The organism is Actinocorallia sp. A-T 12471, from assembly GCF_033875155.1.
Taxonomy (GTDB): Bacteria; Actinomycetota; Actinomycetes; order Streptosporangiales; family Streptosporangiaceae; genus Actinocorallia.
In genome coordinates this window covers 1-49151 of sequence record NZ_JAWZTE010000023.1, presented here as the reverse complement: position 1 = coordinate 49151, position 49151 = coordinate 1, and the positions used below count along the sequence as shown (strand labels likewise).

Genomic DNA, 49151 nt, shown 5'->3' with positions numbered 1-49151 from the left:
CCGCTGTGATTCCACCCTTTCGGGCTTCCTTCTCGGCGGTTTCTCTAGCTTACCAGGCCCTCGGAGTGCTTCGCGCATCTCCGGGTGAACCGTGAAGTTCGAGATGTTTCGTCCCCGGGCCGGCCGCTCTCGCGTCCCGCTTCCCTCGGGGCAGGAAGAACATTACGGCGCACCCTCGACAACGTCAAATCGACGTTACATCCGGGCGAAACGCCTGCTCATCTGGTTGTTTGTACGGATCTGTATGCCCCTGACGGCCCCTCCGCAAACCGGATGTGACCCGGATCTCCCTTTTCTGGGCCGAAGACGAGAATGGCCCGTACCTCGCGGATGCGTGGTACGGGCCATTTCCCGGGTGACAGATCGTGACAAAGCGCAGGTCAACCGACGACGACGCTGCCGATCGTGCGCTTGCCCCTGCGCAGCACGAGGAACCTGCCGTGCAGCAGGTCCGACGGCTCAGGAACCGCCTCCTCCGAGACGACCTTCTCGTTGTTCAGGTACGCGCCGCCCTGCTTGATCGCGCGTCGCGCCTCGGACTTGCTCGCGCACAGCCCCGAGGAGACCAGGAGGTCGGCCACCGAGGGCAGCTCCTGCCCCTTGACGAGCTCGGCCTTGGGCGTCTCGGCGAGCGCGGCCGCCAGCGTCGCCTCGTCCAGCGCTTCGAGGCCGCCCTGACCGAACAGCGCGGCGGACGCGGCGATGACCTTCGCGGTCTCGTCCGCCCCGTGCACGAGCGTCGTCAGCTCCTCGGCCAGCGCGCGCTGGCCGATGCGTGCGGCGGGCCTGTCCGCCGACTGCTTCTCCAGCTCCTCGATCTCCTCACGGGACCGGAAGCTGAAGGTGCGCAGCAGCTTGCCGACCTCGCCGTCCTCGACGTTCACCCAGTACTGGAAGAACGCGTACGGGGACGTGAGCTCGGGGTCGAGCCAGATCGCGCCGCCCGCGGTCTTGCCGTACTTGGTGCCGTCCGGCTTGGTGAGCAGCGGCGTGGAGATGGCGTGCACGTGGTTGCCGGTGACCCTGCGGATGAGGTCCGCGCCCGCGGTGAGGTTCCCCCACTGGTCGCTGCCTCCGCTCTGCAGGACGCAGCCGTAACGGCGGTGCAGCTCAAGGAAGTCCATGCTCTGCAGGAGCTGGTAGGAGAACTCGGTGTAGGACAGGCCGCTCTCCAGCCGGGAGGCGACGACCTCCCTGGCGAGCATCCGGTTCACCGGGAAGTGCTTGCCGACGTCGCGCAGGAAGTCGATCACCGACATCCCGCCCGTCCAGTCGAGGTTGTTGACCATGCGCGCGCCGTTGTCGCCCTCGAAGGACAGGAACCGCGACACCTGGCCCTTGATCCGCTCGACCCACCCGGCGACGACGTCCTCGGAGTTGAGCTGGCGCTCGGCGGACCGTCCGCTCGGGTCGCCGATGAGGCCGGTGGCCCCGCCGACGAGCGCGAGCGGCTTGTGCCCGGCGTCCTGGATCCGGCGCATCGTGAGGAGCTGGACGAGGTTGCCGACATGAAGGCTGGGCGCCGTGGGGTCGAAGCCGCAGTAATACGTGACGGGCCCGGCCGAGAGGGCCTGGCGCAGCTCCTCAAGGTCGGTGGTCTGGGCCAGGAGGCCACGCCACTGCAGCTCGTCCACGATGTCGGTCAACGGTCTTCCATTCTCTTCTCGAAGGGATCCCTTGCGGATCCAGGGTGCCCGATGAAGGCTCCCCGGTGGTAATCCTTTCAGCGCTTGCGTGCCCTCGGGGTGTGCCGCCGGTAGATCGAGACGCTCGGCTCCCCCTCCAGCCAGAACCTCCACGGCGTGTCGTGCGCCGAGGAAACCCCGACCCTGGGCCCGGCCTGGACGAGCCCGCCTTCCACCCCGTCCCCCGCACTGATCACCAGCTCCCCCGGGACGCAAACGTCGACCCCGTTCTGCGCCCTTTCCACGGCGAGCGTCTGGCACAGCCGAGCGGGCCCGCGAGCGAGATCCCGTACCGACGACTTGGGCCGGCGCGCCCGAGCGAGGTCCAGCCCTTCGACGACCTCTCCGGCCCGTAGCAGAACAGCGGAGGCCGTCCCCTCCGGACCGCACACAAGGTTCATGCAGAAGTGCATCCCATAGGTGAAGTACACGTAGCAGTGCCCAGGCTCCCCCCACATGACGGCGTTCCTTGGCGTCTTGCCTCTGTAGGAGTGGGACGCGGGGTCCTCTCCCCCCGCATACGCCTCGACCTCGGTGAGCCGTACCGCGACGACCCCGTCGTCAGTCGTCCGGGTGAGCACGCATCCCAGAAGGCTCCGCGCCACCTCCGTCACCTCGCGCCCGAAGAACTCCCGTGGCAGTGGCGTGCGGCCCAACGCTGTCCTCTCCTCCCCTTGGATCTCACCGACTCTATGTGCGGCGGGCGGGGTGGTAGGCGGGTTGTCCGGGTGGGATGGGTTGCGGGTGTTCATCCCGTAAGCTCGCACACGTCGCCTTCGAAGGGCTGTTCGGTCGCCTCTCGGGCGAGCGGACGGAGGGGCGACGGCGGAAAGTATCTTTCGTCCGAGAGACAGGGAAGGACGGCCGATGCCCCCCGAGCATGCCTCGGTGTCCCTGGGCGCGCCCCGAGGTGAGGCCGCGCCCGATCTGCTGGAGCCGATGGGCACCGTTCATGTGCTGCTGGTCGAGGACGACCGCGGGGACAAGTTCCTGGTCGAAGGGCTGCTCGAAGAGTGCGGCATGGCCACGCGGCTCACCTGGGCGCGGTCGATGGCCGAGGCGCACGAGCACCTCACCGGCCAGGACGAGCCCGACTGCGTGCTGCTCGACCTGCACCTCGGCGATGCCCAGGGCCTGAGCGCGGTCACCCGGCTGCTCGCCGTCGCGCCGGACGCCGCGGTGGTCGTGCTGACCGGATTGTCCGAGGCGCGCGCAGGGCTCGCCGCAGTCGCCGCCGGCGCACAGGACTACCTCGCCAAGGGGCAGGTCGACCCCGAGGGGCTCGGGCGGATCATCCGCTACGCCGTCCAGCGGCGTCAGGTGCAGCAGGCCGCGGCGCAGTTGCAGGCGGAGCGCATCCGCGCGGAGGAGAACGCCCGCCTGGAACGCGGGCTGCTGCCGCGTCCGCTGGTGACCGACGAGCTGCTCGAGGTCGTCAGCAGGTACCGGCCGGGCCGCGACTACTCGCTGCTCGGCGGCGACTTCTTCGACGTGGTCGAGGCCGAGGACGGCGTCCACGCGGTGATCGGCGACGTGTCCGGGCACGGCCCGGCCGAGGCCGCGCTCGGGGTGTGCCTGCGCGTCGCGTGGCGTTCGTTCGTGCTGTCCGGGGTGCGCGGGACGCGGCTGCTCGGGCTCATGGAGGAGCTGCTCGACGCCGAGCGCGAGGAGCCTGAGACGTTCGTCACCGCGACGATCATCACGCTGCCGACCGGCAAGTCCACGGCCCGGGTGGCGCGTGCCGGACATCACGGGTTGCTCATGCACAAGCCGGGCACGGTCGAGTGGTACGAGCCGGAAGGCGGGCTCGCGCTCGGGATGGTCCCCGGCCTCGACACGTGGACCGAGCACACCGTGCCGCTCGACACCGGGACGGGCATCGTCCTGTTCACCGACGGACTCTTTGAGGGCCGCACGTCCGACGACGGCCACCGCCTCGACATCTCCGGCCTGCTCGACCTCGCCGGAACCGAGGCGCACCGCGAGAGCGCCGGCTTCGTCGACGCGATGATCGCGGGCGCCGAGGAGGCGTCCGCGCCGTACGGCGGGCTCGCCGACGACGTCGCGGTCCTCTATGTGAGAAGGACGGCATGACCAACGCAGTCCCCAAGGCCGCGCGGAAGCGAAGGCTCCGCCGCCTGTCCGCGCCCGCGCTGTTCCAGATCACCCTCGCGGTGCTCGTGGCGCTCGTCCTCGCGGCGGTGCTGGTGGTGCAGACGATGCTGGAGCGCACCGCCGCCGTCGGCAACCATCTGCTCGACGAGATCATGCCCGCGCACGTCGCCGCGTCGCACCTCCAGTCGGCGCTCCTCGACCAGGAGACCGGCATCCGCGGGTATGCGCTCACCGGCGACCAGAGGTTCCTCGAACCGTACGAACTCGGCCAGAACACCGAGCACAAGGCGATCTCGGACCTGCGGCGGCTGCTGCGCGACGAACCGGAACTGCTCACCGACCTCGACGCCGTCGAAGCGGCCGCCGTGCGGTGGCGGGAGGAGTACGCCGAACCCGTCGTCACCCGGATCTCCGAGAGCGGCGGCCGGGCGCAGGACCCGTTCGCGGCCAAGGGCAAGGAGACGTTCGACGTCCTGCGCACGGCGTGGGGCGTCCAGGGCCAGAACCTGGAGAAGGCGCGTGCCGAGGCGCGCGACGACCTTTCCGCGGCCCGGACCGTGCGTGACGCGATGCTGCTGGCGGTCCTGCTGGTCTTCCTGCTCGTCGCCGTCTGCCTCGCGGCGCTGCTGCACGTGGCGGTGATCCGGCCGCTGCGGGTGCTGCGCACTGCCTCGAGGGACGTCGCGGACGGCGACTTCAGCAGGCCGATCCCGTCGCGCGGTCCGGCCGACATCCAGGAGGTCGGCGAGGCGGTCGAGGCGATGCGTGAGCGGATCGTCAAGGAGCTGCTCGCCGCCAACGACCGCGAGAAGCTGCTGGTGCAGCAGGCCGCCGACCTCGACTCCCAGGCGATGGAGCTGCGCCGCTCCAACGCCGAGCTCGAACAGTTCGCCTATGTGGCGAGCCATGACCTGCAGGAGCCGCTGCGCAAGGTCGCGTCGTTCTGCCAGATGCTGGAACGCCGTTACCACGACCAGCTCGACGACCGGGGCCGCCAGTACATCGAGTTCGCCACGGACGGCGCGAAGCGGATGCAGGTGCTGATCAGCGACCTGCTGACGTTCTCGCGGGTCGGCCGGATGAACAGCCACCGCCGCGTCCTCACCGTGGACGAGACGCTCGACCGCGCGCTGGCCAACCTCGCGGGGGCGATCTCCGAGGCCGAGGCCGAGGTGGCGCGGCCGGACGGGCTTCCCGAGCTGACCGGCGACCCGACCCTGCTGTCGATGCTGTGGCAGAACCTCGTCGGCAACGCACTCAAGTTCCGCGACCCCGACGCCGCCCCCCGCGTCCGCATAGAGTGTGCGGAGCAGGGGCCCGGCCTGTGGCGGTTCACCGTCACCGACAACGGCATCGGGATTCCCGCCGAATACGCCGAGAAGGTCTTTGTGATCTTCCAGCGGCTGCACACGCGCGACGCCTACGAGGGCACCGGCATCGGACTCGCCCTGTGCAAGAAGATCGTGGAGTACCACGGCGGCTCGATCTGGCTGGACACGGAGTTCACCGGGGGCAGCCGGGTGTGCTTCACCCTCGCCGACAGCCCCGAGCCCGCCGCCGTCGTGCTCGTGCCGGACGCCGCGCGCCCCGAAGAGACCGTCAAGGAGACCGCCCCGTGAACACCACTCCCGCCGTCGAGCCCATAGAGGTCCTGCTCGTCGAGGACGACCCGGGCGACGAGCTGATGACCAGGGAGGCGTTCGAGACCAACAAGATCGGCAACCGGCTGCACGTCGTGCGCGACGGCGCGGAGGCGCTCGACTTCCTGTTCCGGCAGGGCGCGCACACCGAGGCGATCAGGCCCGACCTGATCCTGCTCGACCTCAACCTGCCCAAGCGCGACGGGCGCGAGGTGCTGGAGCAGATCAAGACGAACCCGGAGCTCGCCGCGATCCCGGTCGTCATCCTCACCACCTCCTCGGCCGAGGAGGACATCCTGCGCAGCTACCACCTGCACGCCAACGCCTATGTCACCAAGCCTGTCGACTTCGACCAGTTCATCGCCGCGATCCACAAGATCGACGAGTTCTTCGTGACCGTCGTCAAGCTTCCGCGCGGCGCACGCGCGCAGGGCCTGTAACGTCCCGGCCCCGTGAGCGGCGAGCGGTTCCGGGACGGGCGCGAGCGAATCTACGAGTTCGCCGACGAGGTCCTCGTGGTATGCCCCGGGTGCGGGGGCTGCGCGGTGGTCTCGGTGGTCCGCAGGCGGCTGACCTGCCCGTCCTGCGGGGCGACGCGGGAGGCCGACGGCTCGGCGCTGATGTACCGGGCGCCGGTCGATCCGGTGTTCCGGCGCGACGTGTGGCTCCGCGCGGACTTCCGGGGGCATCTCCTGTGGGCCTACAACGCGCGGCATCTTGAGTATCTCGCGGCTTATGTGGGGGCGCGGTTGCGCGAGCGCGGCGGCGACGGGTTCCGGCCGCACACCAGCATGGTCGAGCGGCTGCCGGGCTGGATGAACGCGGCGAAGAACCGGGACGCGCTCGTGCGGGCCTTCGCGCGGATGCGCGCGACGCTGCCGGCGTGGGCGTCGGGCGACGGCGTCACGCGCGAGGAGGGCTGAGCCGCCCTGGGCGCGCGGTGCTCAGCCCGACGTCCAGGGGAGCGGAACGCGGCGGCCCTCAGGCAGGACGACGGCGAAGGCCCCTCCGGGGGTCCCCGGGGTCTCGGCGGCCTGGGTGGCCGCGGTGAGCAGGATGTCGGGATCCGGCCCGGTCAGGAAGAACACGTGCTCCTCCGGCCTGTCCTCGGGCTCGGCGTGGATCTCGATCTCCCCGGTCTCCTCGAGATCGTCAAGGAACGCCTCGATGTCCTCGAGCGTCTCGGCCGAGTCCACGACCGGAACATGCAACTCCACAACGAACCGCGCCATACTCCCCTCCTTCCCTGTCTGGCCCGGGGGCCGTGAGCGCCGAGGCGCCCACGGCCGGAGGGGCGGGCGCAGGGCTCGATTCAGTTCTGCGCCCAGGCCGCCGCGTCGTCGGCGAAAGCCTTCAAGGCGGTGATCTGCTCTACGACGCGATCCGGGGCGGTGCCGCCGTGCGCCTTGCGGGAGGCGATGGCGCCGGGGACGTTGAGCACCTCGCGGACGTCCGGGGTGAGGTGCGGGGAGACCTTGGCGAGCTCCTCGTCGGTGAGGTCGCCGAAGTCCTTGTCGTTGACCTGGCACCAGACGACGAGGTGGCCGACGACCTCGTGCGCGTCGCGGAAGACGACGCCGCGCCGCACCAGCAGTTCGGCGAGGTCGGTCGCCAGGGCGAACCCCTGCGGGGCCAGCTCCTCGAGCCGCTCGGTGTTGACGCGCATCGTCGCGATCAGCCCGGACATCGCGGGCAGGACCAGCAGCAGGGTCTCGACGGCGTCGAACGCGCCCTCCTTGTCCTCCTGGAGGTCGCGGTTGTAGGTGAGCGGCAGGCCCTTGAGCGTGGTGAGCAGCCCGACGAGGTGGCCGATGAGGCGGCCGGCCTTGCCGCGCGCGAGCTCGGCGACGTCGGGGTTCTTCTTCTGCGGCATGATCGACGACCCGGTGGCGTAGGTGTCGTCCATCTCGATCCAGCGGAACTCCTGCGACGCCCACAGGCACACCTCCTCGCCGATGCGCGACAGGTGCACTCCGGCGAGGGCGGCGGCGAACAGGAACTCGGCGACGAAATCGCGGTCGCTGACGGCGTCCATGGAGTTGGCGGCGGCCGAATCGAAGCCGAGTTCGGCGGCGACGGCCTGCGGGTCGAGCGGCAGGGACGACCCGGCGAGCGCGCCGGACCCCAGCGGGGAGACGGCGGCGCGCTTGTCCCAGTCGCGCAGGCGGTCGATGTCGCGGCTGATCGCGTGGACGTGCGCGAGCAGCTGGTGGGAGAACAGCACGGGCTGGGCGTGCTGGAGGTGGGTCATGCCGGGGGCGGCGACGCCGAGGTTGGCCTCGGCCTGGCCGATCAGGGCGGTCTGCAGCTCCACAAGGCGCGAGACGACGCGGCGGGCGTGGTCGCGCAGGTACAGGCGCAGGTCGGTGGCGACCTGGTCGTTGCGGGAGCGGCCGGCGCGCAGCTTGCCGCCGAGGGAGCCGAGCCGCTCGAGCAGGCCGCGTTCCAGGGCGGTGTGCACGTCCTCGTCGGCGACGGTCGGGCGGAACTCGCCGGACGCGCACGCGCGCTCCAGGTCCTCGAGCGCGCCGAGCATCCGGGCCAGCTCGTCGTCGTCGAGCAGGCCCGCGCGGTTCAGCACGCGGGCGTGGGCGCGCGACCCCATCAGGTCGTACGGCGCGAGCCGCCAGTCGAACTGGACGCTCACTGACAGGCGTGCCAGCGCGTCCGACGGCCCGCCTTCGAACCGTCCGCCCCAAAGCCGGGTCGGTGCCTTGCTCACTGTGATCTATCTCCGAAATGTCGTGGTGGGGCCCGCCGCCGGATCGACGGGCGCTCAGACACAGTTGTACCGCTCCGGGGACCCGCCCCGGAGCGGCCCTGTGGATAACCTCGGGAAAGCCCCGCTCAGGCGTCCTTGCGGTCGCGGACCGCGGCGATCTTGCTCGGCAGGCTCCACAGCTCGACGAAGCCCTTGGCGAGGCTCTGGTCGAAGGTGTCGCCGGTGTCGTAGGTCGCCAGGTCGTAGTCGTACAGCGACGAGCCGCTGCGCCGCCCGGTGACGACCGCGCGGCCGCCGTGCAGGGTGAGCCGGACGTCGCCGTTCACGTGCGCCTGCGCCTCGGCGATGAACGCCTCGAGCGCGTCCTTGAGCGGCGAGAACCACAGGCCGTCGTAAACCAGCTCGCCCCAGCGCTGGTCGACCGAGCGCTTGAAGCGCGCGAGGTCGCGCTCGACCGTGACGTTCTCCAGCTCCATGTGGGCCGCGAGCAGCGCGATCGCGGCCGGGGCCTCGTAGACCTCGCGGGACTTGATGCCGACCAGCCGGTCCTCGACCATGTCGAGCCGTCCGACGCCCTGGGCCCCGGCGCGCTTGTTGAGCTCGTCGATGACCTGGAACGGGCTGAGCTTGCGGCCGTCGATCGCGACGGGGACGCCGTCGGCGAAGCTGATGACGAGCTCGTCGGCCTCGCGCGGGGTCGCGGGGTCGGACGTGTAGGCGTAAAGGTCCTCGATCGGGGCGTTCCAGATGTCCTCCAGGAAGCCGGTCTCGACGGCACGTCCCCACAGGTTCTGGTCGATCGAGTACGGGTTCTTCTCCGACACCTCGATCGGGAGGCCCTTCTCCTCGGCGAAGGCGATGGCCTTGTCGCGGGTCCAGGCGTAGTCACGCGCGGGCGCGACGCACTTGAGGTCGGGGTTCAGGGCGGCGAGACCGGCCTCGAAGCGGACCTGGTCGTTGCCCTTGCCGGTGCAGCCGTGGGCGACGTGCGTGCCCTTGAACTCCGCAGCCGCGGCCGCGAGGTGCTTGACGATCAGGGGCCGCGACAGCGCAGAGACCAGCGGGTACCGGTCCATGTACAGGGCGTTGGCGCGGATCGCGGGGAAGCAGAAGTCCTTGGCGAACTCCTCGCGGGCGTCCACGATGACCGCCTCGACGGCTCCGCAGTCCAGCGCGCGCTGGCGGATGGCGTCCATGTCCTCGCCGCCCTGGCCGCAGTCGACCGCGACGGCGACGACCTCGGCGCCCATCTTGTCGGCGAGGAAGGGGATCGCGACGGACGTGTCGAGGCCCCCGGAGTACGCCAGTACGACGCGCTCAGTCATTGGTCTTTCTCCTCAGGTAGTTCAAGTTCAGGAATGGTTCTCGCGGGGGCGGGGGTCTTCCGACCCCTGGCTTCGTCGCTCGGTGAGCGCGAGGAGGCGGGCCGCGAGGGCCTCGCCGCCGAGCGGGTCGCGGGAGATGACGAGGATCGAGTCGTCTCCCGCGACCGTGCCGAGGATCGAGGGCCATTCGGCGTGGTCGATCGCCGAAGCCAGGTACTGCGCCGCGCCTGGCGGCGTCCGCACGATCACGAGGTTGGCCGAGGACTGCGCGGAGACCAGGAGTTCCTGGGCCAGCCGCGCGAGCCGTGAGGCGAAGGTCTCGGCGTTGCCCGTGCGGGCGAGCTTGATGCGGTCGCCGCCCTCCCCCGGGACGGCGTAGATGAGGCTGCCGTCGTCGGCGCGCAGCCGGACCGCCCCGATCTCGACGAGATCGCGGGAGACCGTGGCCTGGGTGACCTCGAGGCCGTCGTCCGCGAGCAGCTTGGCGAGTTCGCCCTGGGAGTGGACCTTGTGCCTGGTCAGCAGTTCCAGGACGCGGGCCTGCCGCGCCGCCTTCGTCATCGGGGTGGTCACCGCTACCGCTCCAGCAGCCAGGCGAGCAGGGCCTTCTGGGCGTGCAGACGGTTTTCCGCCTCGTCCCAGACTACGCTGTTCGGCCCGTCCAGGACGGCGGAAGCGATCTCCTTGTCCCGGTAGGCCGGAAGGCAGTGCAGGACCGCCACTTCAGGGCCCGCGAGGGAGACGAGTTCCTCGGTGAGCGCGTAAGGCTCGTACTTGGAGACGTCCTTGCCCTCCTGGCCCATGGACACCCAGGTGTCGGTGGCCAGGACGTCCGAGCCGGTGGCGGCGGCGCGGGCGTCGGTGGTGATCTCCACGGAGCCGCCGGTCGCCTTGGCGATCTCCTCGGCGCGCCGCCATACGTCCGGGTCGGGCAGGTGTCCTTCGGGACCTGCCACGCGGACGTGCATCCCGGCGGTGGCTCCGCCCAGGAGGTAGGAGTGAGCCATGTTGTTGGCTCCGTCACCCAGGTACGTGAGGGTGAGCCCGGCAAGGTCGCCATTGTGCTCCTTGACGGTGAGGAGGTCGGCGAGGATCTGGCACGGGTGGAACTCGTCGGTGAGCGCGTTGACGACCGGGACCGACGAGGCGTGCGCCATCTCCTCGATGCGCTCCTGGCCGAACGTGCGCCAGACGATCGCGGCGCAGATCCGGTCGAGGACGCGGGCGGTGTCGGCGATGGTCTCGCCGCGGCCGAGCTGGCTGGCGCCCGCGTCGATGACCAGGGGGTTGCCGCCGAGTTCGGCGATGCCCGCGGCGAAGGACAGCCGGGTGCGGGTGGACGCCTTGTCGAACAGGACGGCCACCGACTTCGGGCCCGCCAGGGGCTTGGGGCCGTACCTGTCGGCCTTCATCGCCAGGGCGAGGTCGAGGACCTCGGCCTGCTCCTCGGGGGTGAGGTCGTCGTCGCGCAGGAAGTGCCTGGTCATGCCTTGGCTCCGTCAAGGATCGCGGGGAGGGCGGCGACGAAGGAGCGCGCCTCGTCCTCGGTCATGGTCAGGGCGGGGGCGAGCCGGATCGCGTCGGGCTGCACGTTGTTCACCAGGAATCCCGCCTTCTGCGCGGATTCCCGTACTTCGGCCGCGACGGGCGAGGTGAGCAGGAACGCGAGCCACAGGCCGCGTCCGCGCACGCCAGCCAGCAGCGGGTGGTCGATTCCGGCGATCCCGGCGGCGAGCAGGTCGCCGATCTTGACGGCGTGCGCCATGAGCCCGTCGCGCTCGATCGTCTCGAGGACGGCGAGGGCGGCGGCGCTCGAGACGGGGTTGCCGCCGAAGGTGCAGCCGTGGTCGCCGAGGGCGAAGATGTCGGCGGCGTCGCCGACCCCGATGACGGCCCCGATGGGGATTCCTCCGCCGAGACCCTTGGCGAGGGTGAGGATGTCGGGCCGTACGCCCTCGTGCTGGTGGGCGTACCAGGTGCCGGTCCTGCCGATGCCGCTCTGGATCTCGTCGAGGACGAGGAGCGCGCCCGTGGCGTCACAGATCTCGCGGGCGGCGGCCAGGTAGCCGGGCGGGGGCGGGACGACGCCCGCCTCACCCTGGGTGGGCTCCAGGAACACCCCGGCGCACCGGTCGGTGACGGCCTCGCGCAGCGCGTCAGCGTCACCGTAGGGGACGAAGCGCACATCCGCCGCGAACGGCTCGAAGGGGGCGCGGGCCGCCTTCTTGCCGGTGAGGGCAAGCGCGCCCATCGTCCTGCCATGGAAGCTGTTCTCGGTCGAGACGAGGTACTTGTCCGGGCCCGCGTGCTTGCGGACCATCTTGAACGCCGCCTCGTTGGCCTCGGTGCCCGAGTTGCCGAAGTACACCTTGCCGGGCAGGCCGAGCAGCTCGATCAGCTTGGCCGCCAGACGCATCTCCGGCTCGGTGGTGAGCAGCGGCGACACGTGCGCGATCCTGCCGACCTGCTCGGTGACCGCCGCGACCAGCGCCGGGTGGGCGTGGCCGAGCGCGGAGACCGCGATGCCCGCGAACATGTCGAGGTAGGCGTTGCCGTCGACGTCCCAGACGGTCCTGCCCTCGCCCCGCGCCAGCACCAGCGGCGGCAGCGGGCGGTTCGGCATGAACGCGGCCTTGAAGTCCTCTTGCCACGTCATGACGGCACCACCATCGTTCCGACCCCTTCATCGGTGAAGACTTCGAGCAGAAGCGAGTGCGGTACGCGGCCGTCAAGGACGTGCGCCTGGGGCACGCCGTTGGACACCGCGTGCAGGCACGCGCCCATCTTGGGGACCATGCCGGACGACAGGCCAGGCATCAGCTCCTCGAGTTCGGCGGCGGTGAGCTGCCGGATCACCTCTTCGCTGTTCGGCCAGTCGGCGTACAGGCCCTCGACGTCGGTGAGCACGATCAGCTTGGTCGCGCCCAGCGCCGAGGCGAGCGCGGCGGCGGCGGTGTCGGCGTTGACGTTGTAGATCTCGCCGTCGACGCCGCGCGCGACCGAGGAGATCACCGGGATGCGGCCGTCGTTCAGCAGGCTCTGCACCGCGCCCGGATCGACCTTGACGATCTCGCCGACCTGCCCGATGTCGACGGGTTCGCCGTCCACGATCGCGTGCAGCTTCTCCGCGGTGAACAAGTGCGCGTCCTCGCCGGACATCCCTACGGCGTAGGGCCCGTGCGCGTTGATGAGCCCGACGACCTCGCGGTTGACCTGCCCGGTGAGGACCATCCGGACGACGTCCATCGCCTCGGGGGTCGTCACGCGCAGGCCCGCGGTGAAGTGCGAGGCGATGCCGAAGCGGTCGAGCGCGGCGTTGATCTGCGGGCCGCCGCCGTGCACGACGACAGGCCGCAGGCCCGCCAGGCGCAGGAACACGATGTCGCTGGCGAACGACTCGCGCAGGGAGTCGTCGGTCATGGCGTTGCCGCCGTACTTCACGACGACGGTCTTGCCGTGGAACCGCTCAAGCCACGGAAGTGCCTCGATGAGGACGCTGGCCTTGGTGAGTGCCTCTTTGCGGTTCACGAGCTGTACGCCGAGTTCTCGTGGACGTACTCCTCGGTGAGGTCGGTCGTCCAGACCGTCGCGGAGTGCTTGCCCGCCGACAGGTCGACGGTGATGGACACGTCGCGGGGGCGCAGGTCGACCTTGTCGCGGTCCTCGCCGACCGAGCCGCCCCGGCACACCCAGACGCCGTTGATGGCGACGTTCAGCCGCTCCGGCTCGAAGACCGCGTCGGTGGTGCCGACCGCGGAAAGGACCCGGCCCCAGTTGGGGTCCTCGCCCTTGATCGCGCACTTCAGGAGGTTGTTGCGGGCGATCGAGCGGCCCACGGTGACGGCGTCGGCGACGGAGTCGGCCCCGACGACCTCGACCGCGATCGCCTTGGACGCGCCCTCGGCGTCGACGAGGAGCTGGCGGGTGAGGTCGAGGCAGACCTCGGTGAGCAGGGCGGTGAACTCCGCCTCGCCCGGGACGTGGCCGGTCGCGCCGCTGGCCATCAGCAGGACCGTGTCGTTGGTGGACATGCAGCCGTCGGCGTCGAGGCGGTCGAAGCTGTGCGAGGTGGCGTGGCGCAGGCAGCGGTCGAGGGCGTCGGCGGGCAGGTCGGCGTCGGTGGTGATCACCACGAGCATGGTGGCCAGGGAGGGGGCGAGCATGCCCGCGCCCTTGGCCATGCCGCCGATCATGTAGCCGCCCTCGCCGCGCCGGAAGGAGATCTTGGCGACGGAGTCGGTGGTGCGGATGGCGTCGGCGGCGCTGAGGCCGCCGTCACGGGTGAGCTCGGCGGCGGCGACGTCGATGCCCGCGAGGAGCTCGTCCATGGGCAGGCGGATGCCGATGAGGCCGGTGGAGCAGACCGCGATCTCGCCCGCGGAGTCCGCGAGCGCCTCGCCGACCTTCTCCGCGGTGGCGTGGGTGTCCTGGAAGCCCGGCGCGCCGGTGCAGGCGTTGGCCCCACCGGAGTTCAGCACGACGGCCCGGACGCGCCCGCCCGCGACGACCTGCTGGCTCCACAGGACCGGAGCCGCCTTGACGCGGTTGGCGGTGAAGACCGCGGCGGCGGCGCGCGACGGGCCGTCGTTGACGACGAGGGCGAGGTCTCGGGTGCCGTTGTCCTTGATGCCCGCTGCTATGCCCGAGGCCCGGAAGCCCAATGGTGCGGTGACGCTCATGCGCCCTCTCTCTGCTGTCGAGGTGGGAGGTTCAGGGTGCGACGGCGAAGGTGGTCAGCCCGGTCTCCTCGGGGATGCCGAGCGCGAGGTTGGCCGACTGCACGGCGCCTCCCGCGGTCCCCTTGGTGAGGTTGTCGATCGCGGCGACCACCACGATTCGTCGGGACCGCTCGTCAAGGGCGACCTGCATGAGCGCGGTGTTCGCGCCCAGGGTCATCGCCGTGGACGGCCACTGGCCCTCGGGCAGAAGATCGACGAAAGGCTCGGCGTCATACGCGGCGGCGTACGCCTCGCGCAGGGCCGCATAAGTAACGCCCGGCTTGGCCTTGGCGGTGCAGGTGGCGAGGATGCCCCGGCTCATCGGGGCGAGCGTCGGGGTGAACGACACGGTGACGTCCTCGCCGGCGGCCCTGGAGAGGTTCTGGGTGATCTCGGGGGTGTGCCGGTGGACGCCGCCGACCCCGTAGGCCGACACCGCGCCCATGACCTCGCTGCCCAGCAGGTTGGTCTTGGGAGCCTTGCCCGCCCCGGACGTCCCGGAGGCGGCGACGACCACGACGTCCGGCTCGGCGAGGCCCGCGGTGAAGGCGGGCACCAGCGCCAGGGACGAGACGGTCGGGTAGCAGCCGGGGACGGCGATCCGCTTCGTCCCGGTCAGGGCCGCGCGCTGGCCCGGCAGCTCGGGCAGGCCATAAGGCCAGGTGCCGGCGTGGGCTGAGCCGTAGAAGTACTCCCACTCCCCCGCGTCCTCGAGCCGGAAGTCCGCGCCGCAGTCGACGACGAGGACGTCCTCGCCGAGCTGGGCGGCCAGCGGCCCGGACGCGCCGTGCGGGAGGGCCAGGAAAACGACGTCGTGACCCGCGAGGACCTCGGGGGTGGTCGCCTCAAGGACCCGGCCCGCCAGGGACCTCAGGTGCGGCTGGAGGGCCCCGAGGGGCTGTCCGGCGTTGCCGCCCGCGGTGAGCGCGCCGATCTCGAACTCCGGGTGCGCCGCGAGGATGCGCAGGAGCTCACCGCCCGCGTATCCGCTCGCGCCCGCAACCGCGGCCCGGTACCCCATGTCCCGCTCCTCACTCCTTGGTGGGCAAAAGTATGCACGGGTGCGGATGAGTATTCAAGCTGGATCAAGGAACCTCTCACCATGTGGACATGGGAGGATTCGGGACGACCCGACGCGATCCCATGCAACCGGTGGGGGCCGTCGGGTGTCTTGGGAAGGGAGGGACATTTATGCGGAGCGGAGACCCGGACCGTCAGTTCGACGAGTTCGTCGCCCATCGTTTTCCGGCGCTCTACCGCTACGCCTATGTCCTCACCGGCAACCAGCACGACGCCGAGGACCTCGTCCAGGAGGCCCTCACCCGTACCGGCGTCGCCTGGAGTCGGATTCGACGCAAAGACGATCCGGAGGGCTACGTGCGCACGACGATGGCGCGCATCATGGCCAACCGGTGGCGCAGACCCAAACTCGAACACCTCGTGCCCGGGGTGCCGGAGACCGCCGTCGACGACCCCGGCCTCGACCGGGTCCACGAGGTCGACGGCCTCGACGCGGCGCTCCAGGCGCTGCCGCCCAGGATGCGGGCGGTGCTCGTACTGCGCTACTTCGAACAGTTGAGCGAGGAGGAGACCGCGCGGGCCCTCGGCTGCTCGCGCGGGACAGTGAAGAGCCAGGCGTCCCGCGCCCTGGCCAAACTGCGGGCCGGAATGCTGGACGACCCCGAGCGCGCACTCATGGAGGACCGACGTGGAAGATCTTGAGCGGCTCGTCGCGGGCCGGCTCCAGGCCCTGGACGGCGCAGAGCCCTCCGAGGACATGCGCGAGCGCGTCCTCGGCCGGGTGAACCGCCAGGTCGTGGTGCGCCGGCGCCGCCGCCGCGCGGCCGGATCGGTCGCCGGGGCCTCCCTGGTCGTCGCGGGCGGGCTCACCCTGCCTTCACTGCTGCCGAACGCCGACGAGGGCACGGCCCCGCAGCCGCTCGCCGTCGCCAGCAGCAAGGCCGAGCAGGAGCGCGGGCAGACCGGCGGGACCGGTCCCGACCTCGGCGTCGGCCAACGCGACCCCGACGGAACCGGCGGCCAGCCCGCCCCCGGCGCGGCGGGCGGGTTCGGCCGCGACCTGCCGACCGGCAAGATGCTCACCGTCTTCGGCATCGGCCCCGACGGCACGGTGCTCGGCACGGGCGTCGGACCCAACGGCCGCAGCGACCGCACCCTGTGGCGCACCGACCTCAGCGGCCTGCTCGGCGCGCCGGTCCCCGTCGCCAAGGCCGACGGCCTGTACACGGCCGCGGGCTCCGGCGAGGTGACGGTCTGGCCGGAACGCACCGACGACGGCTTCCAGCTCATGTGCCAGGGCCCCGAGGGCGATCCCGTCCAGCTCGGCGAGACCGGCGTCGCCCGGCGCGCCAGCGCGGGCTTCCACGTCGACGAGGGCTTCGTCGTCTGGACCGACCGCAGCCCCGGCGGCAAGGTGTGGACCGCGCGCGGCTGCGCCGACGACCCGAGCCCCCTCACCGAGGGCTACGCGGCGGGCTTCTCCTTCCCTTACGTCTACGTCCTGCGCGAGGCCGAGGACGACGCCGGCACCGGCCTGCGCCGCGTCGACGTCCAGACCGGCGCCGCCGAGGACCACGAGATCCCCGCCACCACCAAGGACACCCTCTACGCGGCCGCCGACGGCACCTTCGCCGTCGCCGACCAGGGCTCCCTCACCGTCTACGACACCAGCACCTGGGAGCCCGAGACCGTCCCCGACCCCCTCCCCGAGGGCGACGCCACCCTCACCGCCGGCGACGACGTCATCGCCTACACCACCCCCGACGAATCCCTCGTCTACGCCCCCGCCACCAAAACCACAACCCCCCGCGACGGCACCTCCTACGCCAACGGCCCCTACCTCCTCACCCGCGAAGGCAACTCCTTCACCCTAACCCGAACCTCCTAACCCTCCCTCCCCTCGCTCCCCCACCCCACCCCGCCTCCCCTTCCCAGCCTCACCCAACCCGCACCCCACCTCCCCGCACTCACCGAACCTCCCCCAGCCCACCGCACGAACCGGCACCACCAGACCCCTCCGCGCCCGCCCCACCCCATAGGCCCTCGCCGCACCTATCCAGCCACACAGTCCCACCCCACCCAGGGCCCCAGCCGCACCCCAGGCCCCAGCCGCGCGAACCCAACCCCGCAGGCCGCCACCGCACAAAGCCCAGCGGCCACCGAAACCCCCACCGCGCGCCCAGCAACACGAGCCCGCCCACCCCGCACAACTGCGACCACGAGGCCCGATCCAGCGAGCCCAACGTCGCACGGCGCTCAGCCCCGCCAGGCTCGCCCACACAGGACTCGCCCCCCGCAAGCCTCGCCGCGCACTCCGCCGCAAGACCCGCCCCAGCGACGCGCGCCCCACCCGCGCCAGGCTCGCCCACATAGGGCTCACCCCCGCAAGCCTCGCCGCACACCCCGCAGCAAGACCCGCCCCAGCGACGCGCGCCCCACCCGAGCGCACCCCAACCCGTCGCCCCCGGCAAACACGCTCCTCCCAGGCGAACCCCAGCCATCGTTCCCGGCAAGCGCACGCTGATCAGGCGAACTCCGAGCCGTTGTTCCCTGGCAAGCGCACGCCGAACGGGCGGACTCCGGCTGGGCAGGCTCGACTGGGTGGGGTCCAGCTGGGCGCGCCCTCGCCAGACATGCGCTGCTCGGGCCGGAGCGGGCCGCGCTCGTCCGGGCAGGGCCGGAGCGGGCCGCGCCGTCCGGGCAGGGCCGTGTCGGGCTCGTCGCCGGTGACGGAGTCGGCGTCGATGAACGCCCAGCCCCCGTTCCCGCCCAAGCAAGCCGCCCCCAGCCACACACGCCCTGGCCAGGCACACCCCGCCCGCATCCACCCGCCCGCGCACACCCCACCCAGCGCACCCCGGCGAAACGCACTCCGGCAGGCCCATCCCGGCCAGGCCCGCTGGTTCGAGGAAGCCAGCCAGGCGTCCCGGGTAGGCATTCCGCCGGCTCCCCAGCAGGGCGTACCGACTCGGCATTCCGCTGGGGCTCCCCAGGAGGGCGTACCGGCTATGTGTGCCCGCTAGGCCGTCCGTTGGAGGTCCCGACCGGACGTTTCCCGACCAGGTGCTTCCCCGGCTAGGTGTCTCCTAGCCGGGTGGGCCTCGGGTAGGTGGAACCGGTCGGTGAGCCGAGCTCGGCGGGCTCCGGCCGGTGGCTCGCCGGGGAGGCGAGCCTGGCCCGGCAGCCCCGGACTAGGGCGGTCGGGACCGGTGGAGCCTGGGCCAAGGCGCTCGAGACCGGTGGGCCCCGGACTAGGGTGCTCTGGCGGGCGAGCTCCAGTGAGGTGGGCGCCGGACGGGGCGCTCTCGCTGGGACCCAGACCCCGGGCCGCCGACGCTCCTGACCGGCGAACCCCAGCAGAGCAGACCCGGGACGGGGTGCTCCTTCCGGGAGACCCGGACTCAGGACCCGGGCCAAGGGCGCTCCTGGCCAGCGGACCCCGGCTCGGACCCGGGGACGGGGCGCTCTCTCCGGGAGACCTAGACCCCGAGCCATGGGCACTTCTGACCGACGGACCCTGGCTGGGCGGGGCCTTTCGCCGGACTGATGCAGAAGCTGGGGTGCCAGGCTGACCCGGGAACCGGATGAGGGCGCTCCGGGTAGGCGGGCCCCGGGCGGCGCTCTGACGTGGGTCCCGGCCTGATGAACCCGAACAGGTGAGGCCCCGGTGAGGTGAGGTGGGGCCAGAGCGGCGGAGCGCGGGTGGGGACACCTCGGGGGCTGTGGGCTCCGGGGAGGGGTGGCGGGTTGGTGGGTGAGCTGGGCAGACTTCGGGGTCGAGCCCGCTTCGGGTTGGAGATGGGCATGCCGGTTGCCGGGGTTGGGTCGTGAGGGGTGGGGGTGGGCATGCTGGTTGTGGGGGTTGGGGTGTGAGGGGTGGGGCTGGTCTCCGTTCTGGGTGTGCGGGTGTTCGGGGTGGGGTTGTGGGGAGTGGGTGGGCGGCGGGTCGGCCGGGTGGGGTGGTTGGTTGGGGGTGGATGGGGGTGGGCTTCAGGTGGGGGTGGGGGTGGGGTGTTCGGCGGATCGGCTTATGGGTTCCCAGGAGGACCAGGTTTCTAGGCGGGCGTGGGTGATGTCGACGGCCAGGTCGTAGACCATGCTGCCCAGGATGAGGCGGAGGGGTGGGGTTTCGCTGTCCACGAGTTTGAGGAGGGCTTCGGCGGCGAGGGCGGGGGCGCTGTCGACGGAGTTTTCGGCCCACTGTTTTTCGAGGTCCGCGCGTAGTTGTGCGTACGGTTTGAGGGGGGTCGCATTGGCGGTGGTGGAGTACAGGTCGGTCCAGTAGCCGCCGGGTTGGACGATGGTCAGGTTGATGCCGAAGGGCTCGGCCTCCATCGCCAGGGCCTCGCTCATACCCTCGAGGGCGAACTTGCTGGCGCTGTACATGCTGGTGGAGGGGAAGCCGCTCAGGGCGGCGATGCTGGAGATCTGGACGATGTGGCCCGCGCCGCGGGCGCGCAGATGGGGCAGCGCGGCCTGGGAGACCCACAGCGCGCCGAAGAGGTTGACCTCGAACTGGGCCCGCGCCTCGGCCTCGGTGAACTCCTCGACCATGCCCGACGACATCGTGCCCGCGTTGTTGACCACGATGTCGAGTTCGCCGAAGTGCTCGGCGGCGCGGGCGACCGCGGCGAAGACCGCGGTGCGGTCGGTGACGTCGAGTGGGAGCGTGAGCAGGCGTTCGGCGTGCCGTTCGGCGAACAGCTCGGGGGTGATGGTGCGGGCGGCCGCGGCGACGCGATCGCCGCGCTCCAGGGCGGCCTCGGCGAAGGCGTGGCCGAGACCGCGGCTTGCGCCGGTGATGAACCAGGTGCGGCCGGAGCCGGAGGCGGTGCGCATGATGATCTCCTGTCGAAAGCGATTTCCGTTCGAGTCGAGACGGTTCGTCTCGCCGACAACCCGAACGCTACATCACCCCCGCGACCGAGTCAAGACGGTCCGGTTCGTCTAGTACACTGGTGCCATGACGAAGCAGCGCAGCACCCCGGGTCGCGACGACCCTGCCGACGACGCCCCGGACCGCGAGACCGCCGACCGTGACGCCGCCACAGGCCGCGACGCGCCAGGCCAAAGCACCTCACGTAGGGGCGGCCAGGGCGCCGCAGGTCGTGGCAGCGCGTCCGCGAGGGGGAACGCGTCGCGGCGGAGTGAGGCGTCGCGGCGGGCGATCCTCAACGCCGCGCTCGAGCTGGTGAACGAGGTCGGCTACGCGAAGCTGAGCATCGAGGGGATCGCCGCGCGCGCGGGCGTCGGGAAACAGACGATCTACCGCTGGTGGCCGTCGAAGGGCACCGTCCTGTTCGAGGCGTTCCTCATGCTCAGCGAGGACGCCGACGGGCAGGCCGCGGCCCTGCCGGACACCGGCGATCTCGAGGCGGATCTGAAGGGGGTGCTGCGGGCCACGGTCGAGGAGCTGAACGACCCGCGCTACGACGAGCCGATGCGCGCGTTGAACACCGCGATCGCGCAGGACTCGGTGCTCGCCGCCGACTACGCGCAGCGCCTGGACGGCCCGATGAAGGAGATGAAGAAGAAGAGGCTGCGCAGCGCCCAGCGCGCGGGGCAGCTCGCCGAGGACCTCGATCTCGACGTGGCGGTGGACATGGTGTGGGGCCCGGTGCTGAACCGGTGGCTCCAGCGCAGCGCCCCCCTGACCGTCGAGTACGCCGACAGCGTGGTCGCCACCGCGCTGCGCGGCCTCCAGCCACGCGAGCCCGCCCCCTGAAGAGAACGCGAAGGCCCTCTCCTCAGGGGAGGAGAGGGCCTTGGGTCCGGATCAGCCCCGCAGGACCGCGCCGGTCAGCTCGGCGGCGCGGGCTACCGCGGTGTCGCGGGCGGCGGTGGCCTCCTCGGCGGTGAGGGTGCGGTCCGCGGCGCGGAAGCGCAGCGCGTAGGCGAGGGACTTGTGCCCCTCGTCAAGCTGGTCGCCGGTGTAGACGTCGAACAGGCGCACCGACTCAAGCAGCGGCCCCGCGCCCTCGACCAGCGCGGCCTCCACCGCGCCCGCGGGGGTCTCGGCGGTGACGACGAGCGCGACGTCGCGGGTGGCCACCGGGTAGGTGGACACGTGCGGGGCCTTGGGGGCCTCGCCGTCGAGCAGGCGGTCGAGCTCGAGTTCGGCGGCCGCGGCGCGCGGCGGAAGGCCGTACGCCTGCACGACGCGCGGGTGCAGCTCGCCCGCGTGGCCGACGAGCACGTCGCCGACGTACAGGGCGGCGCAGCGGCCCGGGTGCCAGGGCGCGTGCTGGTCGGCGGTGATCCGCAGCTCGACGCCCGCCTCGCGGGCGATCAGCCGGGCCGCCTCGATCGCGTCCTGCCAGCCCGCCTGACGCCCCGCGCCCCACCATCCGGCGGGCTCGGCCGCGCCGGTGAGCAGGACCGCGATCCGCTGCGGCTGGTCCGGGAGCGCCGCCTCGATCGCCGCGAGCTGCTCGGCCGACGGCGCCTTGTCGACGCCGTAGGCGGGCACCTTGCCCGCGCCGTCCTTGGGCCGGTACACAAGGCCGGTCTCGAACAGCGCGAGGTCGCTCTGGCCGCGTCCGACGTTGCGGGCGGCGGTGCGCAGGATGCCGGGCAGCAGCGTGGTGCGCAGCAGCGGCTCGTCCTCCGACAGCGGGTTGGCCAGGCGCAGTGCCTTGCGCCGCGCGTCGTCGGCGGGCAGCTGGAGGTTGTCCCAGTCCTTGGCGGAGGCGAACGGGTAGCTCAGCACCTCGGTGTGGCCGGTGGCCGCGAGGACCCGCCCGACCCTGCGGCGCAGCCGCTGGCCGGGGGTGAGGCCGCGCCCGGCCGCCGGACGCGGAGCGCGCTCGGGGATGGCGTCGTAGCCTTCGAGCCTGATGACCTCCTCGGCGAGGTCGTTGGGGTCGGTGAGGTCGGGCCGCCACGACGCGGGCGTCACCGTGATCGGGTCGTCGCCCTCGACGGTGCAGCCCACCTGCTCGAGCCGCCGCACGACGGTCTCGCGGGAGTACTCCACGCCCGCGACCCGCGACGGGTGCGCGACCGGGATCGTGATCGTCACCGGCTCGACGGGCGCCTCGGCGACCGTCGCGCCGGGCAGCACCTCGGCACCGCCGAGTTCGGCGAGCAGCCGGACCGCGCGCAGCGACGCCGCGAGCGGCAGCGCACGGTCGACGCCGCGCTCGAACCGGTAGGACGCCTCGCTGTGCAGCTTGTGCCGCCGGACGGTCCTTGCCACCGAGATCGGGTCGAAGTGCGCCGCCTCGACGACGACGTCGGTGCTGTTCTCGTCGATCTCGGTGTGCAGGCCGCCCATCGCGCCCGCGATGGAGATGACGCCCGAGTCGTCGGTGATCATGAGGTCGCCGGGGTCGAGGGTGCGCTTGACGTGGTCGAGCGTCTCCAGCGACTCGCCCGCGCGGGCCCGCCGCACGACGATCTCGCCGGTGAGCTTGGCGGCGTCGAACGCGTGCAGCGGCTGGCCGAGTTCCAGCATGACGTAGTTGGTGACGTCGACCGCGAGCGAGACCGGCCGCACTCCCGCGCGGAACAGCCGGGTGCGCAGCCACAGCGGGGACTTGGCGGCGGGGTCGAACCCGCGCACCTGACGGAGCACGAACCTGTCGCATCCGTCGGTCGCCTCGATCGACGCCGGGTACGACGGGCCCTCCGCCGGGATCTCGATCGCGGCCGGGTCGGTGAACGGCACGTCGTAGGCGGTGGCGGCCTCGCGCGCGACCCCCCGGATCGACAGGGCGTAGCCCCGGTCCGGGGTGACCGCGATGTCCAGGACGTCGTCGGCGAGCCCGAGCAGCTCGATCGCGTCGATCCCGACGCCGGTGTCCTCGGGGAGGATGAGGATGCCGTCGTGGTCGTCACCGATGCCGAGTTCGCGCACCGAGCAGATCATGCCCTCGGACAGCCTGCCGTAGGTCTTGCGCGCGCCGACCGCGAACCCGCCGGGCAGCACCGCGCCGGGCAGCACCACCACGACGGTGTCGCCGACGGCGAAGTTGCGTGCGCCGCAGATGAGGTTCTGCGGCTCGGGGTTGCCGACGTCGACCTGGCACCAGCGGATCGGCTTCTTGAACTCCGTGAGCTCCTCGATCGCCAGCACCCTGCCGGTGACGATCGGGCCGGTGATGTCGGCGGGCTCGACGGTCTCGACCTCGAGGCCGGCCGCGATCAGCTTCGCCGCGAGCTCGCGGCCGGTCACCCCGGCGGGCAGGGCCGCGTACTCGCGCAGCCAGGAAAGCGGGGCCCGCATCAGATCTCCATCCCGAACGGAAGGGTGAACCGGACGTCACCCTCGACCATGTCGTGCATGTCCTCCACGCCGTGGCGGAACATCAGGGTCCGCTCGACGCCGAGCCCGAAGGCCCACCCGCTGTAACGCTCGGGGTCCACCCCCGCGGCGACGAGCACGCGCGGGTTGACCATGCCGCAGCCGCCGATCTCGATCCAGCCCTCGGACGAGCAGGTGCGGCACGGCGCGTCGGGGTTGCCGACGGACTCGCCGTGGCACACGAAGCACTGCATGTCGACCTCGGCCGACGGCTCGGTGAACGGGAAGAACGACGGACGCAGCCGCACCGGGAGCGGGTCGCCGAACAGGCCGTTCACGAACGCGGCGATCGCGCCCTTGAGGTCGGCCATGGTCAGGCCCTCGTCGATCGCCAGGCCCTCGAGCTGGTGGAAGACCGGGCTGTGCGTGGCGTCGAGCTCGTCGGTGCGGAACGTGGTGCCGGGGGCGACCACGTACACCGGGAGCTCGCGCTCCAGCAGGGCGCGGACCTGGACGGGCGAGGTGTGCGTGCGCAGGACCATCCCGGAGTCTTCGGACTCGACGAAGAAGGTGTCCTGCATGGCCCGTGCCGGATGGTCGGGCGGGAAGTTCAGGGCGTCGAAGTTGAACCACTCGGCCTCGATCTCCGGGCCTTCGGCGATCTCGAAGCCCATGGAGACGAACACGTCGGCCATCCGCTCGGCCATCGTGGTCAGCGGGTGGCGCGCGCCGTGCGGCAGCCGGTCCCACGGGAGCGTGACGTCGACGGTCTCCTCGACCAGGACGCGGGCGTCCCGCTCGGCCTCAAGCTCCTCCTGACGCGCCTTGAGCGCCTGCCCGACCGCGCCGCGCGCCGCGCCGATGCGCTTGCCGGCGTCGGCCTTGGCGTGCGGCGGCAGCGCGCCGATCTCGCGGTTGGCGAGCGCCAGCGGGGAGCGGTCGCCCTGGTGGGCCAGGCGCGCCTCCTTCAGCTCCTCGAGCGTGGAAGCCGCCGCGATCGCGGCGAGCGCGGCGTCCCTGGCGGCGTCAAGGGCCTCGGGGGCCAGCGCCGCGACCTCCACCGGGTCATAAGACTTGTTGGGTGCAGACATGATGGTTTCAACGTCTCCTAGCGGGTTACCCCGCGAGTTTAGTGGCCGATTCGCTGCCGTACCTTCATCGCGACCGATCGGGGCCTACCCTCCCACCCCGACCCGCCCAAGCCCCCCGGACCCGCCGCCCCGAGCCCTCCGGGAAACCAACGGACCCGCCCCGAACCCGACGGCCCGGCGACGAACCCGATCGGCCCGCCCCCGGAGCCCCGAAGCCACGGGACCCGCCCGGGAACCCCGAGGCCCTCGAGCCACGAGGCCCGCCTCGGACCCCGGGAGCCAGGCCCCGAGCCACCGAGCCCGCCCCGAACCCGAACGCCAGGCCCCCGAGCCATGAGGGCCGCCTCGGAACCCCGGAGCCAGGCTCCCGGAGCCACGGGACCCGCCCGGGAAACCCGGAGCCACGGGGTCCGCCCTGAACCCGAAGACCAGGCCCCCGAGCCACGAAGCCGTCCTCGGAACTCCGGAGCCAGGCCCGGAACTCCGGAGCCAGGCCCCGAGCCACGGGGTCCGCCCCGAAGCCGAAGGCCATGCCCCCGAGCCACGAGGCCCGCCTCGGAACCCCGGAGCCGGCCCGGAGCCACCGGGCCCGGGCCGGATTCGAAGGTCCAACGGGGTCGTTCTCGGGGCTGACGGGTGGGGTCGGGGTTGATGGTTCCTTGGAAGCGGAGGTTCGGTCGGCGGGCCGTGGGCCTGGGGCCGGGTTTGGAGGTGTCGGCCTGGGTGGTCGGTTGGGTCTGGGGTCTTTCGGCTTTCGAGAGAGGTCAGAGGCGCGGGCCGTTGTGGGGGTCGCGGGCCGTTGGCGGAGGCGCGGCGGGGAGGAGCCCGCCCGAGTGCCGTCCTAGTGGACGGGGCTCGTGGCGGGCAACGTAAATCGGAACTCGGCGCCGCCGCCCGGGGCGCGCTGGACGGTGATCGCGCCGCCGTGCGCCTCCACGAGGCCCTTCACGATGTACAGGCCGAGGCCGGTCCCGCGGCGGCGGTTGCCGCGCCAGAACTGCCGGAAGACGCGCTGGGCGGCCTCGGGGGGGATGCCTTCGCCCTCGTCCCGCACGGAGACCACGACACGTTCCACGGCCGCCCCCTCCCTTCCGCTGTCGGGCTCCACCACGATGGTGACAGTTCCTGCCCCGTGCCGCACCGCGTTTTCCACAAGGTTGCCGAGGATCTGGTGGACCTTGTCCGGGTCGAGCCACAGTTCGGGGAGGGTGCCGCGCACGTCGAGGCGGAAGCGTCCGGCGTCGTCGCCCGCCGCAACCCTGCGGGTGATCACCTCGCGGGCCGTGGCGACGACGTCGACGACCTGGCGGCGCATCTCGAGCCGTCCCGCCTCGATCCGCGACACGTCGAGCAGCTCGGTGATCAGCCGGGTGACGCGGTCGGCGTCGGCGTTGACCGTCTCCAGCATGACGAGCTTCTGGTCGTCGTTGAACCTGTGCCACTTGGCAAGGAGGGTCGCGGTGAAGCCCTTGACCGAGGTGAGCGGCGAGCGCAGCTCGTGCGCGACCGTCGAGACGAGATCGGCCCGGTGCCGCTCCCGACGGGCCCGCGCGGCGGCGTCGCGCAGCGACAGGATGAACCGCTGCGGACGCCGCAGCCTGTCCCGCAGGTAGGACGCCGTGACGAGCACCTCGCGCCCGTCCGCCAGGTACAGGCCGCACTCGGGGTGCCTGGTCCTGGTGGACAGGCCGCGGTAGGGGTCGACGGCCTTCCACCAGTCGCGGCCCTCGCCGTCGTGCAGCGGGAGCGCGTCGGTGGCCGCCCGCCCGATGACGGCGTCGCGGCGCAGCCCGGTGATCTCCTCGGCCCGCCGGTTGAACACCACGACCCTGCCGACGGAGTCGGCGATGAGCAGGCCGTCGGGCAGTTCGTCCCCGAAGGAGGGCACACCCCTGGGGCTCGGCACCCCCGCCGTGATCCGCCCGTCCAAGAAAAAGGCCCCCTCCGCAACGGCCGCCGCCCGCAAGCTTAGCGTCGTGAAAGGGGGTCTTGGGAGCGCGAAACCCCTTACGAATAAGGGTTTTCCGGGCCTCGCCCGGAGCCGTGGCCGCCACCGGAGGCGGCGAGGGTCAGCGCGTCCTCGACGCCCTCGGCGATGGGGACGCGGCGATGCAGCCCGGTGATCTCGAACAGCCGCCGCTGTGCCGGGCGCACCCCGTACAGCCAGACGCCGCCGCCGTGCTCGGCCGTGCGGTTCGCCAGCGCCACGAGCGCGTTCAGCCCGGACGCGTCGCAGAACGTGACGGCGCGGAAGTCGATGACGATCGACGTGAACCCGGCCTGCAGCACGCCGGACATGTGGTCGCGCAGCGTCCGTGCCGACCCCAGGTCGATCTCCCCCGCGACGCGCACCACCGCGGTCTCGTCGCGGCCGTCCACAAGTTCGGCGCGCAGCGCCCGGTCGTCCGCGGCTCCGTGGCAGCGCAGGGCGCCTGAGCGCATCGGCTCGGACCTCGGTCGGCGGAGCATGTACTCCCTCTCGTAGCCCAATGGGTCGGCCGCGCGCCCGCACCGGGCCGGGGCCTTCATGGTCATCCTCGCAGTCCACGCGATCGGGACATCGGACCGCCATGGTCCGCATCCGGCCGCGAACGCGCGCAACCGCGCAGTCCTGACTGTGTGGTCAGGTTCTAGCTGACGGAGCGCTGCGCCCTGGCAGAAGCGTAGAGACAGACGGCCGCGGCGGTGGCGAGATTGAGGCTTTCCGCCTTGCCGTGGATGGGGACGCGCACGACGTCGTCGGCGAGTTCCCGCACTTCTTCCGGCAGGCCCCACGCCTCGTTGCCGAACACCCACGCGGTCGGCCGGGCGAGGGAGCCGTCGTCCGCGAGGTCGTCGAGGGTGCGGGTCCCGGCGCCGTCGGCGGCCAGGACCGTCAGGCCCGCCGCCTTCAACGCGGGGATGAGGGTGGTGTAGCGGGGCCCGGTGACGACCGGGAGATGGAACAGGCTGCCCGCGGACGCCCTGACGCACTTGCCGTTGTAGGGGTCGACCGAGGCGTCCGTGAAGATCACCGACGCCGCGCCGGCGGCGTCGGACGCGCGCAGGACGGTCCCTGCGTTACCGGGATCGCGCACGTGGGACAGGACGGTCACGAGCTTCGGCGCGCCCTCGAGCGCGCGTTCCAACGTGACGTCCAGGAAGGCGCAGACCGCGAGCAACCCCTGCGGGGTGACGGTCTGGGCGAGTTCGGCCATCACCTCGCCGCTCACCCGCAGCACCGGGACGCCCGCTTTGACGGCGGCGTCCACAAGGTCGGCGTGACGGGAGGCCGCCTCGGCCGTGGCGTACAGCTCCACAAGGCCGGTGCCCGAGGCCGTCTCCAGGGCGAGCGCCTCGCGCACGGCCTGCGGGCCTTCGGCGAGGAACCGACGGTCCTGCTGCCGGAAGGCCCGCTTGGCGAGCCTGCGAGCGGACTTCACCCGAGGGGATCGGATACTGGTCAGCTCGACGAGGCCCGCCATCGCCGGGCGCCTCAGACCTCGGCCGGAAGGGCGTTCTTGGCGACCTTCACCAGCGCCGCGAAGGCGTCGGCGTCGTTCACCGCGAGCTCGGCCAGCATGCGGCGGTCGACCTCGATCTCGGCGATCTTCAGGCCCTGGATGAACCGGTTGTAGGTCATCCCGTTCAGGCGGACCGCGGCGTTGATGCGCTGGATCCACAGGCGGCGGAACTGGCCCTTGCGGTCCTTGCGGTCCCGGAAGGCGTAGGTCATGGAGTGGAGCTGCTGCTCCTTGGCCTTGCGGTACAGACGCGAGCGCTGCCCGCGGTAGCCGCTCGAACGCTCCAGGACGACCCGACGCTTCTTGGCGGCGTTGACCGCCCGCTTCACGCGTGCCACGTGACTGACTCCTTCGTGGGGGCGGGGCTCAGGCGAGCCCTACCGGTGGTCGTGGTGTTTGGAACGTCCGCTTACTTGCGGAGCAGCTTCTTGATCTTGGGGGTGTCCGCGGCGGAGACCACGGCGTTGCCGTCCAGGCGACGGGTGCGCTTGGTGGGCTTGTGCTCGAGCAGGTGGTTCTTGTTGGCGCGGCGGCGCACCACCTTGCCGGAGCCGGTCAGCTTGAAGCGCTTCTTGGCACCGCTGTGGGTCTTGGTCTTCGGCATGGCGGCCGTCTCCCTCTTTCTTCTAGGCGTGGCTGACCGGACGTGCAGGGGAAAGATGCACGCCTGGTCAGCTTTGTTGCGTACATCCCGATCGGGGGTCCTGCCTCACAGCGGGACCCCCGATCGGGTGGGTCTCACTCGGAGCCGGGCTCCTCCGCGGGAGTCTCCTCCGCGGGGCTCTCCGGCTCGGCTTCCGCATCACGCGGGGCGTTGCGCTGGGCGCGCGCCTCGGCCTGCTCGGCCTTGGCTTCGGCCTTCTTCTTGTGCGGCCCGATCACCATGATCATGTTCCGGCCGTCCTGCTTGGGGTTCGACTCGACGAACCCCAGGTCGTTGACGTCCTGCGCGAGCCGCTGCAGCAGCCGGTAGCCGAGCTCCGGCCTTGACTGCTCACGGCCGCGGAACATGATCGTCACCTTGACCTTGTCCCCGCCCTTGAGGAACCGCTCCACGTGACCCTTCTTGGTCTCGTAGTCGTGCGGGTCGATCTTCGGGCGGAGCTTGATCTCCTTGATGATCGTGTGCGCCTGGTTGCGCCGCGCCTCACGCGCCTTCATCGCGGACTCGTACTTGAACTTGCCGTAGTCCATGAGCTTGGCCACCGGAGGCCGCGCGGTCGGCGCGACCTCGACGAGGTCGAGGTCGGACTCGCGGGCAAGGTCGAGCGCCTTGGCGATGGGGACGATGCCCACCTGCTCGCCATTGGGCCCGACGAGCCGGACTTCCGGCACGCGAATGCGATCGTTGATGCGCGGTTCGTTGAAACGCGTTTCGGCGCTGATGGGACCTCCCGGGGCCTTGCTACGTGTATGGAACCTGTCGCAGTAGGGCCCTTACATGAGTGAAGCCCCGCACGACGCGCATGCGAGGCCACATCATCGGTCGAGCCCTCATGCGTACATCCCAGACTACGCGATGCAACACCAAAGCCACACGATGCCTTCCAGCACCGGACCGATACCCATCAGCCCCAGGGGCCGATCAGGTGGGAGCAGTCTCCACTTGCGCGCTCGGACCCATCAGGCCCAAGCCGGTCAGCTCCCTAGGCTACCAGAGTCTGTACCCCGATAAACAACGCAGAGAAGGCCGCCCCTGGAGGGGCGGCCTTGGGGTTAGCGGGTGCGGTTGTGGCGCTTGTCGCGGTCTTTTTTCTTTTCGCGGATCTTCATGGTGACGGAGATCGGGGAGCCTTCGAAGCCGAACTCCTCGCGGATGCGGCGTTCGATGAAGCGGCGGTAGCCGGGCTCGAGGAAGCCGCTGGTGAACAGGACGAAGCGGGGGGGACGGGTGCCGGCCTGGGTGGCGAACAGGACCTTGGGCTGCTTGCCGCCGCGGATGGGGTGCGGGTGGGAGGAGACCAGGTCGGTGAAGAACTGGTTGAGCTTGCCGGTGGGGACGCGGTAGCCCCAGCTGTCCAGGGCCGTCTCGACGGCCGGGACGAGCTTCTCGACGTGGCGGCCGGTCTTGGCCGAGATGTTGACGCGGGGGGCCCAGCGGGCGCCGACGAGCTGGCGTTCGATCTCGCGGTCGAGGTAGAAGCGGCGCTCCTCGTCCACCAGGTCCCACTTGTTGTAGGCGAGGACGAGCGCGCGGCCCGCCTCCACCACGGTGTTGACGATCCGCAGGTCCTGTTCGGCCAGGGGGTCGCTGGCGTCCACGAGGACGACCGCGACCTCGGCGCGCTCCAGGGCCGACTGGGTGCGCAGGATCGCGTAGAAGTCCGCGCCCTGGTTCTCCCGGTGCCGCTTGCGGATTCCGGCGGTGTCGATGAACCGCCAGGTCTTGCCGCCGAGGTTGATCAGCTCGTCGATCGGGTCGCGGGTGGTGCCGGCGACGGAGTCGACGACCGCACGGTTCTCCTTGGCCAGCTTGTTCAGCAGGCTCGACTTGCCCACGTTGGGCCGGCCCATCAGCGCGATCCTGCGCGGCCCTCCGGGGGCCTCGCCGAGGCGCTCGCGCGGCGCGGGCTCCGGCAGGGTCTCGAGGACCCGGTCCAGGAGGTCGCCGCTGGAGCGGCCGTGCAGGGCCGAGACGGGCATCGGCTCGCCGATGCCGAGGCTCCACAGCGCGGTGGCCTCGATCTCGGCGCGGGTGTCGTCGGCCTTGTTGGCGGCGAGCACGACGGGCTTCTTGGCGCGGCGCAGGATCTCCACGACCGCCTCGTCGATGTCGGTCGCGCCGACTGTGGCGTCCACGACGAACAGCACGACGTCGGCGAGTTCGACGGCCAGCTTGGCCTGCTCGGCGATCGCGGCGGCAAGGCCGCGCGAGTCCGGCAGCCAGCCGCCGGTGTCCACGACGGTGAACTCGCGGCCGTTCCACGTCGCCTTGTAGGAGACGCGGTCGCGGGTGACGCCGGGGACGTCCTCCACGACCGCCTCACGACGGCCGATGATCCGGTTCACCAGCGTCGACTTGCCGACGTTGGGGCGGCCCACGACCGCCACGATCGGCAGCCGCGGCGCCTCGGCCTCGACGGACTCGTCAAGCTCCTCGTAGGCGGCCGGGTCGAACTCGTCGGGGTCGTAGGTCTCGATGTCCCCGTCGTCGTGCGACAGGAAGCCCTGCTCGGTCATGATGTCCTCTTCGGTTGCGTCCCGCCCGCACCGGAGGACTCGTCATCCGGTGCTAGGCGCGCTCTTTCACGAGCCGCACGACCGCGTCGATCACCTCGGCGAGCCCAAGCTCGGTCGAGTCGATCTCCACGGCGTCGTCGGCCTTGGTCAGGGGGGACGTGGCACGGGTGGAGTCCAGTTTGTCCCGCCTCGCCTGGTCGGCCAGGGTGGCCTCGACCGAGACTGCGGGGTCGGAGATCTCCTTGGCCCTGCGCTGGGCCCTGGCCTCCTCGCTGGCGGTGAGGAAGACCTTGACGGGTGCGTCCGGCGCGACCACGGTGCCGATGTCGCGGCCCTCGGCCACGATGGCCCCGGCCGCCATGATCTCACGCTGGAGGCGGACCAGGAGCCCGCGTACCTCCGGCACCCGGCTGACCGCGCTGACGGCCCCGGTCACCTCCGCGGAGCGGATGGGTTCCGTGACGTCCACGCCCTCCACCGAGATGCCCGGGTTGTCGGGGTCGGTGCTGATCTCCAGGGAGACCTCGGGGGCGCGCAGCGCGACCGATGCCGCGTCCTCGACATCGACGCCACGGTCGAGCATCCACCAGGTGACGGCTCGGTACATGGCGCCGGTGTCCAGATAACGGTACCCGAGGACGCGGGCCACTCCCTTGGCCGCGCTGGACTTGCCGGACCCGGACGGGCCGTCCATGGCGATGATCAGCGTCATTTCTCACTCTTTCGCGGACGCCCCGGGCCGGGCCGGGGCGAGGGGGTCAGGGCAGTACGGGGACGGACCAGCCGCGTTCGCGCAGCGCGAGCGCGAGGGTCTCGGCGGCCTCGGGCTTGACGGAGAGTTCGGCCACACCGACGGGCAGGCCGGGCGAGTGCTCGATCGAGACGTCCTCGATGTTGACCCCGGCGTCGCCGGCCGCCTCGAAGATCCGCGCGAGTTCGCCGGGCTTGTCGGGGATGACCACCTGGACGAGCGCGTCGGTGGCGGGGGTTCCGCCGTGTTTGCCGGGGATGCGGGCGCGGCCGGTGTTGCCGCGGCCGAGCAGGTCGCCGACCTTCGCCATGATCACCTCGGCGACGTCGGGGCCCGCGCCGGTGGACGCGCGCAGCATCGCCGCGGCCAGGGCCAGGTCGGCGGCGACGGCGTCGAGCACCTCGGCGACGGGTTCGGCGTTGGCGGTCAGGATGCCGACCCACAGGCCGGGGTCGCTCGCGGCGATCCGGGTGACGTCACGGACCCCGGTCCCGGCGAGGTCGAGCGCGACGTCAGGGGCCTGTTCGAGCCGCGCGGCGACGGCGGCCGACACCACGTGCGGCCCGTGGCTGACCAGCGCGACGGCCTTGTCGTGCTCGACGGGGTCGACGAGATGGACCTCGGCCCCGCAAGAGCGGGCGAGTTCCGTGACGGCCTCGACGGCCGCCGGGTCCGTCGCCGGAGTCGGGCACAGCGCCCACGGACGGCCGAGGAACAGATCAGCCCGCGCGGCCGCAGGTCCGGAACGCTCCCGCCCCGCCAGCGGATGGCCCGGGACATAACCGGCGAGGTCGCAGCCGAGCTCGATCGCGTCCATGACGGGCCGCGCCTTCACGCTGGCGACGTCGGTGTAGAACCGGGCGAGCCCCTCCTTCTGGGCCTCGGCCAGGACCGCGGCGACCGAGCCGGGCGGCACCGCCAGGACGGCGATGTCGGCGGCCCCCCCGGTCGAGTCCGCGAGCGGGGTGCCCGCGCCGAGTTCGACGGCCATCGCCAGGGACGCGGCGTCGGAGTCCTGGAGCAGCACCTCCGCGCCGCGGCCGCGCAGGGCGAGCGCCACCGAGGTGCCGATGAGGCCGGTGCCGATCACGACGACTCGCGGGTTTTGCGTCACGGGAGGACCTTACCGGGGTGGAGGGGCGTCACTGGGCGATGTCGACGCGCAGCGCGGTCGCGCCGCGCAGGTACACGTGCTGCATCGCGGCGCGCGGCTTGTCGGTCTCGATGTGCGCCATCAACCTGATCACCAGCGGGAGCGCGCCCGGCTTGTCGATCTCGGTGGCGCAGATCAGCGGGACCTCGCTGAAGCCGAGCTTGCGCGCGGCGAGGGCGGGGAACTCCGACTTCAGGTCGGGCGTGCACGTGAAGATCACGCTGATGACGTCGTCGGTGGTCAGCTCGTTGCGGGACATGACCTCGGACACCAGTTCGGTGGTCGCCTCAAGGATCTGGTCCCTGTCGTCGGCGTCCACCTGGATGGCTCCCCGCAGGGCGCGTACTGCCACTTGTTCCTCCTGGACTCGCAACGACCCGTGCCGTGAAGGCCCGGGTCACAGACCGGTGCTTGCAATGGCCGGTCTCACATGCCTACTGCCTTGTAGAGCGCCGCCACTTCCTTCTCCGTCAACGCGCGGACGCCGCCCGGCTTGAGCCTGCCGAGCTGGATCGGGCCGAACGCGGTGCGCGCGAGGCGGCGCACCGGGAACCCGACCTCCTTGAGCAGCCGCCTGACGATGTGCTTGCGCCCCTCGTGCAGGACGACCTCCACCAGCGCGCGCCGCCCGGTCTGCTCGACGAGGCTGAACCCGTCGACCTTGACGGGCCCGTCGTCGAGGACGACGCCGCTGCGCAGCCGTCGGCCGAGGTCGCGCGGGATCGGGGCTGGCACGTCGGCGAGGTAGGTCTTGGTCACGCCGAAGGACGGGTGGGTGAGCCGGTGCGCGAGCTCGCCGTCGTTGGTGAGCAGCAGCAGGCCCTCGGTGTCGGTGTCGAGGCGGCCGACGTGGTAGATCCGCTCGGTCAGGTCCTCGACGAAGTCGATGAGGGTGCGGTTGCCCCGGCCCGGCGCCATGGTGGACTCGACCCCGACCGGCTTGTTGACCGCGTAGTAGCGGAACTCGTGCCAGGTGGAGATCTTGCGGCCGTCGACCTGGATCTCGTCGGTGCGCGGGTCGACCCGCTCGCCGAACCAGCTGACGGTCTTGCCGTTCACCTTCACGCGGCCCGCGGAGATGATCTGCTCGCAGGCGCGGCGCGAGCCGATGCCCGCGTCGGCGAGGACCTTCTGGAGGCGGACGCCCTCGCCGTCTGTGGCGTCGCCGGTGGTGTTCATGCTGAGACGTCCTCGATGTCGGTGATCTCGTCGGGCAGGTGCGGCGCGAGCTCGGGCAGCTCCTCAAGGGAGCGCAGGCCGAGCCGTTCCAGGAAGTAGCCCGTGGTGCGGTACAGGGTGGCCTGGGACTCCGGGTCGTGCCCGGCCTCCTCGATCAGGCCGCGCAGCGTGAGCGTCCGGATGACGCCGTCGCTGTTGACGCCCCGGATCGCCGAGACGCGCGCGCGGCTGACGGGCTGCCGGTAGGCGATCACCGACAGGGTCTCCAGGGCCGCCTGGGTGATGCGGGTCTGCTGCCCCTCGGTGACGAACCTCTCCACGACGGGGGCGCAGAACTCGGCGGTGTAGAACCGCCAGCCTCCCGCGATCTCCCTCAGCTCGAACCCGCGGCCCTGCGCGCGGTATTCCCCCGCGAGTTCCACGAGGGCCGCGGCGACCTGGGCGGTGGGGACCTCGAGCAGCTGGGCGAGGGTGATCTCGGCGACGGGCTCGTCGACGACCATCAAGATCGCCTCAAGGGACGCCTTGAGCGGCGGAAGGTCCTCGCTCGGGACGCTCACGAAAGGTCTCCTGGGGTGTCGTCGTCGGGGTGTGCGGTTCCTGGCGCGCCCTCGCCGGGCGGCGTGCCCTCGAACTCGTCGCGGAGCCTGATCTCGCCTTCCTCGCTTCCGGTCCAGGCGACGTGCAGCTCGCCCAGGGGCTCGATCTGCTCGAACGCCACTGCCTGCTCGCGGTAGAGCGTCAGCAGGGCGAGGAAGCGGGCGACGACCTCGAAGGTTCCCGCGCAGTCTGCGGTGAGCGTCCGGAAAGTCGCCTTCCGCAGACGCCGCAGCATCGCCACAAGGATAGCGCCCTGTTCCTCCACGCTGGCCTGGGGCGTGTACATGTGGGTGACCGAAACGCCGGGCGGGCCGGGTTTGGGAGCGAACGTCCGCTGGGCGAGGTGCGCGAACTCGGCGGGGCCGAGCCCCAGCAGCACCTCGGGCAGCAGGTTGGCGAACCTCGGCTCCATCGGCACGAGCCGCGGGTAGCGCCGCGCCTCCTCGGCCATGCGCGCCTCGAACGCCTTCGCGACGGACTTGTAGGCGCGGTACTGCAGGAGCCTGGCGAACAGCAGGTCGCGCGCCTCGAGAAGGGCGAGGTCCTCTTCGTCGTCCACCTCGCCGGACGGGAGCAGCCGCGCCGCCTTGAGGTCGAGCAGGGTCGCGGCGACGAGCAGGAAGTGCGACGCCTGGTCGAGGTCCCACTCGGGGCCGAGGGTGCGGATGTGGGCGATGAACTCGTCGGTGACCTTGTGGAGGGCGACCTCGGTGATGTCGAGCTTGTGCTTGGCGATCAGCCCGAGGAGCAGGTCGAAGGGCCCGGAGAAGACGTCCAGGTGTACCTGGAAGCCCTTCCCGGTCTCCTCGTCCTTGCGCACTTCCTCCACGGCAGCGAGCCTAGTGGAGGTCAGCACCGGCTAGGTGAGCTGCTGCCAGCGGTGAATGACCTCCTTGGCCAGCTCGCGGTAGTGGCTGGCGCCCATCGAGGAGGGGTCGAACGTGGTGATCGGCTCGCCCATGACCGTGGCGTCGGGGAACCGGACTGTGCGGTTGATCACCGTGTGGAAGACCTTGTCGCCGAACGCCTGCACGATCCGCTGCAGCACCTCGCGGGTGTGCAGCGTGCGCGAGTCGTACATGGTGCCGAGGAAGCCGTCGATGACCAGCGACGGGTTGATCCGCTGCTGCACCTTCTCGATCGTCTCCATCAGCAGCGCCACGCCGCGCATCGCGAAGTACTCGCACTCCAGCGGCACGATGACGCCCTGGGCGGCGGCGAGCGCGTTGATGGTGAGCAGGCCGAGCGACGGCTGGCAGTCGATGAGCACGTAGTCGTAGTGCTCGACCGCGGACTTCAGCTTGCCCGACAGGATGTACTCGCGGCCGACCTCGTGCACGAGCTGGACTTCCGCGCCCGACAGGTCGATGTTCGACGGCAGCAGGTGCATGCCCTCGACCGTCGTCTCGAGCAGGATGTCGTCCCACTCGGTGTCGCTCTCCAGCAGCATGTTGTGGACCGTGACGTCCAGCTGCCGCGGGTCGCCCTGGCCGAGGCCGACCGACAGCGCGCCCTGGGGGTCGAAGTCGACGAGCAGGACACGGCGTCCCCGCTCGGCGAGCGCCGCGCCGAGGTTGATGGTGGTCGTCGTCTTGCCGACGCCGCCCTTCTGGTTGCAGATGGCGACGATGCGGGCCGGGCCGTGCTCGGCGAGCGGCTCCGGGTCGGGGAACGTCGGGACGGGCCGTCGGGTCGGACCCAGCGCGCCTCCGGGCTCGGTGGCGATCGCCGCTGAGAGCACGCTTTCCGCGCCTGCGTCTGGCATCAGGTTCAAACCTCCCCGACGGCGCGGACACGCCGTCGTCGTCGCGAGCCTAAGACGCCACGGGCAGCAGCGGCAACACGACTCGCGGGAGTCACGGAGGCCGCGCCGCACGTGCGCGGCAGCGCTGATGCGCGGTCGCGCTGTGGCGTCCGCCTCGCACGGATCTCGGTCTCGCACGGATCTCGGTCCGTCAACCGAGTGTAGACCCGCGCCGCCGCCGTCGCCGCGCCTCCGCGGATTCGGCGGGTCCGGGTCGCCTAGCCGACGCGGGTGCCGGCGCGGGTCTCGCCGTGCTTGTCGTGCCTGTCGGGCCTGTCGGGCCTGTCGTGCTTGCCGGGCCTGTCGGGCTTGTCGGGGGCCGGGTCGGCGGCGTGCGCGGTGTGCGCGCGGCGCAGCGCGCGCGGGGAGACGCCGCCGAGGTCGGCGCGGCGCGCGGCGGCCCCCAGGACGAGCCACGCGCCCTGCCGCGACAGCCGTCCGCCGCGCGCGTTGACGAACACGGCTCCGGCGTCCGAGGCGGCGAGCTCGGGCCGTCCGTCCGCGAGGTACGCCGCGAGCGCCCGTGCCGCCCGAGCCCCGACGGACACGACCTTGACGCGCCCACCCCGCACCCGCACCGCCCCGACCGCGTCCCCGCCCCCTGAACGGTCCGCGACAGGCACACGGTCCGCGACGAGCTCGCGGTCCTCAGCGGGAAGGCCGTCCACGACGGGTGCGGGGTGTTCGGTGCGGGGCGGGAGGAGGTCGGGGAGGTCGAGGCCGACGGCTTCGGAGATGTGGAGGCCCGTGTCGTAGAGGAGTTCGACGAGGGCGCGGTCGCGCAGGCCCAGGGGCGAGGGGTCGGCCGTGGCGGCGAGCAGGCGGGCGACGGACTCGGGCGGGATCGCCTCGGGCGGCGCGGCGGCGGGCGCGGGCAGGCGGACGTCGCGGGCCGGGTCGGCCGCCGCCAGGCCCGCGCGGTGGGCGAAGGCGTGCAGGCCGCGCACCGCGACGACCGCGCGCACCGCCGACCCCTCCCCCAGCGGACGCCTGCCGTGCGCGCCGGCGCGCAGCGCGGCGGCGAAGCCGAGCACGTCGGACTCGGCGACGGACCCGAGGTCCGCGACGCCGGAGGCCGTCAGGTGCTCGGCGTACCTGCGCAGGTCGCGCCGGTAGGAGCTGAGGGTGTTGGCGGCCAGGCCCCGCTCGGCCGCCAGGTGCCCGAGGTAGGCGCGCACGGCGGCGTCCAGGGCGGTGTCAGGCATCACCGGCGGCCGACGGGCCGAACTGCGCCTCCCTGTCGCGCAGGTCGGCGAAGTCGCGCGCCCGCGCGGCGTGCAGCGCGAGGATCGCCGAGACCGCCAGGGCGTTGTGCACCCGGCCCGCGAGGACCGCGGTGACGGCGTCTTCGAGGGGGACCCATGCCAGCGGCATGTCGGCCTCCTCATGTACCCGGACGAAGTCGATGTCCTCGGCGGGGACCTCGGTGAGGTCGCGGGCGAGGAACACCCGCACCCGCTCGTCGCTCATCCCCGGCGTCTGGAAGGTGTCCACGAGGGTGTGCCAGGTGTCCGCGCGGTACCCGGCCTCCTCGAGCAGCTCGCGTTCGGCGGTGCGCCACATCGGCTCGCCGTCGACGTCGCGCAGCCCCGCGGGCAGCTCCCACAGCAGGTGGCCGCACGGGTGGCGGTACTGCCGCAGGAGCAGGATCCTGCCCTCGCCGTCGAGGGCGAGCGCGCCGACGGCCCCGGGGTGCGTGACGTACTCGCGCCGCACCACCTCGGGCCCGTCGGCCCCCGGCATGACCACCTCGTCCTCGACGACGGTGATGATCCGGCCCTTGAAGTGCTCGGTCGACCCGACGGCGGGCCACCGTTCCGGAATGTCACGCAGGTCGGGGATGTCGCTCAGGTCGGTGCGGGGCAGGTCCATGGCGATCATCTTCCCCCGATCAGCCCCGGCGGTCGAGCGCCGCGGCGACGAGCCCGGCGAACAGCGGGTGCGCGCGGGTCGGCCGCGAGCGGAACTCGGGGTGCGCCTGGGTGGCGACGAAGAACGGGTGGACGTCGCGCGGCAGCTCGACGTACTCCACGAGCCTGCCGTCCGGGGACAGGCCGCTGAAGACCAGCCCTGCCTTCTCCAGGTCGTCGCGGTAGGCGTTGTTGACCTCGAAGCGGTGGCGGTGCCGCTCGGACACGCGCGGGGCCCCGTCGTACAGCTCGCGGACGATGGAGCCCTCGGCGAGGTCGGCCGGGTACAGGCCGAGCCGCATCGTGCCGCCCAGGTCGCGCTCGCCGGAGATCACGTCGAGCTGGTCGGCCATCGTGGACACGACGGGGTGCTTGGTGTGCTCGTCGAACTCGGCGCTGTCGGCGTCGGTGATCCCGGCGAGGTCGCGGGCAGCCTCGATGACCATGCACTGCAGGCCGAGGCAGATGCCCAGGGTCGGCAGGTGGCTTTCGCGGGCGTGCCGGATCGCGCCGAGCTTGCCCTCGATGCCCCGGACGCCGAAGCCGCCGGGGATGAGGACGCCGTCGACGCCGTCGAGCTGGGCCTTGGCCCCCTCGGGGGTCTGGCAGTCGTCGGACTTCACCCAGCGGATCTTGACGCGCGCCTCGTTGGCGAAACCGCCGTGGCGCAGCGCCTCGGTGACCGACAGGTAGGCGTCGGGCAGGTCGATGTACTTGCCGACGAGGGCGATCTCGACCTCGTGCTTCGGCTCGCGGACCCGGCGCAGCAGGTCGTCCCACACGCCCCAGTCGACGTCGCGGAAGGACAGGTCGAGGCGGCGGACGACGTAGGCGTCGAGGCCCTCGGCGTGCAGGACCTTCGGGATGTCGTAGATCGACGGGGCGTCCACGCAGGACACGACGGCCTCGCGGTCCACGTCGCACATCAGGCTGATCTTGTGCTTGATGCTCTGCGAGACCGGGCGGTCCGAGCGCAGCACGATCGCGTCGGGCTGGATGCCGATGTTGCGCAGCGCCGCGACCGAGTGCTGGGTCGGCTTGGTCTTCAGCTCGCCGGACGGGCCGATGTAGGGCAGCAGCGACACGTGCAGGAAGAACACGTTGTCGCGGCCGATCTCGTGCCGGATCTGGCGGACCGCCTCGAGGAACGGCAGCGACTCGATGTCGCCGACCGTGCCGCCCACCTCGGTGATGACCACGTCGACGTCCGGGCCCGCCATGCCCCGGATGCGGTCCTTGATCTCGTTGGTGATGTGCGGGATGACCTGCACGGTGTCGCCCAGGTACTCTCCGCGCCGCTCCTTGGCGATCACGTTCGAGTAGACCTGGCCGGTGGTGACGTTGGCGCTGCCGTGCAGCTCGGTGTCCAGGAAGCGCTCGTAGTGGCCGATGTCGAGGTCGGTCTCCGCGCCGTCGTCGGTGACGAAGACCTCACCGTGCTGGAACGGGTTCATCGTGCCGGGGTCGACGTTCAGGTACGGGTCGAGCTTCTGCATCGTGACCCGCAGACCGCGCAGCGTCAGCAGCCGTCCCAGGCTGGAGGCGGTCAGCCCCTTGCCGAGGCTGGAGGCGACGCCGCCGGTGACGAAGAGATGCTTGGTGGTGCGCGAGGAATCTGCGAGGCGCAAGACGGAACTCCCGTGGTCGTTGTGCGGCGGTTGCGGTGGGCCGGCCGGCGGGGCGGGCTGTGCCTACCGCCCGTCGGGGCGGTGCCGATCAGGTGGAAGAACCACCCTGTCCACGGGGTACCAGAATAACAGCTGGAGGACGCCGCAGCGTCGCCGCGTGATCGCACTCCTCGTCCCCACGCGGCTCAAACGCACATATCGGCCGCGCGGAAACCGCCGAACGCGTCGGCCGGGCGGGGCCTGCCGAAGGCGTCTGTGTGACTTATCCCACGGACGCCCTCGGACGCCCTCGATCGCCCGGGCACTCGAGGGCACTTGAGATTCTCAGGCACCGAACACCGCAGTGCCGGAGGCGCGGCGGTTCGGCGGGCGATCTAGCCCGGGTAGCCGTTGCGGCTGGAGTCGGTCATGGTCGCGCCGACCTCGCTGAGGGCCGCGTGGTTGTGCAGGGGGGAGGACGGCATGATCACGCGCAGCTGGCGGGTGAGCTCGTCGATGAGGCTGCGGGCCTGGTCGGCGGCGTTGCGGGCGGCGTCGCGCTCCTGGGAGAGCGCGCCGAGCTGGGCGCGCTGCTCGGTGACGGCCTCGGCCAGCTGGTCGACCCAGGCGTCGCGTTCCTTGATCTTGGCGAGGGCCTCGTCGCGTTCGGTGGCGATCTGGCGGACCGCGCTCATCGCGCCGTCGCGCTCGCGGGTGAGCTGCTCGGCGCGCGACAGCGCGAGGGTGGCCTCGGACTCGGCGCGTGCCTTGTCCTGCTGGGCCGCCTCGCGGGCGGCCTCGGAGATCTTGGCCTGCTCCAGGGCCTGGGCGGCGGTCTCCATCGCGTTGGCGCGCTCGCTGTCGGCGGCCTCGGCGCGGCGGCGCGACTCCTCGGCCTGGCGGGCGTTCTCGGCGGCCTGACGGGTGGCGTCGGCGGCCTGGCGGCGCGCCTCCTCGGCCTCCTGGGCGGCGTTGCCCGCGGCGACCTGGAGGGCCTGTGCGGTCTTCTCGGCGTCGGCCAGGGCGGCGCGCACGGACGTCAGCTCGGTGCGGACGGTCTCCACGGCCCGCGACAGCTCGACGATCCGCTCCTCGGCCACGCGGCGGGCGTTGGACGCCTCCTCGACCGAGCGCAGCGCGTCGTCGCGGGCGGCCTGCATGTTGTCGTGCTGGGTGACCAGCCGCCGCATCGCGGTCTCGGTCTCGGCGGCGTGCCGCTCGGCGGCCTCGGCCTGGGTGCGCGAGCGCTGGACCTCGGCCCACGCGGTGGCGGCGTCGCGCTGGGACTTCTCCCGGTCGCTCTGCGCGGCGGCGAGCTGGGCCGCGGCCTCGCTCTGCACGTCGCTGATGCGGCGCTCCCCCGCCGACAGGGCCTCACCCAGCAGCTCGGCCATCTGCTTGAGCCGGTCCACGAGGTCCCAGCCCGCGGCGAGGGTGGCGTCGTGCTGCTGCTGTTGCTGCTGTGCGGCGGTGTTCCCGGCCGGCGCGGCCAGCGGCAGCGCGTTGAGGAGTTCCCGGGGCGCCTGCGCGGGGGAAGGCGACCAGGACAGGCCGCCCGGCTGTGCGGGGCGCTGGCCGCCTGTTCCGTTGAGGTCACTCACGGTAAAGACTCCATCAGGGGATCATCACGACGTCGTTGAGGGAGACTCTACGACCGGGCAGCGGGTCTGTCTCCCCCGTCCCACCATACGGGTACCGTCACGGCTGTTCGGCTGTGCTGACAGAATGTCAGATCATGGAGCCGCGCACCCTGTATCCGCCGATCGAACCCTATGACTCCGGGTCGCTGACCACGCCGGACGGCGAGGAAATCTACTGGGAGGTCTGCGGCAATCCGCAGGGCAAACCCGTGGTCATGCTGCACGGCGGCCCGGGCGGCGGCTGCACCCCGGCGCACCGCCGCCAGTTCGATCCCGAGCGGTACCGGATAGTGCTGTTCGACCAGCGCAACTGCGGGCGGAGCCTGCCTTCGGCGGCCGATCCCGAGGTCTCGCTGGAACGCAACACCACGTGGAACCTCGTCGCCGACATGGAACTGCTGCGCGAGCACCTGGGCATCGACAGGTGGATGGTGTTCGGCGGCTCCTGGGGCAGCTGCCTTTCGCTGGCGTACGCGATCACGCATCCGGAGCGGACCAGCGAACTCGTCCTGCGCGGGATCTTCATGCTGCGGCCGTTCGAGCTGTTCTGGTTCTACGAGTACGGCGCGTCGCTGATCTTCCCCGACCTGTGGGAGAAGTACGTCGCGCCGATCCCCGAGGACGAGCGGGAGAACATGATCGCGGCGTTCCACGAGCGGCTGAACGACCCCGACCCGGCGGTCCGGCAGCCCGCGGCCCTTGCCTGGGCGACCTGGGAGGGCGCGACGATCACGCTGCTGCCGGACGCCGAGCACGTCGGGCAGTTCGCCGACCCCGACTACGCCGTCACGTTCGCGCGGATCGAGAACCACTACTTCACGCACGGCGGGTTCTTCGAGTCCGACGAGTGGATCTTGGACAACATCGACAGGATCAGGCACATCCCGGCGGTGATCGTCCAGGGCAGGTACGACATGTGCACGCCCGCCGCGACCGCGTGGGACCTGCACCAGGCTTGGCCGGAGGCCGAGTTCCACCTCGTCGACGGCGCGGGCCACGCCTTCGACGAACCCGGCATCCTGCACCGGCTCATCGAGGCGACCGACCGCTTCGCGGAGAAGTAGAAGCGTGAGAATTCCCGCAATCTGATCGCCATCTGACGGCCATCGGGGGGTGTCCTCGCGGACGCCGGGCGCGGAGAGAACCGAGGCGCACAGTCCGCTCTCCTCACCCCCCGAGAGGAACCCCCCATGGACCGTCGTTTCTTCATGCGCGCGAGCGTGATCGCCGCGGGCACCACAGCCTTCTCCGGGTCGCTGATGCGGGGCGCGCTCGCCGCGCCCGCGCAGAACGCGGCGTCCCCCTACGGACCCCTGCTCGCCGCCGACGCCAACGGCATCCAGCTCCCGGCCGGGTTCACCAGCCAGGTCGTCGCGCGGACGGGCCAGACCGTGCCGGGCACGTCCTACGTGTGGCACCAGGCCCCCGACGGCGGCGCGTGCTTCGCCGACGGGACCGGCTGGATCTACACCTCGAACGCCGAGGTGTCGGCGGCCTCGGGCGGCGGCGCGTCGATGATCAGGTTCAACTCGGCGGGGAACGTGACGTCGGCGTCGCGAATCCTGTCGGGGACCAGCACGAACTGCGCGGGCGGCAAGACCCCGTGGAACACGTGGCTGTCGTGTGAGGAGATCAGCCTGGGCCGGGTGTGGGAGACCTATCCGTTCGGCGGGACCGCGGTGGCCCGTCCGGCGATGGGGAGGTTCAAGCACGAGGCGGCGGCGGCCGACCCCGTCCGTCAGGTGATCTACCTGACGGAGGACGAGACGAACGGGCGGTTCTACCGGTTCGTCCCGACCACGTGGGGGAACCTGTCGGCCGGGACCCTCCAGGTGCTCGTCGCCGGGAGCGCGACCTCCGGCTCATTCACGTGGGCGAACGTGCCCGACCCCGACGGCTCCCCCACGGCCACCCGTAGCCAGGTGTCCGGCTCCAAGTCCTTCAACGGCGGCGAAGGCTGCTGGTACGCCTCCGACACCGTCTGGTTCACCACCAAGGGCGACAACCGGGTGTGGCAGCTCAACCTGCTCACCAACACCTACGAGCTGGCCTACGACGACAACCTCGTCACCGGGACCCCGACCCTGACCGGCGTCGACAACATCACCGGGTCGTCGGCGGGCGACCTGTACGTCGCCGAGGACGGCGGCAACATGGAGATCAACATGATCACCCCCGACGACAAGATCTCGGTGTTCCTGCGCGTCACCGGGCAGTCGTCGTCGGAGCTGACCGGGCCCGCGTTCAACCCGGCGGGCAACCGGCTGTACTTCTCCTCGCAGCGGGGCACGTCCGGGTCGTCCTCGGGCGGCATCACCTACTGCGTGACCGGCCCGTTCCGCACCTGAGCGCGCTGAGGGCCGGGCGGACGGCTCCCCCCGTCCGCCCGGCCCGCGATCAGTCCAGGATCGGGAAGTTCGACCGGAAGATCCCCTGCGGGTCGTGCGCGCGCTTGACCTCGCGCAGCCGCTCTACGACGGCGGGCGCGAAGGCGTCGGACGCGCTCTCCCCGCCGCACAGGAACGTGTACGGCTTGCGCCCCGTCGTGAACGGCGCCATCGCCCCCGTGACGGCCCCGATGCGCTCCCGCACCGCGGCCGCGGTCTCCTCGCCGGGGGTGACGCCCATCATCGACAGCAGGTACGGCTCGGCGACCGGGCCGCGCGCGCCGGGAAGCTCACGCGTGTACGCGCCGCCGAGGTGGCGCAGCTGCACGAACACCAGGGGGTGGACGGTCCCGCCCGCCGCGAGGTCCCGCAGGACGCCGGACGCGCCGTCGAGGTCGGTCACGAACGCGCCGCGGTGCAGGCTCGGCATCGGCTCGACGGGTTCGGCGCAGATGCTGCCCAGCGCGGCGGGCGGCAGCGGGCCCCGGGTGTCGAACACGACGCCGTCGACCGCGTCGAACGCCGCGAGCAGCGCCCTGCCCTCCTCGGCCTCGCCAAGGTGGGCGGCGTCCACGACGACCGCCGACAGGCCGCGCAGCGGCTCGGGCAGCTCGGGGAAGGGCGGGAACTGCATGATCGCGACCCAGACGCTCAGCTCCTCGGGGGCCGCGGCCGTCGTCTTGGCGTAGGCGTCGAGGACCTCGGCGGCCTTGTCGACGGGCCAGATGATCCGTCCGCCGTAAAGCGCGGGCGCGGGGAACAGGTCGAGTTCCAGGGCGGTGACGAGGGCGTGGTCGCCGCCGCCTCCGCCGCACAGGGCCCAGAACAGGTCGGGGTCGGCGGCCGCGGTGACGCGGCGGGCCGTGCCGGAGGCGTCGACGATCTCCAGCGCGCGCACCGACGCCGAGGCCGGGCCACGGCTGCGGCCGTACCAACCGAGGCCGCCGCCGAGCGTGTAGCCCGCGACGGACACCGCGGGCGAGCTGCCTGCCGGGAAGGTGAGTCCGTGCGCGCCGGCCGCCTCGAGCAGCTCGCCGCAGGACGCGCCGGCGCCGACCGTCGCGGTGCGGGCGTCGGGGTCGATCGTGACGTCGCGCAGCGCCCCCGTCCGCACGATCACCGCCCCGTCGAGCGCGGTGGTCGCGCCGTGGCCGCTCGGCTGGACCGCGAGCGCCAGGCCCGCGTCGTTCGCGTGCCGTACCAGTGCCGCCGCGTCGGCCGCGTCGGCGACCTCCACGACCGCGACGGGCCGCTGCGGCACGCCGACCGACCAGCCGAGCGCGGCCCGCGCGAAGCCCTCGTCGGCCGCCGTCAGCACCCTGCCCCGTACCGCCGCGCGCAGATCCCTGCCGAGCGCGTCATTCCCCGTCATGTGCGTCCTTCGTGTCGAGGGACGGTCCGCCCGTCCCGATGCGATGAGGGGACGGCGAGCGCCGTTCCCCTCTCCCCTCGCGCCGCCCTGTGCGGCACATGCACTGTGACGCCGGGCGCTTGGCCGAAGTTTGTCGCCGACTTGCGGACGGGTTGCCGACCTCTTCAGGACGGGGAAAAAAGGGCGCGGAGACGGCACGAGGCCCCCGTGGGTCAACCCACGGGGGCCTCGGCGGACGTTCGGATCAGAGGCCGCGGACGTTCTCCGCCTGCGGACCCTTGGGACCCTGGGTGATGTCGAACTCCACCCGCTGGGACTCTTCCAGGTTCCGGTAGCCCGAACCCTGGATGGCACTGAAGTGGACGAACACGTCCGGGCCGCCCTCATCCTGGGAGATGAAGCCGTAACCCTTCTCACCGTTGAACCACTTGACGGTGCCCTGCGCCATACTGCACTCCTGGTTTGTCGCTCGGGCCCGCACCGCGCGGGCCCGTGGTCGCCACGAAGTTCCCCCGTAAATGAAGAAAACCCGCGGAAGATGAACTCCGCGGGCATCGACACTCGATCAGGCGAAAGTACAGCTACGACCGCTGCACAAGGTAGCACACCGAGAACTCCCGGTGGCCTGTGCGCCGATCAAGAGTTTTTCGCTTCTCGGTTCCGGTCACCCATGCCTCCCCCAACCGAATCCCGTTCTGTATGGTTGCCGCAAAAGTAAGCGGGAGGTGGCTTCGGGTGGGAGCGGCGATCGCCGGTCTCGGGATGACCGAGATGGGCAAGGTGTACGGGCGCAGCGCGCGCAGGCTGGCCGCCGACGCGGTACGGCTCGCGGCCGCCGACGCGGGCCTCGCGCTCGACGACCTCGACGGGCTGCTGATCAGCCACGGCATGGGCGGCTCGCCCGGCATCGAGCTCGCCGACGTGCTCGGCCTGCGCGACCTGCGCCTGCTGACGGTCATGAACGCCTTCGGCGCGACCGCCGGGGCGATGATCGCCACCGCGGCGATGGCGGTGGCGAGCGGGTCGGCCTCGGCCGTCGCGTGCGTGTTCGCCGACGCGCCGCTGCGGCCCAAGGTCTCCTCGGGCGCGGCCTACGACAGCACGCCTCGGGAGTTCCGCGGCTATGGCGGCATGACGGCCGCGCAGGGCTTCCGGTCCGTCAACGCGCTCTACGCGCTCGCGGCGCAGCGGCACATGGCCGTCTACGGGACGACGAGCGAGCAGCTCGGGGCGGTCGCGGTGTCCACCCGCGAGTGGGCGACGCGCAACCCGCTCGCCCAGATGCGCGAGCCGATCACCCTCGCTGACCACCAGGCGTCGCGCTGGGTCGTGGAACCCCTGCACCTGCTTGACTGCTGCCTCGTGTCGAACGGGGCCGTCGCGGTGATCGTCACCGGGGCGGACCGGGCCGCCGACCTCGCGCAGCCGCCCGTGCACGTCCTCGGCTGGGGCCAGGGCCACCCGGGCAACCGGTACGAGCGCGGCAGCGACTTCGGCCTGACGACCGGGGCCACCCTCTCCGGCCCGGCCGCGCTGAAGATGGCGGGGCTGACCGTCGGGGACGTCCAGATGTGCCAGCTGTACGACTGCTACACGATCACCACGCTCCTCACGCTCGAGGACTACGGCTTCTGCGCCAAGGGGGAGGGCGGCGAGTTCGTCGCGTCCGGGGCGCTCGGGCCGGGCGGGGCGCTGCCGACCAACACCGGCGGCGGCCAGCTGTCCGGCTACTACATGTGGGGCATGACGCCGGTGTCCGAGGCGATCATCCAGGCGCGCGGGCAGGCCGGGGAACGGCAGGTCGCGCGCAACGAGGTGATCCTCGTCAGCGGCAACGGCGGCATCCTCGACCACCACAGCACGCTCATCCTCAGCCCGGCGCAGGCCGCCACGACGGGACGGTGACCCGATGACCAAGCCCCAGCCCACGGTCCGCCGTGACGGACGCTCCGACGCCTTCTTCGACGCCGCCGCGCGCGGCGAGCTCGCGATCCGGCGCTGCGCCGACTGCGCGGCATGGCACGCGCCCGAGACGACCGGGTGCCACGTGTGCGGCGGCGCGTCGCTCGAGTGGACTGCCGCGTCGGGCGACGCCGTGCTGATCACCTGGGCGAAGGTCCACCCGCGCGGCGACGGGCCCGCCCAGCACATCGCGTTCGTGGAACTCGCCGAAGGACCCTGGCTGCACGCCGCGCTCGACGGCGTCGACTCCCCCGCCGCCGGGCTCGCGCTCAAGGCGGCGTTCGTCGGGCCCGAGGACGGCGAGCCGCTGCTCGTCTTCCGGACCGCCTGACCCCCACCCCCTGATCCCTAGGGAGCAGCATGAAGACCGATGTGTGCGAGATGTTCGGGATCGAGTTCCCGATCTTCGCGTTCAGCCACTGCCGTGACGTGGTCGCGGCGGTCACCAACGCGGGCGGCCTCGGCGTGCTCGGCGCGGTCGCCTACACGCCCGAGCGGCTCGAGGAGGAGCTGGCGTGGATCGACCGTGCCGTCGGCGGGCGTCCCTACGGCGTCGACGTCCTGGTGCCCAGCAAGATCGACGCCTCAGCGCGTGAGGGCGGCGACCCCCTGGCGGCGGTGCCCGTCGAGCACTGGAAGTTCCTCGCGGGGCTGTTCGAGAAGTACGGGGTGCCCGCGCCCGACCTCGGCGGCGCGAACGCGGCCAAGGCGGCGCGCAGCGGGTCGCGGGCGGTGACCGGGAGCGGCGCGACCGAGCTGATCGACATCTCGCTGAACCACGGCATCCGGCTCATCGCCAGCGCGCTGGGAACGCCGCCGCCCATCATGGTGGAGAAGGCCAAGGAGGCGGGGGTGCCCGTCGCGGCGCTCGTCGGGACGGTCGAGCACGCGCGGCGGCAGGTCGCGGCGGGCGTCGACCTGATCGTCGCGCAGGGCGGCGAGGCGGGCGGGCACACCGGCGAGATCTCCACGATGGTGCTGGTGCCCGAGGTCGTCGACGCGGTCGCGCCGCTGCCGGTCCTGGCCGCCGGAGGGATCGCCACGGGACGGCAGATCGCGGCGTCAATCGCGCTGGGGGCGTCCGGGGTGTGGTGCGGGTCGGTGTGGCTCACCACCGAGGAGGCCGAGACGCCGCCGACGGTCAAGGCCAAGATGCTCGAGGCGACGGCAAGGGACACGATCCGCTCGCGCTCGCGCACCGGCAAGCCCGCCCGTCAGCTCCAGTCCGCCTGGACCGCCGAGTGGGAGGGCCCCGACTCGCCCGGCGCGCTCCCCATGCCGCTCCAGATGATCGTCGCCGAGGGCGCGATGCGCCACCTCGTCAAGCACGCCGAGACCGGCAACGAGGGCGCGAAGCAACTCGTCAACTACTTCGTCGGCCAGTGCGTCGGCCTCATGAAAACCGTCAAACCCGCCAAACAAGTCGTCTACGACATGGTCCAAGAATTCGCCGACTCCGTCGACCGCCTATCAACCCTGACCACCGAAGACTAAACCCCAACCCCAAACCCCAAACGCGCTCGGTGTGGGGCCCGGCGCCCC

The 49151-nt window shown here is 71.7% G+C and carries 47 protein-coding genes; 12 read left to right on the top strand and 35 right to left on the bottom strand.

What is annotated here, in order from left to right; all coding sequences use genetic code 11:
* Positions 1-380: 380 nt before the first annotated feature.
* Positions 381-1646, bottom strand: coding sequence for a tyrosine--tRNA ligase (gene tyrS / locus R9X44_RS35100; protein WP_319818703.1), 1266 nt, complete (start codon positions 1644-1646; stop codon positions 381-383).
* A gap of 77 nt (positions 1647-1723) precedes the next feature.
* A complete protein-coding gene (locus R9X44_RS35095; RefSeq protein ID WP_413775008.1) occupies positions 1724-2290 on the bottom strand; it encodes a DNA-3-methyladenine glycosylase in 567 nt (188 codons plus the stop codon).
* A gap of 262 nt (positions 2291-2552) precedes the next feature.
* On the opposite strand from R9X44_RS35095, the gene R9X44_RS35090 reads away from it, so the two are divergent.
* The 4 genes from R9X44_RS35090 to R9X44_RS35075 are packed head-to-tail and all read left to right on the top strand — an operon-like array spanning position 2553 to position 6363.
* The gene (locus tag R9X44_RS35090) at positions 2553-3779 is read left to right on the top strand and encodes a SpoIIE family protein phosphatase (RefSeq protein ID WP_319818701.1); all 1227 of its coding nucleotides are present in this window, start codon (positions 2553-2555) and stop codon (positions 3777-3779) included.
* Positions 3776-5419, top strand: coding sequence for a sensor histidine kinase (locus R9X44_RS35085; protein ID WP_319818700.1), 1644 nt, complete (start codon positions 3776-3778; stop codon positions 5417-5419). The genes R9X44_RS35090 and R9X44_RS35085 overlap by 4 nt, the downstream gene beginning before the upstream one ends.
* The gene (locus R9X44_RS35080; protein WP_319818699.1) at positions 5416-5880 is read left to right on the top strand and encodes a response regulator; all 465 of its coding nucleotides are present in this window, start codon (positions 5416-5418) and stop codon (positions 5878-5880) included. The genes R9X44_RS35085 and R9X44_RS35080 overlap by 4 nt, the downstream gene beginning before the upstream one ends.
* 12 nt (positions 5881-5892) lie before the next feature.
* Positions 5893-6363, top strand: a complete 471-nt coding sequence (locus R9X44_RS35075; RefSeq protein WP_319818698.1) for a hypothetical protein — start codon at positions 5893-5895, stop codon at positions 6361-6363.
* Positions 6364-6384: 21 nt separating this feature from the next.
* Here the strand turns inward: R9X44_RS35075 and R9X44_RS35070 are convergent, their stop codons facing one another.
* From R9X44_RS35070 to argC, 9 genes are all read right to left on the bottom strand, one after another.
* Positions 6385-6672 carry a hypothetical protein gene (locus R9X44_RS35070; protein WP_319818697.1) on the bottom strand — a complete coding sequence of 96 codons (288 nt, stop codon included), beginning with the start codon at positions 6670-6672 and terminating at the stop codon, positions 6385-6387.
* A gap of 80 nt (positions 6673-6752) precedes the next feature.
* Complete coding sequence (argH, locus tag R9X44_RS35065; RefSeq protein ID WP_319818696.1) at positions 6753-8162, bottom strand: argininosuccinate lyase; 1410 nt, start codon at positions 8160-8162, stop codon at positions 6753-6755.
* A 125-nt stretch (positions 8163-8287) separates the two neighbouring features.
* A complete protein-coding gene (locus tag R9X44_RS35060; protein WP_319818695.1) occupies positions 8288-9487 on the bottom strand; it encodes an argininosuccinate synthase in 1200 nt (399 codons plus the stop codon).
* Positions 9488-9514: 27 nt separating this feature from the next.
* Positions 9515-10060 (bottom strand): arginine repressor, encoded by a 546-nt coding sequence (locus tag R9X44_RS35055; protein WP_319818694.1) that lies wholly within the window; start codon positions 10058-10060, stop codon positions 9515-9517.
* 2 nt (positions 10061-10062) lie between these two features.
* On the bottom strand, positions 10063-10974 hold the full coding sequence (argF, locus tag R9X44_RS35050; protein ID WP_319818693.1) for an ornithine carbamoyltransferase: 912 nt from the start codon (positions 10972-10974) through the stop codon (positions 10063-10065).
* A complete protein-coding gene (locus tag R9X44_RS35045) occupies positions 10971-12143 on the bottom strand; it encodes an acetylornithine transaminase (protein ID WP_319818692.1) in 1173 nt (390 codons plus the stop codon). Before R9X44_RS35045 ends, argF begins: the two co-directional genes overlap by 4 nt.
* Positions 12140-13015, bottom strand: a complete 876-nt coding sequence (gene argB / locus R9X44_RS35040) for an acetylglutamate kinase (RefSeq protein WP_319818691.1) — start codon at positions 13013-13015, stop codon at positions 12140-12142. The genes R9X44_RS35045 and argB overlap by 4 nt, the downstream gene beginning before the upstream one ends.
* On the bottom strand, positions 13012-14166 hold the full coding sequence (gene argJ / locus R9X44_RS35035; RefSeq protein WP_319818690.1) for a bifunctional glutamate N-acetyltransferase/amino-acid acetyltransferase ArgJ: 1155 nt from the start codon (positions 14164-14166) through the stop codon (positions 13012-13014). The genes argB and argJ overlap by 4 nt, the downstream gene beginning before the upstream one ends.
* Before the next feature lie 31 nt (positions 14167-14197).
* Positions 14198-15226: an N-acetyl-gamma-glutamyl-phosphate reductase gene (argC, locus tag R9X44_RS35030; protein ID WP_319818689.1), complete on the bottom strand. Its 1029-nt coding sequence runs from the start codon at positions 15224-15226 to the stop codon at positions 14198-14200.
* Between the two features lie 170 nt (positions 15227-15396).
* Here argC and R9X44_RS35025 point away from each other — a divergent pair, with 170 nt between their 5' ends.
* Both R9X44_RS35025 and R9X44_RS35020 read left to right on the top strand, forming a co-directional pair.
* Positions 15397-15927 (top strand): SigE family RNA polymerase sigma factor, encoded by a 531-nt coding sequence (locus R9X44_RS35025; protein ID WP_319818688.1) that lies wholly within the window; start codon positions 15397-15399, stop codon positions 15925-15927.
* Positions 15914-17113 (top strand): hypothetical protein, encoded by a 1200-nt coding sequence (locus R9X44_RS35020; RefSeq protein WP_319818687.1) that lies wholly within the window; start codon positions 15914-15916, stop codon positions 17111-17113. Before R9X44_RS35025 ends, R9X44_RS35020 begins: the two co-directional genes overlap by 14 nt.
* Before the next feature lie 636 nt (positions 17114-17749).
* Here the strand turns inward: R9X44_RS35020 and R9X44_RS35015 are convergent.
* Both R9X44_RS35015 and R9X44_RS35010 read right to left on the bottom strand, forming a co-directional pair.
* On the bottom strand, positions 17750-17998 hold the full coding sequence (locus R9X44_RS35015) for a hypothetical protein (protein WP_319818686.1): 249 nt from the start codon (positions 17996-17998) through the stop codon (positions 17750-17752).
* A 1217-nt stretch (positions 17999-19215) separates the two neighbouring features.
* Positions 19216-20064, bottom strand: coding sequence for an SDR family NAD(P)-dependent oxidoreductase (locus tag R9X44_RS35010; RefSeq protein ID WP_319818685.1), 849 nt, complete (start codon positions 20062-20064; stop codon positions 19216-19218).
* 124 nt (positions 20065-20188) lie between these two features.
* Here R9X44_RS35010 and R9X44_RS35005 point away from each other — a divergent pair, with 124 nt between their 5' ends.
* Complete coding sequence (locus R9X44_RS35005; protein ID WP_319818684.1) at positions 20189-20950, top strand: TetR/AcrR family transcriptional regulator; 762 nt, start codon at positions 20189-20191, stop codon at positions 20948-20950.
* Between the two features lie 51 nt (positions 20951-21001).
* Here R9X44_RS35005 and pheT read toward each other — a convergent pair whose 3' ends face one another.
* The 20 genes from pheT to R9X44_RS34905 form a co-directional block, all read right to left on the bottom strand.
* On the bottom strand, positions 21002-23452 hold the full coding sequence (pheT, locus tag R9X44_RS35000; protein ID WP_319818683.1) for a phenylalanine--tRNA ligase subunit beta: 2451 nt from the start codon (positions 23450-23452) through the stop codon (positions 21002-21004).
* Positions 23452-24561, bottom strand: coding sequence for a phenylalanine--tRNA ligase subunit alpha (gene pheS, locus R9X44_RS34995; RefSeq protein ID WP_319818682.1), 1110 nt, complete (start codon positions 24559-24561; stop codon positions 23452-23454). Before pheS ends, pheT begins: the two co-directional genes overlap by 1 nt.
* Before the next feature lie 841 nt (positions 24562-25402).
* Positions 25403-26491 (bottom strand): ATP-binding protein, encoded by a 1089-nt coding sequence (locus R9X44_RS34990; RefSeq protein WP_319818681.1) that lies wholly within the window; start codon positions 26489-26491, stop codon positions 25403-25405.
* A 77-nt stretch (positions 26492-26568) separates the two neighbouring features.
* Positions 26569-27003, bottom strand: coding sequence for an STAS domain-containing protein (locus R9X44_RS34985; protein ID WP_319818680.1), 435 nt, complete (start codon positions 27001-27003; stop codon positions 26569-26571).
* A gap of 188 nt (positions 27004-27191) precedes the next feature.
* Entirely contained in the window at positions 27192-28025 is an 834-nt protein-coding gene (locus R9X44_RS34980; RefSeq protein ID WP_319818679.1) for an RNA methyltransferase, read from the bottom strand.
* Between the two features lie 11 nt (positions 28026-28036).
* On the bottom strand, positions 28037-28402 hold the full coding sequence (rplT, locus tag R9X44_RS34975; protein ID WP_319818678.1) for a 50S ribosomal protein L20: 366 nt from the start codon (positions 28400-28402) through the stop codon (positions 28037-28039).
* Between the two features lie 71 nt (positions 28403-28473).
* Positions 28474-28668 carry a 50S ribosomal protein L35 gene (gene rpmI / locus R9X44_RS34970; protein ID WP_230615967.1) on the bottom strand — a complete coding sequence of 65 codons (195 nt, stop codon included), beginning with the start codon at positions 28666-28668 and terminating at the stop codon, positions 28474-28476.
* 134 nt (positions 28669-28802) lie between these two features.
* Positions 28803-29417 carry a translation initiation factor IF-3 gene (gene infC / locus R9X44_RS34965; RefSeq protein WP_319818705.1) on the bottom strand — a complete coding sequence of 205 codons (615 nt, stop codon included), beginning with the start codon at positions 29415-29417 and terminating at the stop codon, positions 28803-28805.
* A gap of 363 nt (positions 29418-29780) precedes the next feature.
* Entirely contained in the window at positions 29781-31244 is a 1464-nt protein-coding gene (der, locus tag R9X44_RS34960) for a ribosome biogenesis GTPase Der (RefSeq protein ID WP_319818677.1), read from the bottom strand.
* A gap of 52 nt (positions 31245-31296) precedes the next feature.
* Complete coding sequence (gene cmk / locus R9X44_RS34955; protein WP_319818676.1) at positions 31297-31956, bottom strand: (d)CMP kinase; 660 nt, start codon at positions 31954-31956, stop codon at positions 31297-31299.
* Positions 31957-32002: 46 nt separating this feature from the next.
* Positions 32003-33109 (bottom strand): prephenate dehydrogenase, encoded by a 1107-nt coding sequence (locus tag R9X44_RS34950; protein WP_319818675.1) that lies wholly within the window; start codon positions 33107-33109, stop codon positions 32003-32005.
* Between the two features lie 28 nt (positions 33110-33137).
* Entirely contained in the window at positions 33138-33500 is a 363-nt protein-coding gene (gene aroH / locus R9X44_RS34945) for a chorismate mutase (protein ID WP_319818674.1), read from the bottom strand.
* Positions 33501-33574: 74 nt separating this feature from the next.
* Positions 33575-34327, bottom strand: a complete 753-nt coding sequence (locus tag R9X44_RS34940; RefSeq protein ID WP_319818673.1) for a pseudouridine synthase — start codon at positions 34325-34327, stop codon at positions 33575-33577.
* Positions 34324-34830 carry an SMC-Scp complex subunit ScpB gene (gene scpB / locus R9X44_RS34935; protein WP_319818704.1) on the bottom strand — a complete coding sequence of 169 codons (507 nt, stop codon included), beginning with the start codon at positions 34828-34830 and terminating at the stop codon, positions 34324-34326. Before scpB ends, R9X44_RS34940 begins: the two co-directional genes overlap by 4 nt.
* 53 nt (positions 34831-34883) lie before the next feature.
* Complete coding sequence (locus R9X44_RS34930; RefSeq protein ID WP_319818672.1) at positions 34884-35756, bottom strand: segregation and condensation protein A; 873 nt, start codon at positions 35754-35756, stop codon at positions 34884-34886.
* Positions 35757-35786: 30 nt separating this feature from the next.
* Positions 35787-36692: a ParA family protein gene (locus R9X44_RS34925; RefSeq protein ID WP_413775007.1), complete on the bottom strand. Its 906-nt coding sequence runs from the start codon at positions 36690-36692 to the stop codon at positions 35787-35789.
* A 257-nt stretch (positions 36693-36949) separates the two neighbouring features.
* The gene (locus R9X44_RS34920; protein ID WP_319818670.1) at positions 36950-37936 is read right to left on the bottom strand and encodes a site-specific integrase; all 987 of its coding nucleotides are present in this window, start codon (positions 37934-37936) and stop codon (positions 36950-36952) included.
* Complete coding sequence (locus tag R9X44_RS34915) at positions 37929-38603, bottom strand: NUDIX hydrolase (protein WP_319818669.1); 675 nt, start codon at positions 38601-38603, stop codon at positions 37929-37931. Before R9X44_RS34915 ends, R9X44_RS34920 begins: the two co-directional genes overlap by 8 nt.
* Positions 38604-38622: 19 nt before the next feature.
* On the bottom strand, positions 38623-40269 hold the full coding sequence (locus R9X44_RS34910) for a CTP synthase (protein ID WP_319818668.1): 1647 nt from the start codon (positions 40267-40269) through the stop codon (positions 38623-38625).
* Between the two features lie 374 nt (positions 40270-40643).
* Positions 40644-41849 (bottom strand): hypothetical protein, encoded by a 1206-nt coding sequence (locus R9X44_RS34905; protein ID WP_319818667.1) that lies wholly within the window; start codon positions 41847-41849, stop codon positions 40644-40646.
* A 134-nt stretch (positions 41850-41983) separates the two neighbouring features.
* Here R9X44_RS34905 and pip point away from each other — a divergent pair, with 134 nt between their 5' ends.
* Both pip and R9X44_RS34895 read left to right on the top strand, forming a co-directional pair.
* Positions 41984-42952 carry a prolyl aminopeptidase gene (gene pip, locus R9X44_RS34900; protein ID WP_319818666.1) on the top strand — a complete coding sequence of 323 codons (969 nt, stop codon included), beginning with the start codon at positions 41984-41986 and terminating at the stop codon, positions 42950-42952.
* 126 nt (positions 42953-43078) lie between these two features.
* Positions 43079-44236, top strand: a complete 1158-nt coding sequence (locus R9X44_RS34895; RefSeq protein ID WP_319818665.1) for an alkaline phosphatase PhoX — start codon at positions 43079-43081, stop codon at positions 44234-44236.
* Positions 44237-44285: 49 nt separating this feature from the next.
* Here the strand turns inward: R9X44_RS34895 and R9X44_RS34890 are convergent, their stop codons facing one another.
* Both R9X44_RS34890 and R9X44_RS34885 read right to left on the bottom strand, forming a co-directional pair.
* Complete coding sequence (locus tag R9X44_RS34890) at positions 44286-45647, bottom strand: FAD-binding oxidoreductase (protein WP_319818664.1); 1362 nt, start codon at positions 45645-45647, stop codon at positions 44286-44288.
* A gap of 244 nt (positions 45648-45891) precedes the next feature.
* Positions 45892-46095 carry a cold-shock protein gene (locus R9X44_RS34885; protein ID WP_230616011.1) on the bottom strand — a complete coding sequence of 68 codons (204 nt, stop codon included), beginning with the start codon at positions 46093-46095 and terminating at the stop codon, positions 45892-45894.
* A 287-nt stretch (positions 46096-46382) separates the two neighbouring features.
* Between R9X44_RS34885 and R9X44_RS34880 the strand changes: the two genes are divergently transcribed.
* Genes R9X44_RS34880 through R9X44_RS34870 form a run of 3 tightly spaced genes read left to right on the top strand, consistent with a single transcriptional unit; the run spans position 46383 to position 49103 of the window.
* On the top strand, positions 46383-47552 hold the full coding sequence (locus tag R9X44_RS34880; protein ID WP_319818663.1) for a thiolase family protein: 1170 nt from the start codon (positions 46383-46385) through the stop codon (positions 47550-47552).
* 4 nt (positions 47553-47556) lie between these two features.
* Positions 47557-47940, top strand: coding sequence for a Zn-ribbon domain-containing OB-fold protein (locus R9X44_RS34875; RefSeq protein ID WP_319818662.1), 384 nt, complete (start codon positions 47557-47559; stop codon positions 47938-47940).
* A gap of 29 nt (positions 47941-47969) precedes the next feature.
* Positions 47970-49103 carry a nitronate monooxygenase gene (locus R9X44_RS34870; RefSeq protein ID WP_319818661.1) on the top strand — a complete coding sequence of 378 codons (1134 nt, stop codon included), beginning with the start codon at positions 47970-47972 and terminating at the stop codon, positions 49101-49103.
* The last annotated feature ends 48 nt before the right edge of the window (positions 49104-49151 follow it).

What these genes read in the sequence shown, in the direction of transcription:
- R9X44_RS34920 (WP_319818670.1), bottom strand. Translation starts at nt 37,936, where the DNA reads ATGCCTGACACCGCCCTGGACGCCGCCGTGCGCGCCTACCTCGGGCAC.
- argC (WP_319818689.1), bottom strand. Translation starts at nt 15,226, where the DNA reads ATGGGGTACCGGGCCGCGGTTGCGGGCGCGAGCGGATACGCGGGCGGT.
- R9X44_RS34980 (WP_319818679.1), bottom strand. Translation starts at nt 28,025, where the DNA reads ATGGCGGGCCTCGTCGAGCTGACCAGTATCCGATCCCCTCGGGTGAAG.
- R9X44_RS35085 (WP_319818700.1), top strand. Translation starts at nt 3,776, where the DNA reads ATGACCAACGCAGTCCCCAAGGCCGCGCGGAAGCGAAGGCTCCGCCGC.
- der (WP_319818677.1), bottom strand. Translation starts at nt 31,244, where the DNA reads ATGACCGAGCAGGGCTTCCTGTCGCACGACGACGGGGACATCGAGACC.
- pip (WP_319818666.1), top strand. Translation starts at nt 41,984, where the DNA reads ATGGAGCCGCGCACCCTGTATCCGCCGATCGAACCCTATGACTCCGGG.
- rpmI (WP_230615967.1), bottom strand. Translation starts at nt 28,668, where the DNA reads ATGCCGAAGACCAAGACCCACAGCGGTGCCAAGAAGCGCTTCAAGCTG.
- R9X44_RS35025 (WP_319818688.1), top strand. Translation starts at nt 15,397, where the DNA reads ATGCGGAGCGGAGACCCGGACCGTCAGTTCGACGAGTTCGTCGCCCAT.
- argJ (WP_319818690.1), bottom strand. Translation starts at nt 14,166, where the DNA reads ATGAGCGTCACCGCACCATTGGGCTTCCGGGCCTCGGGCATAGCAGCG.
- R9X44_RS34940 (WP_319818673.1), bottom strand. Translation starts at nt 34,327, where the DNA reads ATGAACACCACCGGCGACGCCACAGACGGCGAGGGCGTCCGCCTCCAG.
- cmk (WP_319818676.1), bottom strand. Translation starts at nt 31,956, where the DNA reads ATGACGCTGATCATCGCCATGGACGGCCCGTCCGGGTCCGGCAAGTCC.
- scpB (WP_319818704.1), bottom strand. Translation starts at nt 34,830, where the DNA reads ATGGTCGTCGACGAGCCCGTCGCCGAGATCACCCTCGCCCAGCTGCTC.
- R9X44_RS34885 (WP_230616011.1), bottom strand. Translation starts at nt 46,095, where the DNA reads ATGGCGCAGGGCACCGTCAAGTGGTTCAACGGTGAGAAGGGTTACGGC.
- R9X44_RS34985 (WP_319818680.1), bottom strand. Translation starts at nt 27,003, where the DNA reads ATGCGCTCAGGCGCCCTGCGCTGCCACGGAGCCGCGGACGACCGGGCG.
- R9X44_RS35070 (WP_319818697.1), bottom strand. Translation starts at nt 6,672, where the DNA reads ATGGCGCGGTTCGTTGTGGAGTTGCATGTTCCGGTCGTGGACTCGGCC.
- R9X44_RS34925 (WP_413775007.1), bottom strand. Translation starts at nt 36,692, where the DNA reads ATGCCAGACGCAGGCGCGGAAAGCGTGCTCTCAGCGGCGATCGCCACC.
- pheT (WP_319818683.1), bottom strand. Translation starts at nt 23,452, where the DNA reads ATGCGGGCCCCGCTTTCCTGGCTGCGCGAGTACGCGGCCCTGCCCGCC.
- R9X44_RS34895 (WP_319818665.1), top strand. Translation starts at nt 43,079, where the DNA reads ATGGACCGTCGTTTCTTCATGCGCGCGAGCGTGATCGCCGCGGGCACC.
- R9X44_RS35010 (WP_319818685.1), bottom strand. Translation starts at nt 20,064, where the DNA reads ATGCGCACCGCCTCCGGCTCCGGCCGCACCTGGTTCATCACCGGCGCA.
- R9X44_RS35005 (WP_319818684.1), top strand. Translation starts at nt 20,189, where the DNA reads ATGACGAAGCAGCGCAGCACCCCGGGTCGCGACGACCCTGCCGACGAC.
- R9X44_RS34915 (WP_319818669.1), bottom strand. Translation starts at nt 38,603, where the DNA reads ATGGACCTGCCCCGCACCGACCTGAGCGACATCCCCGACCTGCGTGAC.
- argF (WP_319818693.1), bottom strand. Translation starts at nt 10,974, where the DNA reads ATGACCAGGCACTTCCTGCGCGACGACGACCTCACCCCCGAGGAGCAG.
- pheS (WP_319818682.1), bottom strand. Translation starts at nt 24,561, where the DNA reads ATGTCTGCACCCAACAAGTCTTATGACCCGGTGGAGGTCGCGGCGCTG.
- R9X44_RS35060 (WP_319818695.1), bottom strand. Translation starts at nt 9,487, where the DNA reads ATGACTGAGCGCGTCGTACTGGCGTACTCCGGGGGCCTCGACACGTCC.
- R9X44_RS34875 (WP_319818662.1), top strand. Translation starts at nt 47,557, where the DNA reads ATGACCAAGCCCCAGCCCACGGTCCGCCGTGACGGACGCTCCGACGCC.
- R9X44_RS35090 (WP_319818701.1), top strand. Translation starts at nt 2,553, where the DNA reads ATGCCCCCCGAGCATGCCTCGGTGTCCCTGGGCGCGCCCCGAGGTGAG.
- R9X44_RS34870 (WP_319818661.1), top strand. Translation starts at nt 47,970, where the DNA reads ATGAAGACCGATGTGTGCGAGATGTTCGGGATCGAGTTCCCGATCTTC.
- R9X44_RS35045 (WP_319818692.1), bottom strand. Translation starts at nt 12,143, where the DNA reads ATGACGTGGCAAGAGGACTTCAAGGCCGCGTTCATGCCGAACCGCCCG.
- R9X44_RS34890 (WP_319818664.1), bottom strand. Translation starts at nt 45,647, where the DNA reads ATGACGGGGAATGACGCGCTCGGCAGGGATCTGCGCGCGGCGGTACGG.